The organism is Stenotrophomonas sp. TWI169 (genome assembly GCF_039674705.1).
GTDB classification, from domain to species: Bacteria; Pseudomonadota; Gammaproteobacteria; order Xanthomonadales; family Xanthomonadaceae; genus Stenotrophomonas; species Stenotrophomonas maltophilia_P.
Genome location: NZ_JBDJOB010000021.1, coordinates 1 through 57671 on the forward strand (window position 1 = coordinate 1; position 57671 = coordinate 57671).

The following is a 57671-nucleotide window of genomic DNA, read 5'->3' on the forward strand; positions in this document are numbered from 1 at the left end:
GGGTGGTGTTGTGTCTTGTGGCGGGGGGGGGGGGCCGCCCGCCGGGGGGGCGCCCCCCGCCCCCCGCGGGTCCGCCCCCCCCGCCCCCGGGCACCCTGCGCCGGCGTATGTCCGGGCGATGTCCGTTACATGTCCCGCAGAGTCAGGCAGCACAAGGTTGTAACCGCATACATGGGGCGTGAAGGATGTGCTAATTTCCGTGCTTTAACGGGAGAGGCCCATTCACCATGTTCGAGCGTCAGCGTCGCACCAAGATCCTAGCCACCCTCGGTCCGGCCACCGATCCGCCGGGCGTGCTGGAGGATCTGTTCCGCGCCGGCGTCAACGTGGTGCGCCTGAACTTCAGCCACGGTGACCCGTCCGGCCAGGCCAAGCGTGCCGCCGACGTGCGCGCTGCCGCGCAGCGGGTGGGCGTGGAAGTGGGCATCCTGGCCGACCTGCCGGGCCCGAAGATCCGCATCGAGCGCTTTGCCGAAGGCAAGATCCATCTCAAGGCGGGCGACCGTTTCGATCTGGTCGCCTCGCCCAACGCACCGGCCGGCGATGCCACGCAGGTGGGCGTGAGCTACCTCGGCCTGCCGCAGGACGTCGGCCCCGGTGATGTCCTGCTCCTCGATGACGGCCTGATGCAGCTGCAGGTCGTCGAGGTGCAGGGTGAGCGGATCATCAGCACCGTGCTCAACGACGGGGTGCTGTCTGATCGCAAGGGCTTGAACAAGCAGGGCGGTGGCCTGTCGCTGGGCGCGTTGACCGAGCGCGACAAGGAGCTGATCGGGATCGTCGCCAAGATCGGTGTCGACTTCATCGCCGTTTCCTTCTGCCGCAATGCGCAGGACATGAACGATGCCCGCGCGATCGCCGAATCGCACGGCTGCTACGCCGCGCTGGTGTCCAAGATCGAGCGCACCGAAGCGATCGAGAACCTGGAGGAGATCGTCGAGGCCAGCGACGTGGTGATGGTGGCGCGCGGCGACCTCGGCGTGGAAATCGGCGATGCCGAACTGCCGGGCCTGCAGAAGAAGATCATCAAGGCTTCGCTGGCGCAGAACAAGGTGGTGATCACTGCCACCCAGATGCTGCAGTCGATGGTGGAAAGCCCGATCCCGACCCGCGCGGAAGTGCTGGACGTGGCCAACTCGGTGATCGACGGCACCGATGCGGTGATGCTGTCGGCCGAAACCGCTGCCGGCGCGTATCCGGTCAAGGCCGTGGAGGCGATGGCGCGCATCTGCCTGGGCGCCGAGCGCCAGTTCCAGACCGAGACCGACTTCAATGCGTCGCCGCGCAACCTGGAGCGCGCCGACCAGGCCATCGCGATGGCGACCATGTTCCTGTCCCAGCACGTGGGCGTGCGTGCCATCGTGGCCATGACCGAGTCCGGCGGTACCGCGCGCTACCTGTCGCGCTTCCGTGCCAAGGCACCGGTGTTCGCGGTGACCCGCCATGACGGCGCACGCCGGCAGATGGCGCTGATGCGCGATGTGTTTCCGATCAATTTCGACAGCCGTGGCCTGACCCCGCGCGAAGCCGCACGTGGCAGCATCCGCCTGCTGGTCGAATCGGATCTGCTGCAGGCCGGCGATCGGGTGGTGTTCACCAGCGGTGAGCACATGGAAACCCACGGTGCGACCAACACCCTGCGCCTGCTCGAGGTGGGCGAAGACGGTCGCGCCAGCGGTCTGGGCGATCTGTAACCGCTGCGGAACCGGGTCGGAGCCCCACCGGGGCTCTGACCGGAACGGCGCAGGACAGCGCCTGTCCTGAACGGACATTGGAATCGTTTCCAGTCTGGCCTCCACGTCGAGGCCACGGGCTGCGGGGCTATACTTACGTTTTTCCCGCACCCGCCACAGGAAGTACATGAGCATCGAACAGCTGGCTGAAACCGCCCAGGCCATGGTTGCCCCGGGCAAGGGCATCATCGCGATCGACGAATCCACCGGTACCATCGCCAAGCGCTTCGCCGGCGTGGGCATCGAGAACACCGAGGAGAACCGTCGCGCCTATCGCGAACTGCTGCTGACCACGCCGAAGCTCAACGAGCACATTTCCGGCGCCATCCTGTACGACGAAACCATCCGCCAGTCGACCAAGGACGGCGTGCCGTTCGCCAAGTACATGGCCGACCACGGCATGATTCCGGGCATCAAGGTGGACAAGGGTGCGCATCCGCTGGCCGGCTGCCCGGGCGAGCTGGTGACCGAAGGCCTGGACGGCCTGCGCGAGCGCCTGCAGGAGTATTACAAGCTGGGTGCGCGCTTTGCCAAGTGGCGCGCGGTCATCAACATCGGCGAGAGCATTCCGTCGGGCACCTGCATCGAATCCAACGCCCATGCGCTGGCCCGCTACGCCGCGCTGTGCCAGGAATGCGGCCTGGTGCCGATGGTCGAGCCGGAAGTGATCATGGACGGCGACCACGACATCGAGACCTGCTACGAAGTCACCGAAGCCACCCTGCGTTCGCTGTTCGACGCCCTGTACCAGCAGAACGTGCTGCTGGAAGGCACCATCCTGAAGGCTTCGATGGTCATCTCGGGCAAGGACTGCGAAGAGCAGGCCGACGTCGAGGAAGTGGCCGAGTCCACCGTGATGTGCCTGAAGAGCACCGTGCCGGCGATCCTGCCGGGCGTGGTGTTCCTGTCCGGCGGCCAGAGCGATGAACAGTCCACCGCCCACCTCAATGCGATGAACCAGCTGGGCAACCTGCCGTGGCCGCTGAGCTTCTCCTACGGCCGTGCCATGCAGCAGGCGGCACTGAAGCTGTGGGCCAAGGATATGAAGGGCAACTACGCCGCCGCGCAGAAGACCGTGTTCGAGCGCGCCAAGGAAAACGGCCTGGCTGCACTGGGCAAGTGGAACGGTTGATCGGTTCCATCGCAGGATGAACAGGGCAACGCCGGCCTCACGCCGGCGTTTGCTTTTGCGGGTATCTTTTCCGCCTCCCGCGGGCCCGGCCGGCCCGCGGGACACACATGGAAGGCCAAGGAGAAAAACATGCGTTTGGCAGCAATCACGCTGGCCGTTGCTACGGTCCTCGCCGCAGGCGGTTGCAACCGTTCCGGCAGCAATGCGGATGTGGGCAAGGCCCCGTCGCTCGAGTTCGACAAGCCCGTTTCCGGCGAGATCACCTCGCGCAGCGGCATCAATTTCAATGACGGCAGCCACCACCAGCTGTACCAGATCACGCTGGAGGACAAGCAGCTGGTAGGCATGAAGCTGACCGGTGCCCTCAGTGGCTCGATTGCCGTGTTCAACAATGGCAGCCTGGTCGCCAGCAGCCGCACCGGCTATGAGCGCAGCGGGGATGTATCGCTGGCGTTCCGCGCCAACGGCGCCGGCACCTACCAGGTGGCGGTCAACGCCGACAGCCCGACCGCCTACGGCCCGTATCGCCTGCGGGTGGAGAAGCTGGTGCCCTACGACGGCAAGCCCATCGCAGGCAGTGGCGAAGTCGTCGACATGCTGGTATCCGGATCGCAGGACTACACCCTGCAGGTGGACAAGGCCGGCCTCTATGAAGTCAACCTGTCGTCCGATGCGTTCGATACCGTGCTGAAGCTGAAGGGCGGCGAGATCGACGCGGAGAACGACGATGGCGGTGACAGCACCAATTCGCGCCTCTCGCTGCCGTTGCAGCCCGGCAAGTACACGCTGGGCGTGCGCGGGCTGGACGACGATGCGTCCGGCACCTTCAAGCTGACCGTTGCCCGCACCGAGCTGCCGGGCAACATCGTCGAGCGCGACGGTACCCAACTGCCGCAGTCGGGCAGCGTGTTCACCATGCTCGACAGCGAAGGTCGCCGTCGCTTCCTGCTGACACTGGAGCGTCCGGGCGACGTTCGCCTGGATGCGATTTCCGGTCAGGTGGACACCGTGCTGCGTGTGGTCGGCGGTGATGTCGAACTGGTCGACGACGACGGCGGCAACGGCACCAACGCGCGTCTGCAGGAATCGCTGCCGGCCGGTCATTACACCGTCGATGTTTCCAGCCTCAGCGACGAGCAGGGCCTGGTCGAGGTGCGCGTGCAGATCGATGGCGCCAGCGCTGCCGGTGCCGCGGCGTCGGCGGCCCGCGCAGCGGCGGATGCGGCGGCCGTGCCGGATGACGCCGCAGTCGACGCGGCCAGCCGCTGACGCGTCCAGGGGCACTGCCGCAATGAAAAGGCCGGGCATTGCCCGGCCTTTTCTTCAGTGCCGCTGCCCCGTGTTCAATGCGCGGCAGCGAAGCCGGTATCGCCCAGTGGCGGCAGCAGCGTGCCGCGCACTTCGTTGTCCGCGTTCTGCCCGGCACTGGCCAGGGCCTGCTGATACGCCTTGGCCGTGGCGGTATTGAAAGCAACCAGCACGATCCGCATCGGCTGTGCATGGCTGCGTTGCCACGCCAGGGTTTCCGTCACGGCGATCTGCGCGGCCTGGTACAGCGGATAGCCGTACACGCCACAACTGATGGCCGGGAACGCGATCGACTGCACCCCGAGCGATTCGGCCAGCTGCAGCGATTTCCAGTAGCAGTTGGCCAGCAGCGCGGGTTCATCGCGCAGGCCGTCGTGCCAGACCGGGCCCACCGTGTGCAGCACGTGCCGCGCCGGCAATGCATGGGCGCCGGTGGCGCGCACTTCACCGGTCGGGCAGCGCACGCCTGGGCGCAGTTCCGGCAGTTGCCGGCATTCGGCCAGCAGGCCGGGGCCGGCGGCACGGTGGATCGCACCGTCCACTCCGCCGCCGCCCAGCAGCGATTCATTGGCCGCGTTGACGATCGCATCCACCGCCAGGGTCGTGATGTCGCCCTGCCACACTTCGATCTTCATGCGTCCGTCTCCTGCCTGTCGGATGTTCCGCGCAGTACCTGCGGCGGCTGTACCCAGCGTAGGGGACAGGCCATCGATGCTGCGTCATGACCGTCTCACGCGCTGCGATCCGACGGTCTTCACGCACGATGGCGGTCGCCACCTTCACGCAGGCTGAAGCAGAAAGGGGTCAGAGCCTTTTCCGGATGGAAAAGGCTCTGACCCCATGTTTCCGAGGTGCGCAGGCAGGGTCAGAGCCCTCTCCCGGACGGGAAAGGGATCCGACCCTGTGTATCACGGCAGGCCGGCCAGCCAGTCGTCGTCGGAACCTTCGTTCACGTCGGCGAACAGGGGCGTGGAGAAGTAGCGCTCGCCGGTATCCGGAAGCATCGCCAGGATCACCGAACCCGGCTCGGCGCGGCTGGCCACATCCAGCGCGCTGGCGACCGTGGCGCCGGCGGAGATGCCGACGAAGATGCCTTCCTCGGCGGCCAGCCGGCGCGCGGTGGCGATGGCGCGTTCGTCGTCCACGCTCAGCAGCTCGTCCACCACGTCGCGGTTGAGCACGTCCGGCACGAAGTCCGGCGTCCAGCCCTGGATCTTGTGCGGCTTCCAGTCATCGCCCTTGAGCAGCGCGGCGCCGGCTGGCTCGGTGGCAATGATGCGGGTCTGCGGCCGTGCGACCTTCAGCACCTCGCCGACACCGGTGAGGGTTCCGCCGGTTCCCCAGCCGCTGACGAAATAGTCCAGGCGCCTGCCGGCGAAGTCGCGCAGGATCTCCGCCGCCGTCGTGTTGCGGTGGTAGGCCGGGTTGGCCGGATTGGCGAACTGGCTGGCGAGGAACCAGCCATGCTGTTCGGCCAGTTCGCGCGCCTTGCGCACCATGCCGCTGCCACGTTCCGCCGCCGGGGTCAGGATCACCTTGGCGCCGTAGGCACGCATCAGCTTGCGGCGTTCCACCGAGAACGTCTCGACCATGGTCGCCACGAACTTGTAGCCACGGGCGGCGGCCACCATCGCCAGCGCCACGCCGGTGTTGCCCGAGGTGGCTTCGACGATGGTGTCACCCGGCTTGAGCAGGCCACGGGCCTCGGCGTCGAGGATGATCGCCAGCGCCAGGCGGTCCTTGACCGAACCGCCGGGATTGAACGACTCGACCTTGGCGTAGAGGCTGACCTGCGGCGGCGCCAGGCGCTGCAGCTTGACGATGGGGGTGTTGCCGACGGTGTCGAGGATGGAGTCGTACAGGGCCATGGAAGCGCTCCGGAGGCGGGGCCACGCCAGGACGGCGGGCGGAAGAGGGAGGGCTGGCTGTTCACGCCAGCGGCTGCCGGCTGACCGTAGCGCCGGCATATGACGCCCGGAAATGACCAGATGCCTTTCTTAAACAACCTTTGGTTATAAGCTGGTGACGGTAATTGACCCTAGAGTGGACCTCCGCCCCTGCTGCCTGCCCGCCCATGACGCTGACCCAGCTGCGCTATCTGGTCGCCATCGCCGACGCCGAGCTGAACATCACGCTGGCTGCCTCGCGCGTGCACGCCACCCAACCCGGCCTGTCCAAGCAGCTCAAGCAGCTGGAGGACGAGCTGGGCTTCCTGTTGTTCGTACGCAAGGGTCGCAGCCTGGAGTCCGTTACCCCGGCCGGTACCGAGGTGATCTCCCGCGCGCGCGCCGTGCTGGCCGAGGCCAACAACATCCGCACCTACGCGGCCAACCAGCGCCGCGAAAGCCAGGGCCAGCTGATCCTGACCACCACCCATACCCAGGCGCGTTTCGTGCTGCCGCCGGCGGTGGCGGCGATCAAGCAGGCGTATCCGCAGGTCAGCGTGCACCTGCAGCAGGCCGCCGAAGCCGATGCGCTGGATCGGTTGAACCAGGGTGATGCGGACATCGCCATCATCAGTACGGCTGGTGGGGAGCCTGGCGATGGCATCGCCGTACCGTTGTTCCGCTGGCGGCGGCTGGTGGTGGTGCCCAAGGGCCATCCGCTGGATCGCGCGGGCCGCGCACCGGACCTGGCGGCGCTCGCCCGCCAGCCGCTGATCAGCTATGAATCGTCCACGCGCCCGAACTCGTCGCTGCAGCGTGCCTTTGCTGCCAACGGGCTGGTTCCGGATCTGGCGCTGACTGCGCTGGACGCCGATCTGATCAAGACCTATGTCCGTACCGGTCTGGGTGTGGGCCTGCTGGCCGAAATGGCGGTCAGTTCCCTCGACGAAGACCTCAAGGCATGGCCGGCACCCGCTCCGATCGCCGAGTGCATCGCCTGGGCGGTGCTGCCGCGTGACCGCGTGCTGCGCGATTACGCGCTGGAGCTGGTGCATGTGTTGGCGCCACAGATCGATCCGCGGGACCTGCGCCGGGTGCTGGACGGCAACCAGGTGGCCGCGTGGCCGCTGCCGCCGACCTGGGAATCGCTGACCCAGACCATCACGGTGTGAGGGTGCTCGGGCAGGGCTGCGCCCTGCACCTGCGAAGAACTGGCGCAACAGCAACAACGCGGCCAGGCCCCGATGGATCGGCCGCGGAGAGGAACAACCGGATCGGATCCCCGCCAGGATCCGACCCGGTCCGACGCCCTCCGCCGGACCTGTCCGACTCTACGGCAGCCGCACGCCCAGCGGTCGCCCGGATACATCCCGACATACGCCGACACCGCCGCACAGACCCTTGCATGGAACGGGTTCAGGCCGCTATCGCGACGCCGGTTCCACGCCGGTAAACGCTTGGCATATACCGCCTTCGCGGGGGGATGCCTACACTCGGCGGCCGTGGATCAATCAGGACCGTTCATGTTGGCTCGTATCGCTTCGACCCTGGCCCTTGGCCTCAGCCTGGCCGTCCTGGCCGGGTGCGCAGGCAAACAGGAGGCCGCCGCGCGACGGCAGGGGGAAGCGGTGCCGGTCACCGCGCAGATCGTGCAGCCCACGCAATGGAACGACACCCTGCAGGCGCTGGGTACGGCCAAGGCGCGGGAGTCGATCAGCGTCACCGCCAAGGTCAGTGAGATCGTGGAGAAGGTGCACTTCGAAAGCGGCCAGCAGATCGCTGCGGGTGCGCCGATCGTGACTCTGCGCGGCCAGGCCCAGGAAGCGGCGCTGGTGCAGGCGCAGGCCACCTTCCACGAGGCCGACCAGCTGTACCGCCGGCAGCGCGAACTGGCCACGCAGCGGTTGGTGTCCAGCGCCACGCTGGATACGCAGAAGTCGATCCGCGATGCCGCCGAGGCCCGTGTCGCGCAGATGCAGGCCGACATCGGCGACCGTCGTGTGCGTGCGCCGTTCGCAGGCGTGCTGGGTATCCGCCAGGTCAGCCCTGGCACGCTGCTGACGCCGACCACGGTGATTGCCACCCTGGACGACATCGAGCGCATGCACGTCGATTTCCAGGTGCCCGAAGTGGAACTGGCCGCGCTTTCGGCGGGCGACAAGGTCAGCGCGACCAGCGTCGCGTGGCCGGGGCGCACGTTCGAAGGAGAGGTCACCACCATCGATGCACGTATCGACCCGGCCACCCGCGCGGTGACCGTGCGGGCCGACTTCGCCAACGCCGACCATGCGCTGCGCCCGGGCATGCTGCTCGATGTGCGCCTGTTCCGCCCCGAGCGCCCGGCGCTGGTGATCCCGGAGATCGCGGTGGTGCAGGTGGGCCGTGACAGTTTCGTGTACCGCATCGGCGCCGACGACAGCGTCGAGCGCGTGGACGTGGTCACCGGCGCGCGCCGTGCCGGCGTGGTCGAGATCAAGCAGGGGCTGGCCGCCGGTCAGCGCATCGTGGTCGACGGCACCGGCAAGCTGCGCCCGGGTCTGAAGGTGGCCGCCCGTGATGCGGCGCCGGCCAGCGGTGCCAAGCCTGCCGATGCGCCTGCGCCGGTCGCGACCGAGGAACAGGGCGGATGAAGCTGTCCGACGTTTCCATCCAGCGGCCGGTGTTCGCCGTGGTGATGAGCCTGCTGCTGGTGGTGCTGGGCATCATGTCCTTCACCCGCCTCACGCTGCGCGAACTGCCGGCCATCGATCCGCCCATCGTGTCGGTGTCGGTCGACTACACCGGTGCCTCGGCAGCGGTCATCGAAAGCCGGATCACCCAGGTGCTGGAAGATGCGCTCGCCGGCATCGAAGGCATCGATACCATCAACGCGCGCAGCACCAACGGCCGCTCGCAGGTCAGCATCGAGTTCACCTCCAACCGTGATATTGAGGCCGCGGCCAATGACGTGCGCGATGCCGTCAGCCGGGTTGCCGACCGCATGCCGGAAGAGGCGCGCCCGCCGGAGATCGCCAAGGTCGAGAGCGATGCCGATCCGATCATCTGGTTCAACATGGTCTCCTCGACCATGGATACGCTGGAGCTGAGCGACTACGCCGACCGCTATGTGGTCGACCGCTTTTCCAGCCTCGATGGCGTCGCCCAGGTCCGCATCGGTGGTCGCCAGCGCTATGCGATGCGCATCTGGCTGGACCGCGATCAGCTGGCCGCGCGTGGACTGACCACCGGTGATGTGGAAACCGCGCTGCGCAACGAGAACGTGGAACTGCCCGCCGGGCGCATCGAATCCACCGACCGCGATTTCACCCTGCGCGTGGAACGCAATTACATCAAGCCCGAAGACTTCGCGACCATCCCGCTGGGCAAGGGCAGCGACGGTTACGTCGTGCGCATGGGCGACGTGGCGAAGATCGAGCTGGCGTCGGCCGAGCGCCGCGCCTATTACCGCAGCAATGGCGAGCCGGGCATCGGCCTGGGCATCGTCAAGACCTCCACCGCGAACTCGCTGGACGTCGCGCGCACCGCGCGCGCCGAAGCCGAGCGGGTCGCGTTGACGCTGCCCAAGGGCACGCAGATCTTCGTTGCCTTCGACAACACCACCTTCATCGAAGCGGCCGTCGATCGCGTCTATGCCACATTGGTGGAGGCGATGATCCTCGTGCTGGCGGTGATCTGGCTGTTCCTCGGCAGCTTCCGCGCAGCGCTGATTCCGGCCGTGACGGTACCGGTGTGCCTGGTGGCCGCATTCATCGCGCTGTACGCGTTCGATTTCTCGATCAACCTGCTGACATTGCTGGCGCTGGTGCTGTGCATCGGCCTGGTGGTCGACGATGCGATCGTGGTGGTGGAGAACGTGCAGCGCCGGATCGATCTGGGTGAGCCGCCGCTGGTGGCGTCCAAGCGGGGTACCACGCAGGTGGCCTTCGCGGTGATCGCGACCACCGCGGTGCTGGTGGCGGTGTTCCTGCCGGTCGGTTTCCTCGAGGGCAACACCGGACGCCTGTTCCGCGAGCTGGCGGTGGCGCTGGCCGCGGCCGTGGCGCTGTCCGCGTTCGTGGCGTTGACGCTGACACCGATGATGGCCTCCAAACTGCTCAAGCCGCATACCGGGCAGGCGCCGCGTGGCCTGCATGGCTTCGTCAACCGCAACCTGGAGCGGCTGGCCGGCACCTATGGCCGCATCCTGCAGCGCCACGTCGATCGCACCTGGATCTACCTGCTGGTGATGGCGGCGGCATTGGCTGCCAGCTGGCTGCTGATCAAGGTGCTGCCCTCGGAACTGGCGCCAGCCGAAGACCGTGGCTCGTTCCAGATCATGATCGACGGCCCGGAAGGCGCAGGCTACGACTACACCGTGCAGCAGGTGCAGCAGGTCGAAGCGATGCTGGCGCCCCACGTCGGAGCGGACAAGCCGATCGTGCGCGCCAACCCGCGCGTGCCCGGTGGCTGGGGCGCAAGCGAGGAAATGCACACCGGCCGGGTGAGCATCTTCCTGCAGCCGTGGCGCCAGCGCAGCGAAGGCACCCCGGAGGTCGCCAATGAGCTGCAGAAGGAGCTGGACACCATCCAGGGCGTGCGCGTGCGCACGCAGGTCGGCGGTGGCCTGGTCCGCAGCGGCGGCCAGCCCTTCCAGATCGTGCTGGGAGGCCCGGAGTACGCCGAGATCGCGCAGTGGCGCGACCGCATCCTGCTGCGCATGGCCGACAATCCCGGCCTGGTCGGCCCCGACTCGGACTACAAGGAAACCCGCCCGCAGATGCGGGTGAACATCGACCGCCAGCGCGCGGCCGACCTGGGCGTGCCGGTCACCGCAATCGGCTCGGCGCTGGAAACGATGATGGGCTCGCGTCGCGTCACCACCTTCGTCGACAACGGCGAAGAGTACGACGTGCTGGTCCAGGCGGGCCGCGACGGACGCGCCACGCCGGCCGATCTGGCCGCGATCCGCGTGCGTGCCACCTCCGGTGAGCTGGTGCCCTTGTCGAACCTGGTCACCCTGAGCGAGGTTGCCGAGGCAGGCACCTTGAACCGCTTCAACCGCCTGCGCTCGATCACCATCAGCGCAGGCCTTGCGCCGGGCTACCCGTTGGGCGAGGCCATTGCCTGGGCACAGAACGTCGCGCGCGAGGAGCTGCCGCAGTACGCGCAGGTGAACTGGAAGGGCGAGTCGCGCGAGTACCAGAGCGCGGGCGGTGCGGTCCTGCTGACCTTCGCCATGGCCCTGCTGGTGGTGTACCTGGTGCTGGCCGCACAGTTCGAGAGCTTCATCCATCCGCTGACGATCATGCTGACGGTACCGCTGGGCGTGCTCGGCGCGCTGGTCGGCCTGTGGTTGAGCGGGGGCACAGTGAACCTGTTCAGCCAGATCGGCATCGTGATGCTGGTCGGCCTGGCGGCGAAGAACGGCATCCTGATCGTCGAGTTCGCCAACCAGCTGCGTGACGACGGCCGCAGCGTGCGCGAGGCCATCATCGAATCATCGATGGTGCGCCTGCGTCCGATCCTGATGACGTCCATCGCCACCGTGGTCGGCGCGATTCCGCTGGTGGTGGCCGGTGGACCGGGTTCGGCGAGCCGTGGCACGATCGGTATCGTGATCATCTTCGGCGTCACCCTGTCCACCTTCCTGTCGCTGTTCGTGGTGCCGGCGTTCTACGCACGTCTGGCCCCGTACACGCGCTCGCCGGAAGCAGTGAAGCGCGAGCTGGAAAAGCAGGAAGCAGCGTCGCCCTCGGTGGGCGGGCATGCCTGACCGTCGCGCCGACGGGGGCGGATCCCTTTCCCCGCAGGAAAGGGCCCCGACCCCAGTGCTGCGCGGCGACGGTTTCCAGCTGCGTCCATGGCGCGGCGGCGACCTCGAATCGCTGCTGCGTCATGCCAACGATGCCGAGGTGTCACGCGGCCTGCGCGATCGCTTCCCCTATCCCTACACACGTGAGGACGGTGAGGCGTTCCTTGCCGGTCGCGTGTTGACCCCGGGCACCCTGGCACTGGCCATCGAGATCGACGGCCAGGCCTGCGGCAGTATCGGTGCCCAGCCGGGCGTGGCCGAGCGTGGGCATACCGCCGAGCTGGGCTACTGGCTTGGCCGGGCGTACTGGGGGCGGGGCATCATGACCCGCGTGGTGGGCGTCTTCGCACCGTGGGTGATGGACGAACTGCGCCTGTTCAGGCTTCAGGCCACCGTGGTGGACTTCAATCTGGGGTCGGCCCGGGTGCTGGAAAAGAACGGTTTCCAGGAAGAGGGCGTGGAGCGCTGCGCCATCTACAAGCGCGGCACCCTGCATGACCTGCGCCGGTTCGCGCGGGTGCGCACCGAGCTGCCCTGAACGGCGCCGGGATTGGCCCGGCGCTACCCGCGGCGGAACCGGTAGCGCCGGGCCATGCCCGGCGGTTGCCTGCGGCGGAACCGGTAGCGCCGGGCCATGCCTGGCGGATGCGTTCCGGCGCTATCGCAGCGACCTTCGATCAGGGAGAATCGACCGGTCCCTTCCAGCCGACGGGACGTCCATTCACCCCGCCGACTGGAGAGAGCGCGCGTGGAAGCTACCGTACATTTCGTCAACAGCATCATCTGGAGCAAGGCACTGATCTTCGTGTGCCTGGCGGCCGGCCTTTATTTCAGCGTCCGCACCCGCTTCATGCAGATCCGCGGCTTCGTGGAAATGTGCCGCCTCACCGTCAAGGGCGAAAAGTCCGACGCCGGCGTTTCTTCGTTCCAGGCACTGGCCATGTCCATGGCCGGGCGCATGGGTATCGGCAACATCGCCGGCGTGGCCACGGCCATCGCCTTCGGTGGCCCCGGTGCGATCTTCTGGATGTGGGTGATGGGCTTCCTCGGTGCATCCACCTCGTATGTGGAATGCACCCTGGCGCAGATCTACAAGACCAAGGATGCCGAAGGCCGCTACCGTGGCGGCCCGGCGTACTACATTGAAAAGGCGATGGGCCTGAAGTGGTATGCCATGGCCTTCGCCATCGCCACGATCATCGCCGCCGGCTTCCTGATGCCGGGCGTGCAGGCCAATGCCATCGCCGACAGCATCATCAATGCCTGCCGTGGCGGTGCGCTGTGCGGGCCGCTGGATGGCCAGGCCTTCGGCATGGAATCGGTTGCCGCGCTCAAGCTCGGCATCGGCATCGTGGTCGCGCTGCTGCTGGGCGTGGTGATCTTCGGCGGCGTCAAGCGCATCGCCACCTTCGCCGAGATCGTGGTGCCGTTCATGGCGGCGGCCTTCATCCTGATGGCCATCGTCATCATGATCCTCAATGCCGACCAGGTGCCGGAGATGTTCGGCATCATCTTCAACAGCGCGTTCGGCACCCATGCGGCGTTCGGCGCGATGATGGGCCTGGCGATCGAATGGGGCGTCAAGCGCGGCATCTACGCCAACGAAGCGGGACAGGGCTCCGGCCCGCACGCGGCAGCGGCGTCGGAAGTCTCGCATCCGGCCAAGCAGGGCTACGTGCAGGCGTTCGCGATCTACTTCGACACCATGATGGTGTGCACCGCCACCGCGTTCCTGATCCTGGCCAGCGGTACCTACAACGTGTACTCGCCGGTGGAAGGCGCGGCTCCGGTGTTCCAGGGCCTGGCCGGCATTCCGGAAGGGGCGGGCTACGCGCAGGCCGGCGTTGAAGCCGTGCTGCCGGGCTGGGGCGCGTCGTTCGTCTCGCTGGCGATCTTCTTCTTCGCCTTCACCACCATCATGGCGTACTACTACATGGCCGAGACCAATCTCAGCTATGTGAACCACAACAAGCACCGTCCGCTGACCGTGTTGTGTCTGCGCCTGGGCATCATCGCCATGGTGGTGTTCGGTGCGTTCCACAACGCGACCCTGGCCTGGGGCCTGGGTGACATCGGCGTGGGCCTGATGGCCTGGCTGAACATCATCGCCATCTTCATCATCCAGAAGCCCGCGATGCTGGCGCTGCGCGATTACGAACGACAGAAGAAGCTGGGCCTGGATCCGACGTTCGATCCCGATGCACTGGGCATCCGGAACGCCGATTTCTGGCGCCAGCGCAAGCAGGAGAACGTGTAAGTGAACAACCCCTGGAACAACCGCCGCCCGTCCGCTCGTCCGCCGCGCGCCACACCGTTGCCGCGCACGGACCTGCCGGCAACGGGCGGCGGTGGACGCGGAGGCAGCGATGAGCTGCGCCTGTACGGCCTGAATGCCGTGCTGGCCGCGTTCGCAGCGCGGCCGCAGGCACTGCGCAAGCTGTATCTGCTGGAGGCCCGGATTCCGCGCCTGCAGCCGCTGTTGAAGTGGTGCGTGGCCAACCGCGTGGGTTACCGCGTGGTCGAGGAAGGCGATCTGAACAAGCTGGCCGGCACCACCCACCACGAAGGCGTGGTGGCCGACGTGCTGCGTGCGCCGACCGTGCCGCTGGCGCAGTGGCTGCAGCAGATCGGCGAAGGCCCGTCACTGGCGCTGTGGCTGGATGGCGTAGGCAATCCGCACAACCTCGGCGCGATCCTGCGTTCGGCGGCGCACTTCGGCGCGAAGGCGCTGCTGTTGCCGGCCGACAGCACGCTGGCGCTGTCCGGTGCGGCTGCCCGCGTGGCCGAAGGCGGTGCCGAAGCAGTGCCGCTGGTGCAGCTGCCTGCGACCCCGCAGGCGATGGCCCAGCTGCGCGATGCCGGCTTCGGTCTGGCGGCCACACTCGTCGATGGCGGTGACGATGTATTCCGCACGTCGCTGCCGGCGCGTCTGGTCTACGTCATGGGCGCCGAAGGCGAGGGGATGGACCGCGACCTGGCCGGTGAATGTGACCTGCAGGTCTCCATTCCCGGCAGTGGCGCGGTGGAGAGCCTCAATGTGGCCTCGGCCACCGCAGTGCTGCTGGCGCAGTGGGCGAGCCGTCGCGACGGCTGACGGACCGGTCGCCGCCATCGGCTGCCAGGACCCGGCCCCCGTGGCCGGGTTTCTTTTGCGCGATGTGCCGGCGGGACCACCGCGGACGTCGCGCAGCGTCAAGGCGGCTTAAGGCGGATTGCGTCGTCTTGCGTTGCGTACAGCCTGATTTTTCCGATCAAGCATGCTTTTGAAACTTGCCTCATTGTTGCGCCCTCTTGCTCGACGCAGGTTGGAGTTCCATTCCTGTCAGGCAAGGTGGTCCACATGCATGGTCGTCATCGTTGCGCCCTCGGCGCGCTCCTCTCGCTGTCAAGCCTGCTTGCGTCGGTCGATGTGTATGCCGGCGCACGCAGTCTGGAAGGCGTCAATTTCACGGGTCCGCTGATCACCCCGAATCCGGCCGGCATGCCGAAGGGGCACGGCTACATCGAACCCTATCTGGTACGTGTCGACAGCCGCGATCACTTCGATGACCGTGGCCAGCGCCAGCGCAGCGGTGAACGTAGTGGCGGCTGGACGGTGGTGGTGCCCATCGCCTATGGATTGGGTGAGCGGATCACCGGCCAGGTCAACCTGAGCGCGTCGCGCGCCGAATCCGGTGCCGCCCACAGCCGGGGTTTCCGCGCGGGTGACACCACTGCGCGCCTGCAGTATCTGCTGCAGGCGGCCAATGCGGATGGCACCCGGCCCGCGGTTTCAGTAGCGCTCGTGCAGCGCTTCAGCACGGGCAGCCATGACCGCATCACCGGCAATCCGCTCGACGCGCAGGGTGACGGCGTGCAGCGTACCGTTGCCGCGCTGGGCGTGCAGCAGGTGGTGTGGCTGGGCAACGAGCGGCCACTGCGCTGGCGTGCCCAGCTCAGTGCGGGTCCGGCGCCTTCCCGCACGGCCCTCACCGGTGCCAGCGTGTACGGTACCGCCGCGGGCTTCCAGGGCCACATCGCGCGCGGTTCGGTACTGGGCCTGTTGATCGGCGCCGAATACAGCGTCAACCCCCGCTGGGTGGCGGTGATGGAAGTGGCGGCCAGCCGCGAGACCCGGCAACGCCTCAGCGGCTTCGCTCCCGGCGCGGACGGCGCCATCGCGCGCGTCGACGAATGGCGCCCGGCCAGCCGTACGCTGACTTTCGCCCCTGCGTTGCAGTACCACTTCAGTCCCTCGCTTGGCCTGATCGCCGGCGTGGAGGTCACGGTGGCCGGCCGCAATGCCGCCCGCCTCATCAGCCCCCAGGTCGCCCTGGGCATGTCCTTCTGAGGGGGCGCGATGAACGTCGAATCGATCGTCAATGCCCTTCTCGGCGTGGTGTGGAGCCCTTACCTGGTGGTGCTGTGCCTGCTCGCCGGCCTGTACTTCAGCGTGCGCACCCGCTTCATCCAGCTCCGCGCGCTGCCTGACATGCTGCGCCTGGTGTTCCGCCATGAGCGGTCCGATGCAGGGGTCTCCCCGTTCCAGGCGTTGTCCCTGTCGCTGTCCAGCCGGGTGGGCGTTGGCAATATCGCCGGTGTGGCGATGGCCATCGCCTTCGGTGGTCCCGGTGCGATCCTGTGGATGTGGGTTGTCGCTTTCCTGGGTGCGTCCAGCGCCTTCATCGAATCGACGCTGGCGCAGATCTACAAGGATCGCGACGCCGGTGGCCAGTATCGGGGTGGCCCGGCCTACTACATCGAGAAGGGACTGGGCCAGCGCTGGTATGCGGTGCTGTTTGCACTGGTCGCCGTGCTGGCCGGCGCGATGCTGGCGGGTACGCAGTCCAATGCGATCACCAGCGCGGTGAATGAAGCCTGGGACGTACCGGTCGTGTTCACCACCGGCGTACTGCTGGTTGCGCTGGGTGCCATCCTTGTCGGCGGTGTACGCCGCATCGCCGGTGTCGCCCAGTGGCTGGTACCGCTGATGGCCATCGCCTATCTGCTGGTGGCCGCGATGGTGATGGTGCTCAACGCGGACAAAGTGCCGGAGGTCGCAGCGCTGGTGCTGCGCAGTGCCTTCGGCATGGATGCAGCGTTCGGCGCCATGATCGGCACGGCGATCCAGTGGGGCGTGCGCCGCGGCGTGCTGTCCAACGAAGCCGGCATGGGCAGTGGTGCGCACCCGGCGGCCGCAGCGGAGGTCTCCCATCCGGTCAAGCAGGGCCTGGTGCAGTCGTTCTCGGTCTATATCGACACGATGGTGGTGTGCAGTGCGACCGCCTTCCTCATTCTGTCGACCGGCCTGTACAACGTCTACGACCCGGCGGTGAACGGCATTCCGGATGATGCGCGCCTGCTGCTGGGCAATCTGCCGGGCGTCGAGGCCGGACCGCGTTTCGTGCAGCACGCGGTGGAATCGGCATTGCCGGGCTTCGGCCGTTCATTCGTGGCGTTGGCCATCCTGCCCTTTGCGTTCACCACCATCCTGGCGCTGTACTACATGGCCGAGACCAACATCAGTTACCTGTGCCGGGACCGCCCGATGCCGTGGGTGATGGGCGGGTTCCAGCTGCTGTTCCTGCTGGCCACCGGCTACTCGGCGCTGAACAGTGCCACGGTCGCCTGGTCGCTGGGGGATATCGGCGTGGGCCTGATGAGCTGGTTGAACATCCTCGCCATCCTGCTGCTGCAGAAGCCGGCGCTGGCCGCGCTGCGCGATTACGAGCACCACCGTCGCTTGGGGACGGATCCCCTGTTCGATCCGCACCGGCTTGGTGTTCGCAACACCTGCGCGTGGGAACGGTAACTCTCCGGGCAGATGGGGCGACCCAGCCTGGTGGGTGCGATCCCCTCTGGTGATGCGATCCCCTCTGGTGGGTGCGGACCTCGGTCCGCACCTCCTTTCCCGCAGCACCCACCGGGCATCGCCCGGCGTGGCCCCCTCACTCGTTCGGCGGTGTGGTCGCTTTGGCTTCACTGCCGAAGTTGCCGTCGGCCTCTGCGGCCAGATAGGCAAATACGGTGTATGCCGCCACATTCTGCGCCAGCGCCTTCGGGTCGATCTTGTCCAGCGTGTCGTCGGCGGTGTGGTGCAGGTGGAAGTAGTCCGAACCATCCTGTGCCAGCCACGCCCAGGCGCCACCCTTGGCCGCCAGCGGGCCGATATCCGGCCCCGGGCCGCCCTTGTCGGCTGCGTACTCGATGCCCAGCGGCTTCATCACCTCGGCGATCTGCCGGGTCGCTTCGCGCGAGCCTTCCGGGTTTGGCGAGCCGGTATTGAACGCATAGATGCGGCCGGCACCGAAATCGCTCTCGGCAGCCAGCTGGTGCAGCGCCACGTCCTTTGCATGTGCTTCGGCGTAAGCCTTGCCGCCGTACAGCCCCTGCTCTTCGTTGGCGAACGCGATCACCCGGATCGTGCGCTTGGGGGCCTGCTTGAGCTGGCCGATCAGATGCCCCGCGGCCATGGTGATGCCGACACCTGCGCCGTCATCGACGGCACCGGTGCCCAGATCCCACGAATCCAGATGGCCACCGATCACCACGACTTCCTTGGGCAGGGTGCGGCCAGTGATCTCGCCGATCACGTTGTAGGAGGTCGCCGTACCGTCCCAGCCGCAGTCCAGCGCGACTTTCACCGTAGTGCTGCCACGTGCCAGCAGACGTGCCAGCTGGTCGGCATCGGGCACCGACAGGGCCGCGGACGGTACCGGGGTCAGGCCGTCATCGAATCGGGTGATGCCGGTGTGCGGCACGCGGTGCGAATCGGTGCCGGCCGAGCGCATCAGGAAACCGACGGCGCCCTTGCGGATCGCCTCGGACGGTCCCTTGCTGCGGATCGCGCCACCACGGCCGTAGTCGCGGCCATCGCGGAACGGCAGCATCTGGTAATCGACGAAGGCGATCTTGCCCTTCAATGAACCGGCGGGCGCAGCCTGCAGCGCGGCCAGGTCGGCGAAGCGCACGACCTCTGCTTCAACGGTACCGCCCGGGCTGCCACCCAGTGCGGTGATCTGCAGCGGCTGCGGGTTCCTGCCGGTCACGGCGGCGTGTTCGCTGCGGCGCTCCCACTTCGGGAAGGTCACCGGTTCTTTCCAGACCTTGTCGAAACCCAGGGCCTTGAACTTGGCTTCGGCCCAGGCGACCGCACGCGCGTCGGCTTCGCTGCCGGCGATGCGTGGACCGATTTCGGTGGTCAGCGACTCGACCACCTTCCAGCCGGTGTCATCGGCCAGGGCCTGATCGCGCAGCTGCGCGGCCGTGGCCAGCGACGCCGGGGGCAGGGTGGTGGCGCGCGGTGCCGCGAAGGCCGGGGCGGCCAGCAGGGCAAGGGAGGATGCGATGGCAAGGACGCGGCGACGCATGGACAACTCCGGGAAGGGACCAAGCCTTGGAGCTTAACAGTCGTTCAGACGCGCGCATGGGCGGGAGGTCATGTCCGGAGCGAACGCTGTTTTCCGCCACGTCCGGCAAAGCGAAAGCCCCGCCGGAGCGGGACTTTCACATGCGGCGGCCTCGCCGGGTACGGCCCGGCGCTACGCCTTATTTCTTCAGGCTGTCGCGGATCTCGCGCAGCAGCACCACTTCCTCGGCCGGGGCGGCGGGAGCGGCTTCCTTCTTGCGCGACAGACGGTTGATGACCTTGATCACCAGGAAAATGGCGAACGCAACGATCACGAACTGGATCAGGGTGTTGATGAAATCACCGTAGCCGATCACCACCGCCGGAATCTCCTTGCCGTCCGGCCCGATGCGTGCCGGCGACAGCGTCCACGCCAGCTGCGAGAAGTCCACCTTGCCGATCAGCAGGCCCAGCGGCGGCATGATGATCTTCTCGACCAGTGCAGTGACGATCTTGCCGAAGGCGGCGCCGATCACCACGCCGACGGCGAGGTCGATGACGTTGCCGCGCATCGCGAATTCCTTGAATTCGGTGAGCACTCCCATGTGTTTTCTCCTGTGGGGGATGTGGACAGCGCGCAGAGTAGCGCAGGTGGTGTCAGCCGGCGATCACGCCGTGACGCTCGGCCACGTTTTCCAGGCGCGCGCTGAAACGGTCGCCCGGCTTCAGTGCGGCCACTCCGGACGGCGTGCCCATGAACACCAGGTCACCGGCGCGCAGCTGCCACAGCTTGGACAGCTCGTGCAGGATTTCCGGCACGTTCCAGATCATCTGGTCCAGCAGGGCCTGCTGGCGCACTTCGCCGTTGACTTCCAGCGACAGGTTCAGCGCCGCCAGATCGCCCACTTCGCCGGCATGCACGATCTCGCTGATCGGTGCAGAGGCATCAAAGCCCTTGGCGGCATCCCAGGGATGGCCCTTCTCCTTGGCGGCCGCCTGCAGATCGCGGCGGGTCAGGTCCAGGCCGACGGCATAGCCGTACACCAGCGCTTCGGCATCGGCCACGGGAAGCTCGCCGGCCGGGGCATCACGGCCGATCGCCACCACCAGCTCCACTTCGTGATGCAGGTTGGCCGTCGCGGGCGGATAGGGGATGGCATCGTCATGGCCGACCACCAGCGCATCGGCAGGCTTGCTGAAGAACATCGGCCGGCCGCGGTCATCGGCCGCCGGCACCGCGGCTCCCATTTCGCGCGCATGGTCGGCAAAGTTGCGACCCACGCAGTAGACGCGGTGCACGGGGAAGCTGCCACCGCCCACCACCGGAACACGCGGCGTGGCAGGTGCAGGGATCACATCGGAAACGTCGGACATGCGGGCATCCAGGAAGGGAATGCCCGCAGTCTAGAACGCATGGCGCCCGCCGTCAGCGGGCACGCCGGCCGGCAGGGCTCAGCGCGAGGCCGGCAGCACCGGCTTGCGCACCACCCGGTACTCGCCCTCGACCACGGTCGGGTCGACCGGTCGGGCTGCACCCGCCTTGCGCGAGGCCAGCAGCTTCCACGCCAGGCCGACCAGGATCATCGCCGCACCGACGAACACGCCGATGAACACCATCGCGGCCAGGATCGCCAGGCCGAGCAGGCCCACGGCAACGCGCACCAGCGGGTGACGCGGCTTGCGCGGCGCGAACAGGGTGCGGAACTGGTTGAAGGCGGAATCGCGATTGAACATGGCGGCTCGATAGGCTGGGAAATCAGCGAAACCAGAGTATCGGGAGCCCGCACTGTCATTGAGTGAAAAACTCGTTAAATATAGCCTGTGCTTATTACGAATCAATGACTTGTGTTCATCCTGCAGCCAGTCACCTGAGCAGGCGTGCGACAATGCTTCTTTACTGTCCGAGCCTTCGCCATGACTGCCGCTGTTGCCCTGATCGCCCTTGATGCCATTGCCGATGGTGCGTTTGCCGAGGTCGAAGCAGTGGTCGAGGGCGATGCCGAGTCGTTGCTGCTGTATCGCGACGGCGCACAGGTGCGCGCCTTCCTGAACATCTGCCCGCATGCCGGCCGTCGCCTGGACTGGGCGCCGGGGCAGTTCCTGAAGAGCCGCGAGGGGCATCTGGTCTGCGCCGCCCACGGCGCCTCGTTCGCGTTGGACAGCGGTGACTGCATCGCCGGCCCCTGCAAGGGCGACCGCCTGCGCGCGGTGCCGGTGGACGTGCGTGATGGGCAGGTCTACCTGGCCTGAGGCCGGCTAGGGGGCGGCTCCGTTTTCCGTAGGAGAACGGCTCTGACCCACCAAGCCAGGAGCAGTCGAGCATGGCTCGACTCTGCAAAGGCATCCACGCATGGCGTGGATCTACCGTGTCGACCAAGGTCGACACCTACCAAAGCGGTGCACGACGCCGTTCTGGCAGATCGCAGAAATCTGTCGGACCCACCCCGCCATCCCACGAAATGCACGCTTTTGCCGTTGAGGTTGCCGGCCAGCGGCCGGCACTACTGGGGTGCAGGGCGCAGCCCTGCCGATGAACCCGACCCTCAGAACATCAGGTTGATCATCAGCACCACCACACAGGTGTAGATCAGCGACAACGGTCCGCCGACCCGCCACATCTCGCGCGGGGTGTAGTTGGCCGGGCCGGTGATCATCGAGATGACCGGATTGGACGCCGTCATCAGATTGTTGGAGGCCGACAGCGCCACGATCAGTGCGAACGCGGTGGGGTTGCCACCCGCCGCCAGCGCCAGATTCACCGCGATGGGCACCATCACGATGGTTGCGCCGACATGGCTGATCACCAGCGAGAACACCGTTGTCAGCAGCGCCAGGGCCAGCTCCAGCACCCACACCGGTATGCCGGTGGGGAGCTTGTCGATGGTATGGCCGGCGACCCAGGCCGCCGCGCCGCTGGAGTCCATCGCCCAGCCGAGCGGGATCAGTCCGGCCATCATGAACACGGTTTTCCAGTTGATCGAGGCATAGGCCTCGTCCATCCGCAGCACGCCCGTCAGCAACATGCCGGCCACGCCGGTCATCAGGGTCAGCGCTACCGGAAGCTTGCTGGTCAGCGCGATCAGGATCGTCAGCGCGAAGATCGCCATGGCGATCTTGAACTTGTGCGGGCGCTGTTCGCCGGTCGGGTAGTCGGTGACCACCACGAAGTCACGGCTCTTGGCGGCCTGCGCCAGGTCGGTCCAGATGCTGTGGAAGACCAGCATGTCGCCAGCGCGCAGCTGCACGTCGCGCACGTCCTCGCGGATCACCTGTTTGTCGCGGTTGATCGCCAGCAGGCTGATGCCGCGCTCCTTGCGCAGGCGCAGGTCGGCCGCACTCTTGCCGATCACGTTCGAGGTCGGCGGCACCACCGCCTCGGAAATGCCCGCGCGGCTGGGATTGAACAGGTCGCCCAGGTGCTTCAGCCGCGAGGACATGCGCAGGAACTGGTTCTGGGCGAAATCGCCGATCTGCTCGCGCGGACCCATCGCGCCCAGCACACTGCCCACCCAGATGCGCATTTCCGCCGGTGGCGCCAGCCGCGTATCGTTGCCGGTCTTCAGCGCCAGCAGCAGCGGCGCGTCATGCAGGCTCTCGGCCTCGCCCAGGGTCATGCCGACCAGCGGGCTTTCGGCGGTGACCACCAGTTCGAACACATCGCCTTCGATGCCGTAGGTCTTGGCGAAGTAGCTCTCGGTACGGGCCGGGGTGACCCCATCGTTGACCAGGGTCTCTTCCTCGATCAGCTTGCGGTCGCCGTAATAGCGGAAGTACAGCAGCGAGGCGATCAGCAGCGCCACGCCGATCGGCAGCGGCGCGAACATGCGCAGCGGCTCGATGCTGGCCAGGCCGGAGGGCAGGTTGTTGTTGGCCGAGGCCAGCAGGTCGTTCAGCAGGATCAGCGGCGAGTTGCCGACCATGGTCAGCGCACCGCCCATCACGATCGCCGCCGAGATCGGCAGCAGCAGCCGCTGCATGGTCAGCCCGGTGCGTGCCGCCAACCGCGAGGCGACCGGCAGGTACAGCGCCATCACCGACGGGTTCTGCATGAAGGACGAGTTCAGGCCAGCGATGGCCGTGGTCATCATCAGCAGGCGCTGCTCGATGCCATGTCCGCGTCGCAGCAGCCAGGCCGCGAGCCGGTTCAGTGCGCCGGTGCGGTCAAGGCCCGCACCGAGGATGGTGGTGGCGATGATGCTCATCACCGCGTTGCCGGAGAAGCCGCCGAAGATTTCCTCCGGGGCGATCAGGCCGGTCACACCCAGTACCACCAGCACCACCAGCGCGACGACGTCGGCGCGGATCCGCTCGAACAGGAACATCGCCATCGTGAAGCCGACCAGCCCGAGTACGAGCTTCATGTCGTTGGTCAGCGTCAGCGCGGTATCCATGTGGGGCGCGGCGTCCTCGGGCGATCGTCAGGTGCGGTCGTACAACAGGTCCCAGACGCCATGGCCGAGCTTCTGGCCGCGGGTCTCGAAGTGGGTCTGCGGCCGCCATTCCGGGCGCGGCACGCTGCCCCGTGGACCGGCCCGGTTGACCAGGCCGGCGGTCGCATCGAGCACGTCCCACATCTGTTCGGCGTAGTCTTCCCAGTCGGTGGCGCAGTGCAGGCGGCCGCCCGCACGCAGCTTGCGCACCAGCAGCTCTGCGAAGGCCGGCTGCAGCAGTCGGCGCTTGTTGTGGCGCTTCTTGTGCCACGGGTCCGGGAAGTAGATGCGCACTTCATCGAGCGCGCCATCGGCGATCTCGTTCTGCAGTACTTCCACCGCGTCATGGTGGTACAGGCGCACGTGGTCGGCGTTGTCGTCGGCCAGGGCGTTCAGCAGGCGGCCGACACCGGGCGCGTGCACTTCGATGCCGATGTAGTCGCGCGACGGGTCATGCTGGGCAGCAAAGCGCAGTGCAGCGCCGTTGCCGAAGCCGATCTCCAGCACCTTGTGCGCCGGGCGACCGAAGGTGGCGTCCAGGTCGCGCGGCTGGCCGCTGTAATCCAGGCCGAAGCGCGGCCAGCGTTCGTCGAACGCGCGCTGCTGGGCAGGCGTGAAGCGGCCCTGGCGCAGCACGAAACTGCGCACCTCGCGGCGCCCCTCGCTGACGGTGAACGGCTTGGGCGGGGCCTTGGACCCAGCGCTGTCGAAAGGATTGGTCATCAGCCGATCAACCCATCCACCGGCGACGACGCGCTGGCGTAGCGCTTGCGCGGGATGCGCCCGGCCAGGAACGCCTCACGGCCGGCTTCGACCGCCTTGCGCATCGCGCTGGCCATCAGCACCGGGCTGCGCGCGCCGGCAATGGCCGTGTTCATGAGCACGCCATCGCAGCCCAGCTCCATCGCGATCGCCGCATCCGATGCCGTACCGACGCCGGCATCGACGATGATCGGCACCCGGGCGTCTTCGATGATCTGCAGCAGGTTGTACTTGTTCTGGATGCCCAGGCCCGAACCGATCGGCGCGGCCAGCGGCATCACCGCAGCGCAGCCGATCTCTTCCAGGCGCTTGGCCAGGATCGGGTCGTCGGAGGTGTAGACCATGACCTCGAAGCCATCCTTGACCAGCTGTTCGGCGGCCTTGAGGGTCTGCATCACGTCCGGGTACAGGGTCTTCTGGTCGCCCAGCACTTCCAGCTTGGTCAGGTTGTGGCCGTCCAGCAGTTCACGGGCCAGGCGGCACGTGCGCACCGCGTCTTCGGCGGTGTAGCAGCCGGCGGTGTTGGGCAGGATGGTGAAGCGCTCCGGCGGCAGCACGTCCAGCAGGTTCGGCTCGCCGGGGTTCTGCCCGATGTTGGTGCGGCGGATGGCCACGGTGACGATCTGGGCGCCAGCGGCCTCGGTGGCCAGGCGGGTTTCTTCCAGATCCTTGAACTTGCCGGTGCCGGTGAGCAGCCGCGAGCCGTAGGTCTTGCCGGCGATCACCAGCGAATCGGGGGAGACATGAACGTTCATGGCGCGATTATCGCTTATCCGCCTGAAGATGGGGTCGTCACTTCGATGCCGCCGGGAGGCAGGTGCAGGGGCAGCGCCGGGCCATGCCCGGCGAGCGCGCAGCGTGGGCGTCGTGCCTCAACCCCCACCCAGGGCGTGCACGATCTCCACCACGTCACCTTCGGCAAGGCGGTGCTCGCCATGGCGGCTGCGGCTGACGATCTCGCCATTGACCTCGACCGCCACCCGGCGCTGCAGCAGCTGCTCGGCCTCGAGCAGGTCATGGAGGGTTGCCGAAGCGTGCAGGGTGCGGGGTTCGCCGTTGAGCTGGATGTTCATGGCGGCATTGTCGCGTATGGCCCGTCAGGACGGAAACCATCCGTTCCTCCGCACGGCGCCCGCATCGGCGCAGCCTGCGATTGGCGGGCTGCGCGGCAATTCATGCGGCGGCGCAGCGTGAGCAATCGTCGGTGCGGTGAAACCATTCACCGTGCGCCGGCGTACGCACGCCGGATCCTCAATGACGTCCCCACAGGAGTTCTTTACATGCTGCTCAGCAAACGCCCGATCCGCTCCCTGATGGCGGCCGCGATCGCACTGGCCGCGGTTCCGGCCATGGCAGGCGAATCCCCTTACTCGCACGCGGTGTTCTTCGGCGACAGCCTGACCGACGCGGGCTATTTCCGGCCGCTGCTGCCCCCGGCAACACAGCAGGTCACCGGCCAGTTCACCACCAATCCGGGCTGGGTCTGGTCGCAGCAGGTCGCCAACTACTACGGCCTGAACGGTACGCCCAACGGCAACGGCCAGAACGGCGACAACTATGCCGCCGGCGGTGCGCGCGTGTCGGTGGAGGTCACTGGTGCCCTGGGGCCCATTCCGTCGCTGAAGACGCAACTCACCCGCTACCTGGCCGCAAATGGCGGCAAAGCCGATGCCAACGCGCTGTACACCGTCTGGGGCGGCGCCAACGACCTGTTCGCGGCCGCTGCGGCGCCGGCACAGGCGCAGGCCATCATCGGCGCGGCCGTCACCGACCAGATCGCCCTGGTCGGCGCGCTGAAGCAGGCGGGCGCCCAGTACGTGCTGGTGCCGAACCTGCCCAACGTCGGCCTGACGCCGTCCTTCCGTGGCCCCAATGCCGCCGCCGCCACCGCGCTGTCGGCCGGCTACAACAACGCCCTGTATGGCGGGCTGAAGCAGGCGGGCATCGAATTCATCCCGTTGGATACCTTCACGGTGCTCAGTGAAGTGGCCGCCAATCCGGCCATGTACGGTTTCACCAACGTCACCAGCACGGCCTGCACCATCGACCCGGCCAATTCGACGCAGAGCATCATCGGCTGCAACCCGACGTCCTACGTCAGCCCGGATGCCGCGAAGACCTACCTGTTCGCCGACGGCGTGCATCCGACCACGGCAGGCCATGCACTGCTGGGCCAGTACGCGGTATCCGTGCTGGAAGGCCCGCGCCTGCAGCAGGTGCTCAGCCATTCGGCGCAGACCATCGGCCGTTCGCGCGCCGACCAGGTCGGCATGCATCTGGGCGGTCGTCCGGCTGACGGCCTGTCGTGGTGGGGCGGTGTGCGCGGCGACATGCAGCGTTATGACCACGCCGATCTCTACGACGGCCTGGCGCCGGCCGGCCTGTTCGGTGTCGACTGGTCGCGTGACGGCATGGTCTTTGGCGGCTTCGGTGGCTATGGACGCATGGATGCCGATTTCGGCAACAGCCGCGGCGATTTCACCCAGTCCGACACCACGCTGGGCCTGTTCGCTGGCTGGTACGGCGAGCGTGCCTGGGTCAACGGGCAGGTCAGCTACAGCTGGCTCGACTACGACGTGACCCGCAAGGTGCAGCTGGGTCCGGCCACCCGTGAGCATGGCGGTTCGGCAGATGGCAGCAATCTCACCGCCGCCATCAATGCGGGGTACGAGTTCGGCACCGAGGGCGGCTTCCGCCACGGTCCGGTGGCTGCCGTGATCTGGCAGAAGGTGAAGATCGACGGCTATACGGAGAGCGCCGACGCCGGCACGCTGGCCACTGCGCTGGGTTACAACAACCAGGAGCTGGACTCCACTGTCGGTCGCATCGGCTGGCAGGCGCGCTTCGATGGCGGCACCTTCAAGCCCTACGTGCAGGCCACCTACGACCACGAGTTCGAAGACACCAAGCAGGCCAGCGCCTGGCTGCAGTCCCTGCCGGAGCTGGGCAGCTACCGCGTGCCGGGCCTGAAGTTCGACAAGGATTACGCCACCGTGGTGCTGGGCGCCCGCACGGAGCTGTTCGGGCTGCAGAGCAACATCGGCCTGAGCACCTCCACCGCGCAGAAGCGTGCACGTGACGCGACGCTGTTTGCCAGCTTCAGCGGCAGTTTCTGACGAACGCACCTTCCCAGGCCCCGCAAGGGCCTGGGAAGGCTGCATGGCAGCGTCGGGCCATGCCCGGCGCATGCGGTGGCCACCATTGCGCAACACCGGCCCGACCGCATAGACTTTCACCACGCGACGCGGGCGTAGCTCAATGGTAGAGCTGTAGCTTCCCAAGCTACTGACGTGGGTTCGATTCCCATCGCCCGCTCCATCTTCCGCAACGATGCGTGTGTTTTCCGGATCGGCCGCGAACCTGGATGTTTCCCCTTTTGCATCTTTCTGTGCCTGCCGGCTCTGTGAGTCGGTGAAGCGTGGGCGCTTCCCGTGCTTGCCGATGGTCTGGCGGGGCGATAAGCCGGTAAAGTGCGGCAACATTCAAGCCAGTGGCAGGGGGGGGGAATGCGGAATCGGATTCTTGCGGTTGCGTTGATGGGTATTGCGGCGGCATGCACGCCGACCGAAGAAGATGCAAGAAAACAGAAGGTCGAGGCTGATCGGGCCATAGCGGAGGCGGGGGTCCGTCGGGCGCTGAAGGATCCTGACTCGGCAAAGATCGTCATCCGTCAGGCGTTTGCGATGTTCGACGGTACGATTGTCTGCGGGATGGTCAACGCGAAGAACAGCTTCGGCGGCTACACGGGCGACCGCGCGTTCATGATCAACGTCAATGCGGATGGCAGTACCGGTGCGCCCTCCGTTGCGCAGGACGACGTCAGCAGCGCGGTATCCGTGGAAATGTGCGATTTCCAGCGGGACTATGCCGCACAGCCTGGCCACGTCGGCAAGGCGGTCACGCCGGAGCAGTCCAGAGAGCTTTTGGCGGCCTACACCAAGAGGGTGCGGGAGGTCGTTGCACGGATCAATACGGGCCGATAAAACGCGGCAGCCGCAGCCCGACGGCATCGGTGTCGGGCTGTTGCTGGCTGGACTGTGGCCCCCTGTCCCGGCAACCGCGGGGCATCATCCGCCCGCCACACGGCCGCGCTATGCTGCGCGCCTGCCGACCGATCCCGCCGCGATGAAGCTCGCCATCCTGTCCCGCAACAGCTCCCTGTATTCCACCCGCCGGCTGGTCGAGGCGGGGCGTGCGCGCGGCCACACGGTGCGCATCCTCGGTGCGCTGCTCTGCGCTGCTGAACGCTGAATACCGTCCGATGAACTTCCGGATGATCCCGCGGTTTCCAGGTGAAGGCGGTTTCTGTCGCTTTTGACCGGAACCGCCCGTGTCCATCGGACACCGGAAGCCGGCCAGAATCGCGTCGGCGGCATACGGTGAAGGAGAAGATGGCAATCACCTCCTGCTTCCCGTAGTTTGCGGATGCACACACACGGAGTCATGTGATGGAACACAATGAGCAGTCGAAGCAGGAAGCTGGCCGTGGCCCCGATCTTGTTGTACCGGTTCGGCCTGTCGGCGTGATTGTGTTTGCGTTTCTTGCCGCCATCGCGGCGTTTCTGGCGGGCGCGAACATCTTTCTTGGCTTTTTCCCCTCACATCTTCTGGAGGGCGCAGCGGTTGCATTCGGGCTTCTGGCATTCGTGCTGGCCAAGAGAGCCGGTCTTCGATAGCTGCCAGACACTTTGCGGCGGCTGACCTGCATGGCCCTGACCCGTACCGCGTTGCGGCTCATCATCGAATGGCTGCCGTTGCTGACGCTGGTGGCGGTGTGCCTCGTGTGGTGGTCGCCATTGGGTGTGGTGGCTGGACTGGCGGCCGGCGGCGCCGTCGGCAGCGTGCTACGGCGTTTCCCACTCATTGGCGCCGACGCCGGAGGCGCGACGCTGCGCTCGGAGCCGCTGCAGCCCTTCGCCACGGAGCCGCCCTCTGACGATGTGCTGTTGGGTTACGGTGAGATTGGGATGGGAGGGCCCGTTTTCAGCACGCAGATGTTGCGTGACGGCGCCATCGTCGATGGTATCGATGTTTCAGGGGGCCAGGGCTGCAGCGCCGGGTGGTTTGATCTGGAAGGCACATCGTTGCGTCTTGCTCACGCCTGGATCCGATACCGCCAGGCCGTGATGGTTTATGACGAGCGGCGCAAGGTGCTGATGCAACTGCCGGGTCTACTGCCGCATGAACTTCACCAAGCCCTGGATGGGCACCGGCGGCAGTACGGTGATCGTGCTGCCGCCGACTGGGTGCGCAGCCTGCCTGGCGAGCGGACGCAACTCCAGGCCTACCATGGACTGTGGCTGGCACCCGATCATCCGGCGTTGGCCGACCCGCCGCAGTCGCAGCTGCGTCATGTGCTGCCCGACGGCCGCATTCTGCGGGCTTCGCTGCTGCTGCCGGACGATCTGCGCCTGACGGCCCACCCTGAGCTGTTCTCCAAGGTAAGGCCCTATGCGCTGCAGCTGGACAATGTCGACAGTGAACGGCATGTCTGCGACTTGAAGCGGGTGATGGTCAGTCCTGGCGACCAATGCCTGGTGGTGCGCGGCGTAGTGTTGCGCGAGGACATGCGGCCGCTCGAGGGCATCTGGCTGGTCCACCAGCATGGTCAGTGGCAGGCCATAAGCACGAGCGCGTGGGCAAGGGTGGAGACGTCCCGTGAATCCGTCTCGGTGGATGTGCTGGACGTGAGCGATGATGGCATCGTGCAGTGTGAGGCCTACACGGAGACGTGGGACGGCAGTACGATGCATCGCCAAGCTGTCACCTATGCCTGGCTGGAGCTGGCGTTGGAGTGGCGGGAGACAGCGCTGATCGTGCATGCACGCAACGGACGCTTCACACTCCGCGTACCACGTCGCTGATCGGCGGCCTCCTTCACGCACCTGAGGCAATCATCCGCCCGCCACACGGCCGCGCTATGCTGCGCGCCTGCCGACCGATCCCGCCGCGATGAAGCTCGCCATCCTGTCCCGCAACAGCTCCCTGTATTCCACCCGCCGGCTGGTCGAGGCGGGGCGTGCGCGCGGCCACACGGTGCGCATCCTCGATCCGCTGCGCTGCTACATGCGCATCGCTGCCGACGGATTCTCGATGCACTACAAAGGGCGGCCGATGACCGGTGTGGACATGGTCATTCCGCGCATCGGTGCGTCGATCACGCGCTATGGCACTGCGGTCCTGCGCCAGTTCGAGCTGATGGGCGCGCGTACGCCCAATCCCTCCGACGCGATCCTGCGCTCGCGCGACAAGCTGCGCGCGCATCAGCTGCTGGCGGCCAAAGGCATCGACATGCCGGTCACGGTGTTCGGCGACAACCCCGATGACACCGTCGATCTGCTGTCGATGCTGGGGCCGCCGCCGCATGTGGTGAAGCTCAACGAGGGAACGCAGGGGCGCGGCGTGATCCTGACCGAAAAGGCCAGTGCCTCGCGCGGGATCGTCGAGGCGCTGCGTGGCCTGTATGCCAACTTCCTCATGCAGGAGTTCATCGGAGAAGCCAAGGGGGCCGATCTGCGCTGTTTCGTGGTCGGCGACCAGGTGGTGGCCTCGATGCAGCGGCAGGCGCCTGAAGGCGACTTCCGCTCCAACCTGCACGCCGGCGGCACCGCCGTGGCGGCCAAGGCCAGCCGCGCCGAACAGCAGGTCGCGGTGCGCTCGGCCAAGGCTCTGGGGTTGTCGGTCTGCGGCGTCGACCTGATCCGCTCGCAGCGGGGCCCGCTGGTGCTGGAGGTCAACTCGACCCCGGGCCTGGAAGGCATCGAGGCAGCCTGCGGGGTGGACGTGGCCATGCGCATCATCGAGCACGTCGAGAAGCTGAAAAAATCCTGATTTTTCAGTAAGTTGAGATTCTCCTTGGGCGGCGAGACGCTGCTTTAACATGCCTTTAATCGGTGCGGGCGTAGGCTTCAGCGAACCGCAGCTCTGCCTCTCAGCAGGATCGGTATCGGGATACGACTTCAGGCCCAGGCGGGTGCACCGCCTGGGCCTTTTTTATGCGCGTCCGTAGGCCACGCGCCACTTGTGGCGGCCCGGAGGCGCTCGTAGAGTTGGGCCTTCGTTCCGATGGACCGGGAGGTAGGCGATGTATCGCGTCACGATGATCGCGTTGGTGCTGTGCCTGTCGGGCGCTGCTGTCGCCAAGACAGAGAAGAGCGCCCTGCAGATGGATCGCCAGGCTCCGGTTGCCGGCCAGGTCCAACAGGTCGAGAAGGCGCTGCAGGCGCCGGAGTACGCCGAACTGAGCGCCGATGACCGCAGCCAGATCCAGCAGGCGCTGGCCCGCATCACCCAGCGCATGGGGGGCCGGCAGCGGGTCGATGAGCTGCCGCCGCAGATACAGGCGCAGGTGTTCAACGACCAGGAGCGGGTCAATCAGCTGCTCGCCCGCGCGCACGACGACAGCCGCCAGGTCTGTACCTACCAGCGCACCACCGGCAGCAACATGCCCAAGGGCCGTTGCCTCACTGTCGCCGAACGTCGCCGCATCGAAGAAAAGGGCAAGGCGCTGATCAATGACCAGCGCACGTTCAACAATCTCAACCCTGCCAGCAACCGGTAGGCCGTCCGCCGCCCCCACGCGTGGCACTTGCTGGCGTGAAGGTGGTGCGAATACAGTCGGCTCTCAACTCAGACAAGGATCCGTTTGCCATGAAGTCCCTCCTTTTGCCTGCGCTCCTGTTCTCCGGATTGGCCCTGGCCGCCACCGCCTCCGCATCCAAGCAGGGCGGCGAGGTCTTTGCCTCCGGCAAGCCGCTTCAGCAGCAGCTCGAGCGCATCGAAGTCGAACTCAACGACGGCGAGACCTACAGCGAGCTGACGATGGCCGACCGCAGCCGGGTCCGCGAAGCGCTGGTGCGCCTGCGCGCTGCCGTGGAGCAGTACCCGAACCGGGATCTGATGCCTGAACGGGTACGAACCGATGTCATCAACGACCAGCAGGTCGTGAACACGGTTTTGACACAGTCACGTGAAGATAGTCGTCTAATATGCCAACGTGAGAAAGCCACGGGTTCGAACCGGCACACGACGCAGTGCATGACTGTCGCCGAGCGCGCCCGGCAGAAGGACAAGGCACAGCGTGATATGGGCCAGGCCCAGCGCGTCGGAAAATTCGTCAACTAGAGGTGACAGTGAGAATCCTGGTAATCGAAGACAACAGCGACATTGCGGCCAATCTGGGCGACTACCTCGAGGACCGGGGCCACACCGTGGACTTCGCCGCCGATGGCGTGACCGGACTGCATCTGGCCGTAGTGCACGAGTTCGACGCGATCGTGCTGGATCTCAACCTGCCGGGAATGGACGGAATCGAGGTCTGCCGCAAGCTTCGCAACGAAGCGCGCAAGCAGACCCCGGTGCTGATGCTGACCGCTCGTGACTCGCTGGACAACAAGCTGGCGGGTTTTGATTCCGGTGCGGACGACTACCTGATCAAGCCGTTCGCGCTGCAGGAAGTGGAAGTGCGTTTGAACGCGCTGTCCCGACGTGGCAAGGGGGTGCAGACCCGCGTGCTGGAAACCGGCGACCTGGAGTACAACCTGGACACGCTGGAAGTGCGCCGCCAGGGCAAGCTGCTGCAGCTCAACCCGACCGCACTGAAAATCCTGCAGGCGCTGATGGAAGCGGCGCCGGCCGTGGTCACCCGCCAGGAACTGGAAACCCGCGTGTGGGGCGAGGAACTGCCCGACTCGGATTCGCTGCGCGTCCATATCCACGGTCTGCGTGCCGTGGTCGACAAGCCGTTCGAAGTGCCGCTGATCCAGACCCGCCATGGCATCGGATACCGCATCGCCACCCCGGAAAGCTGATCCCGTGGCAACCAAGGGGGAGCGCCGGCGCACGCCGTATCGGCGCCGCCTGCGCAGTCGAATCATCGTGTCATTCGTGTTGTTGGGCTTCTGCCTGACAACACTGTTCGCGTTCGCTACCAACTGGGCCCGGATACGGGTGGAGAACCAGCTGGTCGAGGATGTGATCAACCACAACATTGAAGAATACGCCCGTCGCTTCTACGAGCACCCCGGACGCAATCCGGCCGTGCCGGTGCAGCAGATCCGTGCGTATGCCTATTCGGCGGACAAGTTCGACAAGGCGCGTGAGTCCTGGCCGCAATGGGCTGACCTGCAGACCGGCAACTACAACCTCAGCGGGACCGACGAACAGGGGCAGCCGTACGCCTACAAGCTTGCCGTGCGCAAGGCCGACGATGCGTGGTTCTTCCTGGCCTATGACATGACCGACAGCATGCGCGGCAGCAAGCAGCTCAACCGCGCCCTGGTACTGTCGGTGCTGGTGTTCAGCCTGCTGTCGCTGGTGCTGGGCTGGTGGTCGGCCTCGAAGGTGATGAAGCCGGTATCGGACCTGGCGGCCCGCCTGCGCGCCTACCGGGGCGGCACCAGCGAGCCTGAGCCGCTGGCGCCGCGCTTCCCCGACGACGAAGTGGGCCAGCTGGCCCAGGCGCTGGACGACTACTCCTCGCGATTGACCGAAGTGGTGCAGCGCGACCGTGAGTTCAATGCGGACGTCAGCCACGAACTGCGCACGCCGCTGGCGGTGATCCGCGGCGCCACCGAGCTGCTGCTGACCCGTCCCGGCCTGGATGAAAAGGTGCTGCAGCGCCTGCAGCGCATCCAGCGTGCCGAGCAGCAGTGCAGTGATCTGATCGGCGCTTTGCTGCTGCTGTCGCGGAACGAGCGGGGGCAGGGCACCAGCAATGTTGCCCGTGTGGCCGAGCAGCTGCTGGACGCGCACCGCGCGCAGCTGGGTGGCAAGCCGCTGGAACTGGCACTGGAGGGCGAGCGCAACCTGGTGATCGACGCGCCTGAGGCCGCGCTTTCGGTGGCGCTGGGCAACCTCATCGGCAACGCGGTGAAGTACTCGCAGGATGGCGAAGTGCGCGTGCACGTAGGGGCCAACTCGGTCTCGGTCACCGACAGTGGTCCGGGCCTGAGCGAGGAAGATGCGGCCAAGCTGTTCCAGCGCGGTTACCGCGGTACGCACGCGGGCCATTCGCAGGGCGGCGGCATCGGCCTGTCGATCGTCAGCCGCCTCTGCGACCTGTACGGCTGGCAGGTCAGCGTGCGCCCCGGGGGCGAGCGCGGCGTGATCGCAACGCTGACGTTCTCGCCCAGGCCGCTGTAGCAGATCCTTTGCCTGCCGAGCAGGGCCCGGCCCTACAGGGACGCCTCTTCCAGGGCGTCGCTGTCGCTAACGGCATGAACGTATCTGTTCTGCACGACCAGACACCCGGCGCGCGCACGCTCTGCCGCGTCCGCTGCGTGTCCGATCTCACGGTTCCGGATAGTCATAGGGCAGTTGACGCTTTTACCTCCTGATTGCCGGACGTGCAGATGGCCAAGATGCCAGTCCGCGCACTCTGCCGGCTGCCAGGAGCATCGCCATGTCGCATCGCATCCGTTACCCCAACCTGCATCAACTGGTCGGTGATTCGATCAGCCAGTTGTCTCCGGACGTCGCCCAGCGCGTCGAGGACGTACTGTCCCGCTGCGACGGCCATATGCCGGCCCAGCAGACGCCAATCGACGCCGGCGGCGTCAGCGCCGACGCAGTGCAGCCTGCCGATCTCAGGCGCGCCGTCGAAGGTCTCGGCACCCTGACCCGGATGATGTACGCCGCGCACATCGCGCGCACGCGGGGTGGCCAGCAGAACGTGCTGCCACCGGGCGCGATGGAAGGCCTGATTCTGGCCGCGCGGGAACTGACGTGTCACGTGCAGCAGCAGCTGCAGGCCGAGAGAATCAGGGGGACAGCCACATTGCAGTGATGGTCGGGGGCACTGCCACGACGATTCTGCAACGCCGGGCACGTGCCCGGCGGGTCAGCCCGCGGCCAGTGCCAGATAGCGCTGGTGCAGCGCCTCCACCTGCGCCTGCAGGTCGTCCGGCTGCCCATCGTTGACCACCACGTCATCGGCCAGTGCCCGGCGCTGCGCGCGGCTGGCCTGGGCGGCGATCATCTGGTCGGCCAGGGCGGCGTCGATGCCATCGCGCTGCATCAGCCGGGCGTGCTGTACGGCCTCGGGTGCATCCACCAGCAGTATCCGGTCCAGCCATGGATAGGCCTGGCGGCCGCCCACCTCGGTCAGCAGCGGAATCGCAGCAATGGCGTACGGGCTCGGCGCCTGCGTGCACTGCTGCTGCATCAACAGGCGGATGGCGGGGTGGGTGATGGCTTCCAGTGCCGTCCGTTCGGCCGGGTCAGCGAAGACATGGGTGCGCAGGCGCGCCCGGTCCAGGCTGCCATCGGCCAGCAGCATGTCCGTGCCGAACCGGTCGGCAATGCGGGCCAGTGCCGGGCTGCCGGTGGCCACCACCGCGCGGGCGGCCAGATCGGCGTCGGCCACCACGATGCCCAGCGCTTCGAAGCGCCGCGTCACTTCGCTCTTGCCGGCCGCGATGCCGCCGGTCAGGCCGACCACGTAGCGGCTCACGGCGGCCCCCTCAGCGCAGGCCGCTCAGGGCCAGGTAGCGCTCCACCAGCGGTTCGCCCCACATGAAGAACAACCAGCCGGCGATGGCCAGGTACGGGCCGAACGGAATCGGCGTGGCGCGATCGCGTCCGCGGCTGTAGAGCCAGATCGAACCGACGATGGCGCCGATCACCGAGGACAGCAGGATGATCGGCAGGATGCCCTTCAGGCCGCACCAGGCGCCGAGCGCCGCCAGCAGCTTGAAGTCGCCATGGCCCATGCCCTCCTTGCCGGTCAGCTGCTTGAACAGCCACCAGACCGTCCACAGCGACAGATAGCCCACGGCCGCACCGACCAGGGCCGGTTTGGCGGGCATGTACAGATTGTCGATGCTGCCGATCAGGCCCAGCCACATCAGGGGCAGGGTCAGCTGGTCGGGCAGCAGCTGGGTGCGCAGGTCGATGCCGGACAGCGCGATCAGGAAACAGGTCAGCACGATGGCGCCGAAGCCCTGCCAGCCGAAGCCGAACTGCCACACGCAGGCCAGCACCAGCAGGGCGGTCATCGCTTCCACCAGCGGGTACTGCAGCGAGATCGGCGCCTTGCAGTGGCGGCATTTGCCCCCCTGGATCAGCCAGCTGAACAGCGGGATGTTCTCGTACCAGGACAGCTTGTGCTTGCAATGCGGGCAGTGCGACGGCTCGACCACGATGCCCGGCGGCGGCGGCTCGTAGAAGTCCGGTTCCTCCAGCACTTCGCGCGCATCGCGCTTCCACTGCCATTCCAGCCGCTTGGGCAGGCGCAGGATGACAACATTGAGGAAACTGCCCAGCAGCAGTCCCAGTCCGGCCGCGGCGGGGTAGCCGAGGCCGGGGTGCTGGTCGAGAAAAGCCATGTATTTTTATCCGACGACGGCGCCCAGTTTGAAGATCGGCAGGTACATCGCAATGACCAGGCCGCCGACAATGGTACCAATGAACACCATGATCATCGGTTCCAGCAGGCTGCTCAAGGCATCCACGGCGTTGTTGACCTCCTGCTCGTAGTATTCGGCGACCTTGAACAGCATGGTGTCAAGGGCGCCGGCCTCCTCGCCGATGCCGGTCATCTGGATCACCATGTGCGGGAACAGGTTCAGCTGCTTCATCGCCATGTTGACCGGATAGCCGACCGAAACGTCGTCGCGCATGCGCAGCACCGCCTCGCCGTAGACCTTGTTGCCGGTGGCGCCGGCGACGATGCCCAGGGCCTCCACCAGCGGCACGCCGGCCTTGAAGGTCACCGCTGTGGTGCGGGAGAAGCGGGCGATCGCACTGTTGTGCATGATCTGGCCGATGACCGGCACCTTCAGGATCAGCCGGTCGACGGTGTGCTGCATCTTCTCCGATCGCCGGTAGGTCATGGCGATCGCCACTACCGCGCCGATGGCGACGATGGCGATCAGCCACCACCACGACACCATGAACCGCGACAGGTTCACCACCATCTGGGTGAATGCCGGCAGGTCGGCACCGAAGCTCTGGAAGACTTCCTCGAACTGCGGGACCACCCAGACCAGCAGGATCGTGCTGACCAGGAACGCCACCACCAGCACCATGGCCGGGTAGAACAGCGCCTTCTTGATCTTGCCCTTCAGTGCCTCGAGGTTCTCCTTGTAGGAGGCGATGGTGTCCAGCACGGTCTCCAGCACACCGGCGCTTTCGCCGGCCCGCACCAGGTTGCGGTAGAGCTCATCGAACTGCACCGGATGCTTGCTGATGGCCTCGTGCAGCGACGAGCCGCCCTCGATGTCGGTGCGGATCGTGTCCACCATCTTCTTCATGCGCGGGTTCTTGTGCCCGCTGCCGATGATCTCCAGCGCCGACACGATCGGCACGCCGGACTTCATCATCGTGGCCATCTGCCGGCTGAAGAACGCGATGTCCTTCGGAGAGACCGGCTTGCCGGCCGCACCGAACAGCGGCTTCGGCTTGGGCTTGACCTGGCCCGGGCTGATGCCCTGCCTGCGCAGTTCGGCGCGCAGCAGGTTGGCGTTCTTCGCCAGCTGCTCGCCCTTCATCTTTATGCCCCGCTTGTCGGTCCCCTCCCAGACAAACGGCTGCAGCTCCATCGTGGCGCGGGCCACGGGCTCCTTCTTGATCGCACTGCGACTCACAGACATGTTGGCTCCCCAGGCCCGCCATCCCCAGGCGGGCATCCTGAGCGGCGATGGTAGCTGGTTCAGACCCGTCCGGGGAGCCTGCCGGCGTGACGGCGTGCAGGGTTTTCGACGCGTCGAGGCGGAAGGTGACGCGCTGCGTCACATTGCCGCGTCCATCGCAGATTCGGAGCAGGGGGGTTCCCATCCGCGAAATAGCTGCCATCATTGGCGCGGGGAAATCGGGGGAGGCGTGGCCATGGGAGATTGGCACGCAACCTGCGTTGATCCACCCGCGGGGGCGGGCAGCCTGCTCATCCGGTCATCTGGCCGGCCGGTTGCCGTACCCGGAAAATCAACCACCACTACTTGGGGACGTACCACCATGAAGAACCAGAAGGGCTTCACCCTGATCGAACTGATGATCGTCGTTGCGATCATCGCCATCCTGGCCGCCATCGCGCTGCCGGCTTACTCGAACTACACCAAGAAGGCCAAGGTCTCGGAAGTGATCCTTGCGGCTTCTTCGCTGCGTACCGACGTGTCGGAATACGTGGCCAGCAACAATGCCCTGCCGCCGGCCACCTGGGAGCCGGATTTCCAGCAGACCCAGTATGTGGACAAGCTGGAATGGGATGCGACCACCAAGACCATCACCGCGACCGCGCGTAACATTGCTGACGACATCAATGGCGATACCATCACGCTGAAGGCCGACGACAGCAACGTGGCGAACGGCGTCATCCCGAAGTGGACCTGCGAAGGTTCCATCGCTTCGAAGTACCGCCCGGGTTCGTGCCAGGGTGAGGCCGCACCTGCCGAGTAATTGGCGTTTGCTGCTCGCGTATGGAAACGGGGAGCCCAGGCTCCCCGTTTTCGTTTGGGCGCTGCGGGTTGTCCGGATCCCTTCTGGCCGCGCGCTTGCATTGAGTCCGCGAAGTTTGTTCTTCTGTTGAAATCGACCGTGCGACTGGGGAGTTCGCAATGCGCCGTCCTTCATTCAGCCATGGCCCATGGCTGCTTCTCATCTTCGTGCTCTCCGGCTTCGCCGGGCTGATCTACCAGTCCATCTGGACGCAGTACCTGGGGCTGTTCCTGGGGCATTCCTCGCACGCGCAATCGCTGGTGCTGATCCTGTTCATGGGCGGCATGGCGCTGGGGGCGTGGCTGGTCAGCCGCCGCAGCGCGCTGCTGCGCCGGCCGCTGCTGGCCTACGCGGTCATCGAGCTGGTGATCGGGGTGCTGGGCATCGGTTTCGACGGGCTGTTCCAGAGCGTGACCGGTTGGGCGTACACCCACCTCATGCCGGGCATGGAGGGCACCTCGTCCACGGCGCTGCGCTGGGCGCTGGCCACGGCCCTGGTGTTGCCGCAATGCATCCTGCTGGGCGCGACCTTCCCGCTGATGAGTGCGGGTTACATGCGCCTGCAGCCCGGATCGCAGGGTGAGGTGCTGGCCGGGCTCTATTTCTCCAACAGCCTGGGCGCGGCCGCCGGCGCCCTGGTGGCCACCTACGCGCTGCTGCCGGCGGTAGGGCTTCCGGGCACCGTCCTCAGTGCCGGCCTGCTCAACATCGTGGTGGCCATCCTGGTCTATCCACTGGCCCGCGACGGCAGCGCGCCTGCGGTAGTGGCCTCCGCCGCGCCGGCTGCCGGCGGCGTACGACCGGAGACTGCAGTGCCGGTGCGGCTGGTGCTGCTGGTCGCAGCGGCGACCGGCGCGTCATCCTTCGTTTACGAAATCACCTGGGTGCGCATGCTGTCGCTCGCACTCGGCACCACGCTGCATTCGTTCGAGCTGATGCTGGCGGCGTTCATCCTCGGCATCGCCTTCGGCGGCCTGTGGCTGCGCCGCCGCGCCGACCGGATGCCGTCGCCCCTGCGCGTGGCAGGCTGGGTGCAGGTGTGGATGGGGCTGGCGGCGCTGGCCTCGATGTTCGTCTATGCGCAGGCCTTCGATTGGGTCGGCTGGCTGATGCGGGTCATCGTGCGCAGCGCGGATGGTTACGTGCTGTACAACTTGGCCAGTGCCGCCATTGCCGGCCTGGTGATGTTCCCGGCGGCGTTCTTCGCCGGCATGACGCTGCCGCTGCTGACCCTGGCGCTGCTGCGCGCCGGGCAGGGCGAGCGCGCGATCGGCCAGGCCTATGCGTTCAATACGCTCGGCGCGATCGTCGGTGTGCTGGCGGCCATCCATCTGCTGATGCCGCTGCTGGGGCTGAAGTACGCGCTGCTGGTCGCGGCAGTGGTCGACATCGTGCTGGGCCTGGTGCTGCTGCAGCGCCTTCGGCTTGCGGCCCCGGGCCGTCTGCGCTCGCCACTGTGGCAGGCTGGCGCGCTGGGTGTCGCTGGCGTAGTGGCGGCCGTCGTGCTGGTCCGCTTCGATCCGCTGGTGCTGAATTCGTCGGTGTACCGCCATGGCACGGCCCGTCTGGCGGATACCGCCACGATGCTGTTCTCGCGCGATGGGCAGACGGCCACCGTGGCGGTCTATGAAAGCACCCAGCCGATCGGCCGCATGCGTGCCATCGCCACCAACGGCAAAGTGGATGCAGGCATGGCCGTGTCGATGGTACAGGCACCCACCAGCGACGAATCGACCATGATCCTGCTGGCGGCTCTGCCGTTGGCGCTGCGCGATGATTACCAGCGCGTCGGCGTAATCGGTTTCGGATCCGGGCTCAGCACGCACACGCTGTTGGGCGACCAGCGCGTCGGGCGCGTGGAAACGGTGGAGATCGAGCCGGCCATGGTGGAGGGCGCGCGTCTGTTCGGCGAGCGTGTCGAGCGCGCCTTCAACGATCCGCGCTCGCACGTGGTGATCGACGATGCGAAGTCCTATTTCGCCGCCAGTCCGCGCAAGTACGATCTGATCATTTCCGAGCCGTCCAATCCCTGGGTGGGTGGAACGGCGGCGCTGTTCAGCGACGAGTTCTATGCGTTCGTGCCACAGCAGCTCAACGAAGGTGGCGTGTTCGTGCAGTGGCTGCAGCTGTATGAGATCACCCCCGAACTGGTCAGCTCGGTACTGGCGGGGCTGCTGGAACAGTTCTCCGATGTGCGCGCTTACCTGGCCAATCGTGGCGACCTGATCCTGGTGGCGACGCCGAAGGGCACGTTGCCGCCGATGAAGGGCAGCCTGTTCCAACAGCCGCAGCTGCGCGGGGAACTGGCGCGGATCGGCGTGCATTCGGTGGCCGATCTGGAGAACGCCCTGTCCATGGATGACGCAGCGCTGCGCGCCTTCGTTCCTCTGTATCCGGCCGCGCGCAATTCCGATTACTTCCCGACCTTGAAGTTGAATGCCCCGGTGGCACGTTTCCAGGGGGCGTTCACCCGTGATTTCCAGCAGGTGATGACGGCCCCCTGGCGGATCGTCAGCGCCCCGCCAACGGGGCAGGTGACGGCTACTGCGGCGGGTCTGCCGCAACCGGCGTCCAGCCGGGATGACAAACGTCCGACCGCACGGGCCGTGGCAGCTTTCCTGCAGGGCGAGGCGCCCACGGATGTGGCGGATGCCGATTGGATGAGTGCGCAGGCGCTGCGTGGGCTGGCAGCGCGCTGCGAACTGGACGGATCTCCGATGGAAACCACCCGGCTGCTGTTCGTGCTGGCCGGAGAAACGATCCCGTTCCTGCCGGCAGCGCAGCGGGCGGCCCTCTGGGCGCAGCGCGACTGGATGGACTGCACCCCGGCAGATCCCGTCGTGTCCGCCAGCCTTGCCCTGGTTGCCGCCGCGGCCACCGACGACCACCACGCTGTACTCACGGAAGGCCGGCGATTGTTGGGCAGCGAGCATGCGCCGATGCTGCTGGCCGACCCTGCCACCGGCTATTATCTGTTCGGTGCAATGCAGCACGCTGCGCGGCAGCTGGGGGATACCACGGCGTCGCGGCAACTGACGGACCAGTACTGGAAGGCGCTCGCGCCCGATGCGCGAGGAAACGGACCCCTGCGTTTGCTGAGCTACCTGGCCGCTATGGGCCGGCAACCCGTTTCTGAAACTGAATTCCGGCCGTCAGGGCACGAGTAACGAGGAATCCCATGAGCGTTGTTTCATCCCCCAACCTTGTCGGCATCACCGGGCTGGCGCGCCGCCTGGTCCAGGATGGTGCGCTGGACGAGGCCACCGCCCGCGACGCCATGACCCGGGCCGCCGCCGCGCGGCAGCCGCTGCCGCAGTGGTTCGCGCAGAACAAGGTGGTGGGGGCAGCACAGCTGGCCGCGGCCAATGCGGTTGAGTTCGGCATGCCGCTGTTCGACGTCTCGACCTTCGATGCCAGCCAGAACGCGATGAGCCTGGTCAGCGAGGAACTGCTGCGCAAGCACAACGTACTGCCGCTGTTCAAGCGTGGCGGCAAGCTGTTCGTCGGCACCAGCAACCCGACCCACGCACTGGACGAGATCAAGTTCCACACCAACCTGGTGGTGGAGCCGATCCTGGTCGACGAGGACCAGATCCGCCGCACTCTGGAACAGTGGCACGCCAGCCACGACACGCTGGGTGACGCGCTGGGCGGTGACGATGAGGGGATGGCCAACCTCGACGTGGGCCTGGGCGATGAGGATGGCGCGGGCGGCGACTCCGGCATCGATGCCAAGGGCGACGACACCCCGGTGGTGAAGTTCGTCAACAAGGTGCTGGTCGATGCGATCCGCAAGGGCGCGTCGGACATCCATTTCGAGCCGTACGAAGACGATTACCGCGTGCGCCTGCGCATCGACGGGCTGTTGAAGATGGTCGCGCGCGCGCCGGTGAAGTTGAACCAGCGCATCGCCGCGCGCCTGAAGGTGATGGCACAGCTGGACATCGCCGAGAAGCGCGTGCCGCAGGATGGCCGCATCAAGCTCAACCTGTCCAAGTCCAAGCAGATCGATTTCCGTGTGAGCACGTTGCCGACGCTGTTCGGCGAGAAGGTCGTGCTGCGTATCCTCGACGGCAGTGCCGCCAAGCTGGGCATCGACAAGCTCGGCTATGAGCCCGACCAGCAGAAGCTGTTCCTGGATGCGATCCACAAGCCATACGGCATGGTGCTGGTGACCGGGCCGACCGGTTCGGGCAAGACGGTGTCGCTGTATACCGCGCTGGGCATTCTAAACGACGAGACGCGCAACATCTCCACGGCGGAAGACCCGGTGGAAATCCGGCTGCCCGGCGTCAACCAGGTGCAGCAGAACAACAAGCGCGGCATGACGTTCGCCGCTGCGTTGCGCTCGTTCCTGCGCCAGGATCCGGACATCATCATGGTCGGCGAAATCCGCGACCTGGAGACCGCCGAGATCGCCATCAAGGCCGCGCAGACCGGCCACATGGTGCTGTCCACCCTGCATACCAACGACGCGCCGCAGACCATCGCGCGCCTGATGAACATGGGCATCGCGCCGTACAACATCACCAGCTCGGTGACCCTGGTGATCGCCCAGCGTCTGGCGCGACGGCTGTGCCCGAACTGCAAGCGCCCGGCGCAGCTGCCGGAGCATGCATTGCTGGCCGAGGGTTTCACCCAGGCCCAGCTGGATGAGGGCATCCAGCTGCATGAGGCGGTGGGCTGTGATGAATGCACCGAGGGTTACAAGGGCCGCACCGGTATCTACCAGGTGATGCCGATGACCGACGAGATCGCCACGATCGTGCTGGCCGGTGGCAATGCGCTGCAGATTGCCGAAGCCGCGCAGGCGATCGGGGTCAATGACCTGCGGCAGTCGGCATTGAGGAAGGTCGCGGCGGGCGTGACCAGCCTGGCCGAGATCAACCGCGTTACCAAGGATTGACGCGGTTGTGCTGACGGGGTCGGAGCCCTTTCCTGCGGAAAGGGATCCGACCACTGGGCCTTGCGGCCCTTACTCCATGCCCAGCTTCTTCAGCTTGTAGCGCAGCGCGCGGAAGGTGATGCCCAGCTGCGCGGCGGTACGGGTCTTGTTCCAGCGGTTTTCTTCCAGCGCGCGCTGGATGGCGCTGCGTTCGAGCTGTTCGATGTACGAGGGCAGGGCGGCACTGCCCGGCTGCAGATCGACCACGGCTTCGGCGGCCGTGCCGTTGCCGGGCATGCGGGGGGCGTGTTGCGGCAGGCGCAGATCGTCGACACCGATGCGGTCTTCCTCGGCCAGGGCCAGCGCGCGCTCAAGGATGTTCTCCAGTTCGCGCACGTTGCCGGGGAAGGCGTACTGCGCCAGTGCCTCCAGCGCCGAGGGCGCGAGCAGCGGCGTGGTGCGGCCGTGGCTGCGGGCCAGCCGTGCCAGCACGGCAGCGGCCAGCTCCGGCAGATCCTGGCGGCGTTCGCGCAGCGGCGGCACCTTCAGTTCGATCACATTGATGCGGTAGTACAGGTCGTGGCGGAAGCGGCCGTCCTCGACCAGCTCGGCCAGATCCTTGTGGGTGGCCGACAGGATGCGCACATCGACCGGTTCCTCGCTGGCCGCACCCACCGCGCGCACCGACTTCTCCTGGATCGCGCGCAACAGCTTCACCTGCATCTGCAGCGGCAGCTCGGCGACCTCATCCAGGAACAGGGTGCCACCATGGGCGGCCTGGAACAGGCCGGGCTTGTCGGCGTGGGCGCCGCTGAAGCTGCCCTTGCGGTGGCCGAAGAACTCGCTCTCCATCAGTTCGCCGGGAATCGCGCCGCAGTTGACCGGCACGAACGGCCCGGCAGCACGTGCCCCCTGGGTGTGGATGGTCCGCGCGACCAGTTCCTTGCCGACGCCGGATTCGCCGAGGATGTAGACCGGGGCCTGGCTGCGCGCGACTTTGCCGATGGTGGCACGCAACACGTCCATCGCCGGCGAATTGCCGAGCAGCCGGGCGCCCTGTTCTGCGACGGGGCCCGGTACGGGCCGCTCGCTGTTGTTCAATTCCAGCGCGTGCTTGACCAGTCCGCGCAGTACGGCGATGTCCACCGGCTTGCTGACGAAGTCGAAGGCGCCCGCCTTCAGGGCTTCCACTGCCAGATCCATGCTGCCGAAGGCGGTGATCATCGCCACCGGTGTGCGCGGGTAGTGCTGGGCGATCTCGCTGACCAGCTCGATGCCGTTGCCATCCGGCAGGCGCATGTCGGTGATGCACAGGTCATAAGGATTGCTGGCCAGCAGCTCGCGCGCTTCGGCGAGGTTGGCTGCAGTACTGATGCGCAGCCCCATGCGGCCGAGCGTCAGCACCAGCAGTTCGCGGATGTCGCGTTCGTCGTCGACGACGAGGGCGCTGCGGGTTTCGTTCATGGGCGGAAAAGATAAACGAGGGGGCTGAAAGCGACAAATGTTTGACGCACAGAATCAGGAACCATCGGGCAGCAGGGTGTGCGGACCTGGCAGGACCAAGCGGAAGCACGAGCCGCCGGCTGGCACCGGGATGTAATCCAGCCGTGCCTGGTTGGCCCTGCACAATTCGCGGGCGATGTACAAGCCCAGGCCGGTGCCGTGCTCGGAGGTGGTGAAGAACGGCCGGAACAGCTGCGCCGCCACGCTTTCGGGAATGCCGGGGCCACGGTCCATCACGTCGATCACCGCGCTGCGTTCGTGCCGGGCTACACGCAGCCGCACGCGGGCCGGCTGCTGGCCGATGCGGCCGTACTTCAGGGCGTTATGGACCAGCACGGTCAGCACCTGGTAGAGGTGGCGGGTGTCGACCTGCGCCGGCACCGAGGTGTCGCTGACGATCGGTTCGATGCTGTCGGTTTCCAGCGTCTGGCCCTGCTTGTACTCCAGCACGAAGCGGCGCACGAAGGCGACCAGATCCACGTTCTCCGGCGTGGCACGTTCGCGCCGGGCCAGGCCCAGCACGCTCTCGACGATGCCGTTGGTGCGCTGGCACTGCTGGCGGATGATCTGCAGCAGGCGGCGGTCGCTTTCGTTGAAGCCGGTACCTTCTTCCAGCAGCTGCACGGCATAGTTGATCGCCGCCAGCGGATTGCGGATCTCATGGGCCAGGCTGGCCGAGAAGCGGCCCATCGCCGACAGGGTGAGCGACTCGGCGCGCCGCGACACCACGCTGGAATCATCCAGGAAGACCAGGGCCAGTTCGCTGCCGGCCAGCAGGCGCGCGAAGCGCGGTTGCACTTCGGGCTGGTCCGGGTTGAGCTGCAGCGGCAGTTCGTCCTGGGTCCAGCCGTTGCGCCAGCGCTGCAGGCGACGGGCCAGCTCGGGTGCGACGCTGGCCAGATCGAGGCGGCCGGTTCCGCCCGCACCGTCGCTGTCGCCGAGCAGCATCGAGGCAGCCTCGTTGGCCAGCGTGATGCGGCTGTCGGCATCCACCACCAGCACGCCGGTGCGCATGCGGCGGATGATCAGTTCGTTGATCTGGAACAGATTGGCCACCTCGTCACCGCGCTGGTTGGCCAGCTGCTGGTTGCGGCGGGCGCGGCTGCCGACCTGGTAGCTGATGAAGGCCAGGGCCAGGTAACTGGTCGTGAACATCGCCAGCTCGGCCAGGGTGCGGGTCGGGTCGCCGCCCTCCAGCAGCTTCCACAGGTATTCGCCCACCGTTGCCAGGCTCGCCGCCAGGGCCAGCCCAAGGCCCCAGCTCAGCGGCAGCAGGGTGGCGGCCGCGGCGATGTTGAACAGCAGCGACATCGAGATGCCGGCACTGGCGCCGGGCAGGGCGTGGGCCAGCAGGATGGCGGCGATGATGTCCACCAGCACGCCGGTGACCACGATCGGCCGCAGCCAGCGTTCGTTGCGGCCGATCGCCAGGGCCAGCAGCGACAACGCCAGGTAGGCCGCGCCGACGGTGTAGGCCAGCCGCGGGTGGTGGGCCTCGCCGACCATCATCGACAACGGGCTGTACAGCAGGGCGGCGATCACGGCTGCGATCAGCACCCGGTACAGGGCGAAGAAGTACAGCTCGCGCCGCGGAATCGATTCGATGCGGTCGATCAATGAAGCACTGGGTGACACGCCGGAACTCCCCTTCTGGCTGCCTGGATCTGGGTTGTGCGACGGGCATGCCCGAGCGGACGCAGATGCCCAGTATACGGTCGTGGCGATGCCCGGCCGCGGGTCCGCGTCGCGCAATCGGCCTGTGGCGAGGGCGGCCGGGCGGCTGCCGGCGATCCGCAACTGCCTGAATGACAGCGGAAATCCGCCCGGATCCGGTACTGCGTACAGACTTCTTTGCGCCCCGGCGCCGGCTCGGCCACAATAGTGGGCCCGCCGCGGTCCGTGCCGGTGCCTCCCCCGGAGGCCCTGAGGAATTGCGTGCGGTCGTTCCTATTCCCACGGTGACGCATGAATTTCCACGAATACCAGGCAAAACAACTGCTTGCCGAATACGGCATCCCGGTCCCGGCCGGCAAGGTCGCGGCTACTCCGGACGAGGCGGTTGAAGTCGCCCAGTCGCTGGGCCAGGGCCCCTGGATGGTCAAGGCGCAGATCCACGCTGGCGGCCGCGGCAAGGCTGGCGGCGTCAAGTTCTGCAAGACCGTCGATGACGTGAAGGCCGCAGCGGCCAAGATGCTCGGCACCAAGATGGCCACCTACCAGACCGCCGGCGTCGAGCTGCCGATCAACCTGGTGCTGGTGACCACCGCCGGTGAGATCGTCAAGGAACTGTACCTGTCGGTCCTGGTGGATCGCGGCACCCGCACCATCAGCTACATCGCCTCCTCGGAAGGCGGCATGGAAATCGAGCAGGTGGCTGCCGAGACCCCGGACAAGATCCACACCCTGAATGTGGACTTCGTCGAGGGCGTGCAGGGTTACCACGGCCGTGACATCGGCTTCAAGATGGGCCTGACCGCCAAGCAGGCCGGCCAGTTCGCCAACATCATGGTGAACCTGTACCGCATCTTCAACGAAAAGGACCTGGCGCTGGTTGAGATCAACCCGCTGGCGATCCTGGACGACGGCAACCTGTACGCGCTGGACGGCAAGTTCAACAGCGACGACAACGCCAACTTCCGCCACAAGGAACTGGTCGCGATGCGCGACAAGTCCCAGGAAGATGAAACCGAAGTGACCGCTTCGGAGCTGGACATCAACTACGTCACCATGGACGGCAACATCGGCTGCATGGTGAACGGCGCCGGCCTGGCCATGGCGACCATGGACGTCATCAAGCTCAACGGCGGCGAGCCGGCGAACTTCCTGGACGTGGGCGGCGGTGCCAACAAGCAGCGCGTCATCGAAGCGTTCAAGCTGATCCTGTCCTCGGACAAGGTGGAAGGCATCTTCGTCAACATCTTCGGCGGCATCGTCCGCTGCGACATGATCGCCGAGGGCATCATCGCCGCCGTGAAGGAAGTGGGCGTCAAGGTGCCGGTCGTGGTGCGCCTGGAAGGCACCAACGTGGAAGAAGGCAAGCAGCTGCTGCGTGACAGCGGCATGGCCATCATCCCGGCTGACAACATCAACGACGGCGCCAAGAAAGTCGTTGAAGCGGTCAAGAACGCCGCCTGATCCACGACACCGAAGGAAATTCCCATGTCTGTTTTGATTAACAAGAACACCAAGGTGATCGTGCAGGGCTTCACCGGCCAGCAGGGCACCTTCCACGCGACTCAGATGATCGAGTACGGCACCCAGGTTGTTGGCGGCGTGACCCCGGGCAAGGGTGGCACCACCCACATCGACCTGCCGGTCTTCAACACCGTTGCCGACGCCGTGCAGAGCACTGGCGCCAATGCTTCGGTCATCTACGTGCCGCCGCCGTTCGCGGCTGACGCGATCCTGGAAGCCGCAGCTGCCGGCATCAAGGTCATCGTCTGCATCACCGAAGGCATCCCGGTGCTGGACATGCTGCGCGTCAAGAACGTGCTGACCCGTTCCTACCCGGACACCGTGCTGATCGGCCCGAACTGCCCGGGTGTCATCACCCCGGGTGAGTGCAAGATCGGCATCATGCCGGGCCACATCCACAAGCCCGGCAAGATCGGCATCGTGTCGCGTTCGGGCACGCTGACCTATGAAGCGGTCAAGCAGACCACCGAAGTCGGCCTGGGTCAGTCCACCTGCATCGGCATCGGCGGCGACCCGATCAACGGCCTGAACTTCGTTGACTGCCTGAAGCTGTTCAACGAAGACCCGCAGACCGAAGGCATCATCATGGTCGGCGAGATCGGTGGCGACGCCGAGGAAGCCGGTGCGGAATACATCAAGAACCACGTGAAGAAGCCGGTCGTCGGTTTCATCGCCGGTGCTTCGGCGCCGGCCGGCAAGCGCATGGGCCATGCCGGTGCGATCGCCTCCGGCGGCAAGGGCACGGCGGAAGGCAAGTTCGCCGCCATGGAAGCGGCTGGCGTCGTCACCGTGCGTTCGCCGGGCGACCTGGGCGCTGCCATCGCCAAGCTGGTGAAGTAAGGTTGTTGCCGGCTTCCGGCCGGCACGATCTGTAGAGCCGAGCCCATGCTCGGCTTGCTTTGGAAAAGCCGCCTCCGGGCGGCTTTTCTGCGTCTGGGCGTCGCGCAGTCATCCGCCGGGCATGGCCCGGCGCTACCCGCAGGGTCCGCCCGGCAGGCACACGGTGCGGCGTTACAATGGGCCATTGCAACCACAGGCTGGACCTTCCATGGCTTCGATCCGCATCGCGATGGCGCAGTTCGATTTTCCGGTCGGCGATGTCGCCGGCAATACCGAGCGCATCATCGAGATGATCGGCCAGGCGCGCGATGAGCATGGCGCCGGGCTGGTGATGTTCCCCGAGCTGGCGGTCAGCGGCTATCCGCCGGAAGACCTGCTGCTGCGTCCGGGGTTCCTGTACGAATGCGAGCAGGCGATCGCGCGCATTGCGGCTGCCTGCCGCGGTATCACCGCCGTGGTCGGCTGGCCGCAGGCGGCGGGCGCGGTGGTGTACAACGCCGCCAGCGTGCTGCGCGATGGCCGGGTCGAACAGACCTATCGCAAGCGCGAGCTGCCCAACTACGCGGTGTTCGACGAGCGCCGCTACTTCGACGTCGATCCTGATGGCGGCAGCTGCGTGTTCGACGTCGACGGCATTCCGGTGGGCCTGCTGATCTGCGAGGACCTGTGGTTCGCTGAGCCGCTGGCCGATACCGTGCGTGCTGGCGCGCAGCTGGTGGTGGTGCCCAATGCCTCGCCCTACGAGCGCGGCAAGCACGCCCAGCGCGATGCCGTGCTGGCCGCGCGCACCCGCGAGAGCGGTGCGGCGATCGCGTATCTCAATGTTGTCGGTGGCCAGGACGCACTGGTGTTCGACGGCGCTTCGGTGGTGGCCGATGGCGACGGTACGGTGCACCCGGCCGCCGCTGCGTTCGTCGACCAGTGGCTGGTGGTGGAGTACGACGGTGCCAGCCGTCGCTTCATGCCTCACGTCTGGATGGACGATGGCGACGAGAGCATGGACGCCCTGGCCTGGCGCGCGGTGACCCGTGGCATCCAGGATTACTGCCGCAAGAATGGTTTCACGAAGGTGTGGCTGGGCCTGTCCGGCGGCATCGATTCGGCCCTGGTGCTGGCCCTGGCGGTGGATGCGATGGGGGCCGAGAACGTGACTGCCGTGCGCCTGCCGTCACGCTATACCGCAGGCCTGTCCAACGATCTGGCTGCAGAGCAGTGCCAAGCGTTGGGAGTGAAGCTGGAAGCGGTGTCGATCGAGCCGGCGTTCAAGGGCCTGATGGAATCGCTGGCGCCGCTGTTCGAGGGCACAACCCCGGATGTGACCGAGGAGAACCTGCAGTCGCGCAGCCGCGGCGTGATCCTGATGGCGCTGGCCAACAAGTTCGGTGGCCTGCTGCTGACCACCGGCAACAAGAGCGAGTATGCGGTCGGCTACGCCACCATCTACGGTGACATGTGTGGCGGCTACGCGCCGTTGAAGGATCTGTACAAGACCGAAGTATTCGGTCTGTCGAAGTGGCGCAATACCGTGGGGGGCGCGCCGGTGATTCCGCCGGCCGTGATCAGCCGCCCGCCGTCGGCCGAACTGCGCGAGAACCAGCTGGACCAGGATTCGCTGCCGGCCTACGACGTGCTGGACGGCATCCTGTACCGCTACGTCGACCAGGAGCAGTCGCGCGCCGAGATCGTTGCAGCCGGTTACGATGCGGCCGTGGTCGACCGCGTGCTGCGGCTGGTGCGCATCAGCGAGTGGAAGCGGCACCAGGCCGCACCGGGGCCGAAGGTCTCCCGTCGCGCCTTCGGCCGCGAACGCCGCTATCCGATCAGCAACGGCTACAAGGGCTGAGGCCCGCGCCTCCGCAGGGCCCGGCCATGGCGGGCCCCACAAAAAGGAAGGGCCCCTTGCGGGGCCCTTTTCTTACTTCTTTTCCAGCCGCGCGTTGCGCTGGCCGGTACTGGCGGACTTCTCGCCTGCGAACGGGTTGAGCTTGCGGATCATCCAGGGGTACTTCGGCCAGTTGCCTGCCAGCCACGGGTGATCGGGCTGGTTCAGCTCCAGCACGCGCCGGGCATCGTCGGCCAGGGTCTTGTTGCCCAGGTGGGTGTAGGAGTCGGCCAGGACTGCCACGGCGTCGTACTGGAAGGCGCTCTGCGGATAGGTTTCCAGCAGGTAGTTGGCGCGGCCAGCGGCCGACACCCAGGCGCCACGGCGCATGTAGTACAGCGCGTTGTCCAGCTCGTGCTGGGCGAATACGTCACGCAGCTCGATCATCCGCTGGCGGGCGTCGGCGGCGTAGCGGCTGTTCGGGTAGCGGTCAACGACGATGTTGAAGTCCGAATACGCCTGGTGCGGCGTGGACAGATCGCGGCGGCTGGGGTCCAGGGACCATACGCGACGCAGGAAAACCGTATTGCGGTTGGAGTTGGCCAGGCCGCGCAGGTAATACAGGTAGGCGATGTTGCGATGGGTCGGATAGGTCCGGATGAAGCGGTCGATGCTCGACACCGCATCGTCGTGCTTGCCGGCCTTGTACTGCGCGTAGGCGGTTTCGATCATCGCCTGTTCGGTGTACGGGCCATAGGGATACTGGGCCACCAGGCGACGGAAGCTGGCTTCGGCGCCGCTCCAGTTGCCCCCCTTCATCAGCGTGTGGCTCTTCTCGTACAGCTGTTCGACCGGCGTCCCCTCGTCGGGGCGATCACCCTTCTTGGCGCCGCGATGGCAGCCGGTGGCGGCGATGACCAGCACCAGCAGCAGGGCGGTGAGGCGGACGGGCGCGGAGAGCATGGCGGAGCGTCGGATCATGGGGTCAAGGCGGGACGCGTCTGGAATACGAAGGGTCGATGATAGCCTAGTGTCCTGTCCTGCGACTGAAACCGACCGCCGGGACCCCAAAATTTCAAAGATGCCCCCCTGCCATGTCTGAACAACCCTCCGAATCGGCCCGCCAGGCCATCGTCCCCGACACCGCCGCCGGCCGGCGTTTCGACGCCGTCGTGGCCGAACTGTTCCCCGAGTACTCCCGTTCACGCCTGACCGAATGGATCAAGGCCGGCGACGTCCTGCTCGATGGCGCCCAGGCGCGGCCGCGCGATCCGCTGCGCGGTGGCGAGGTGGTGACCCTGAACGTGGTGCTGGAGACCCAGACCGATGCCCAGCCGGAGGACATCCCGCTGGACGTGCTGTTCGAGGACGAGCACCTGCTGGTGATCAACAAGCCGGTCGGCCTGGTGGTCCACCCGGGTGCCGGCAACCACAGCGGCACCCTGGTCAATGCGCTGCTGTACCGCGACCCGTCGGTGGCGGTTCTGCCGCGCGCCGGCATCGTGCATCGCCTCGACAAGGACACCAGCGGCGTGATGGTGGTCGCCCGCACCCTGGAGGCGCAGACGGCCCTGGTCGAACAGCTGGCCGCGCGTGATGTGCACCGCCAGTATCTGGCCATCGTGATGGGCGCTCTGGTGGCCGGCGGCACCGCCGATGCGCCGATCGACCGTCATCCGCGCGACCGCCTGAAGATGGCGGTGCGCGAAGACGGCAAGGACGCGATCACCCATTACCGCCTGCGCGAGCGCTTCCGGGCGCACACCGCGCTGGAATGCCGGCTGGAAACCGGCCGCACCCACCAGATCCGCGTGCATATGGCGCACCTGCGCCACCCCATCATCGGCGACCCGCTGTATGGCGGTGCGCTGAAGCTGCCCAAGGGCGCCAGCGACGAACTGGTGGCCGCGCTGCGTGGCTTCAAGCGCCAGGCCCTGCACGCCGAGACGCTGGAGTTCGTGCATCCCATCACCGGCGAGCCGGTGCGCAATTCGGCGCCGGTACCGGACGACATGCTGCACCTGATGAAGGTGCTGCGCGAAGACAGCGAGGCCTTTACCGAGCGCGAGCGGGATCGCTGGTGATGGCGACCGCGCTGCCGCTGCTGCAGGCTGACTGGCCGGCGCCGCCGGGCGTGCGGGCGCTGACCACACGCCGGCACGGCGCGGGCATTTCGCCGGCACCCTTTGCCCAGTTCAACCTGGGCAACCGGCACGCAGCCGATGGAGATGCGCCGGCCAACGTCGAACACAACCGGCAACTGCTGCAGCAGGGACTGGCGCTGCCCTCCGCGCCGCACTGGCTGCGCCAGGTGCATGGCACCACCGTGCTGCGCTTTGATGGCCCGCCAGTGGCCGGGGCCAGCGAGCCGGTGGCCGATGCCGCGGTGACGTCGGTGCCGGGGGTGGTGCTGGCCATCCTGACCGCGGACTGCCTTCCGGTGGTGTTTGCCGCCGCCGACGGCAGCGAAGTGGGCGCGGCCCATGCGGGCTGGCGAGGCCTGGCCGATGGCATGCTGGAACACACGGTAGCCGCGATGCGCACCGCGCCGTCGCAGCTGCGGGTCTGGCTGGGCCCGGCGGCAGGGCCTGCCGACTATGAGATCGGCGAAGAGGTGTATCAGGCCTTCGTCGGCCACGAACCGGCGGCGGCCGCCGCCTTCGTGGCCACCCGCGCGGGGCACTGGAAGGTCGATCTGTTCGCACTGGCCCGCCAGCGCCTGCAGTCCGTGGGCGTGGACCCGGCCCAGGTGTCTGGCGGCACGATCTCCACCATTGCCGATCCGGACCTGTATTCGCACCGTCGCGACCGCCGCACCGGCCGCATGGCAACGCTGGCCTGGATCGCTCCCTGACCGTGCCGCTGTTCGCGCAGGTGCTGGGGCCGGCCTTCGCCACCCTGGCAGCACCGGTGCAGGCGTTGCATGCGGCGCCGCTGCCGTGCCGCCGTACCGGGCAGGCGCGGATCGCACGGGGCCGCCATTGGCTGGTGCCCATGCTGGCCGCGTTGGCGCGGCTGCCGAAGGAGGCGCACGCCTTGCCGGTCGAGGTGGTGTTCAGCGTCTGCGGGCAAGGCGAGCAGTGGGCGCGACGTTTCGGGCGCTGGCCGATGGTGTCGCGGCTGTGGGCACAGGAAGGCGGTCTGCATGAGCAGCTCGGTGCGGTGCACTTCGGATTCGAGCTGCGGGCGCGTGAAGGCGGCATCGACTGGTCGGTGCGCAGCGTCCGCGTGTTCGGCCTGCTGCCGCTGCCGACGCGCTGGTTCGACGGCGTGCGCTGCCGCGAGGCCTGGGCCGCAGAGCGCTACACTTTCCTGGTTGATGTGACATTGCCCTGGATTGGACCCCTGATCCGTTATGAAGGCTGGCTCGACCCGCAGTGACGCAGTGATCGTGTTCGATGGCGTCTGTGCGCTGTGCAGCCGCTGGGTGCGTTTCCTGCTGCGTGTGGACCGCCACGGGCGCTATCGCTTCGCAGCGATGCAGGGTACGCATGGCAGCCTGCTGCTGCGCAGCCATGGGCTGGATCCGCAGGACCCGCGCTCCTTTCTGCTGCTGGACGAGCAGGGCGCCTGGACTGACACGGACGCGATCCTGCGCGTGCTGACCGGGCTGGGAGGCGCATGGCGGCTGGCGGGCGTGCTGCGCCTGTTGCCGCGCAGCTGGCGGGATGCCGCCTATCGCAGGCTGGCCCGCAACCGATACCGCTGGTTCGGTCGTCACGACCGCTGCACGCTGGCGACGACGCAGCAGGCCGGCCGTTTCCTGGACTGATGTGCCGGTCGGTCCGCGCGCGGTGTCAGTGCGGAGCCGCAAGCAGCCGATAGGCGATGCGCTGGTTGCGCGCGCGGCCGTCCTCGCTGCGGTTGTCGGCTACCGGATGCTCCTCGCCGTACCCCACCGCGACCAGCGTCGGTGCCGGCACGCCATGCGCCTGCAACGCCGTCACCACCACGTCCGCACGCTGCTGGCTGAGCTGCCGGTTGGCCTCGGACGCGCCCTGGCTGTCGGTGTGAGCGGCCACTTCCACCCGTGTGCCTGGCGCAGTGCTGCGCAATGCGTCGGCCACCACCTGCAGCGTTTCGCTGGAGCTGCCGCGCAGTTCGCTGGAGCCGGGATGGAACTCCAGCCGGGTCAGGTTCAGCGCAGCGATCCGCTGCGCGGCGCCGGCATCGGCCGGCAGCCGCGACAATGCCGCCCGGCCCGGACCCCACAGCCCACTCATCCGCAGGGCGGGGAAATCCTGGCGGAGCTGCCGCGAGATCGCCAGGCGCCGCTCTTCGCTCAGGGCGGTGGAGTCGATATCCAGCTGGTTGCCGGCGAACTCCAGGCGCAGTCCGTCGCCCTGCAGGCAGGGCAGGGTGCGGATCAGGCGCTCGAACCAGCGCGGCGACCGGGCCTGCGGATCGATCTCGATACGGCCACTGACGTGCCCTGCGCCATGCACCGCAATCAACGCGCTCCACAGGCGGCGGCGCAGGGCGTCGCTGGGCAGGCTGCCATGGACCGAGACCTGCGCGCCGCGCTGGTGCAGGAACAGCCGCGCGTCGTGCTCGCGGACGATCGCCTGTGGCGTCCACAGCGGCGTGCGTGCCTTCAGCTGCAGCCATGCGGTAGCGCCGAGCACGACCACGGCGGCCATCATCCACAGCAGGCTGCGCAGGGCCATGCCCTGCACCCGCGGGGTGAGCAGGGTGTCGGCCATCTGCGGTCGCTGCCGCTGCGGGCGATTGCGCAGCTGGCGCGGCTCCGAAGGGGCCGGCTCGATGGGCTGGGACGTCAATGCGATCAGCCCCGGCAGCAGATCGCAGGCCACGACCCGGAACGCCCCCGATGACAGTCTGCTGCGCCGGGCCAGCCGGTCCATGACCGGATCACCCAGCGCACGCTGCAGGTCGCTGGCCAGCACCGGCAGCGGCGGCTGCCCGGGACGCCGCCAGGATCGGAAGTGAACCCCCAGGCCCGCCTGCTCGAAGGTCTGCTCCAGTCCGTCCAGTCCCCGCGGGTGGGAGGCTATCCAGCCGGCAATCACATCAACCACCCAACGGGTGCGATGGCCCAGTCCCAGGCGGTGGCTGGCTTCTTCGATGAAACGGTCGTACGCGTGCATGCAGTGGATCCCCGGAGTGATGTGCACGCAGTCGTGCACGGTGCGGCTTCTGTCGATTGCAGGAGCTCTGGGGGCGCCACTGTGGGGAGGTCGCGTCAATGCGAAATGAAATATCGCCGGTTCATTTTCTTTCGTTTTCCGCGATGGCGTCGCGAGGACGCCACGCAGCTGGCTGGAAGCCTTGGGGCAGCAGGACGTTCGCCTGCCTGAGTGCCACTTGCGACAGCGGCTGTGGAGATCACGCCACAGCGGCGGGATGGTTGCATGCGCAATTACTTTCGAGCCAAAAGCGTCAAGTTTCGGCGTACAGAATGCGCCTGATTCAGCCTTCGAGGGCGTCCAGGTAGCTGCGCCGCCAATGGTTGATGTCGTAGGTGCGCAGGTGCTCCATCATGGCGTGCCAGCGCTCCTGGCGCTTGCGCAGCGACATGGTGGCGGCCGTGGCGATGGCATCGGCCACGCCGTCCAGATCGTGCGGGTTGACCAGCAGCGCCTGCTTCAGTTCATCGGCGGCGCCGGCCAGAAGGGACAGCACCAGCACGCCCGGATCCTCCGGGTCCTGCGAGGCGACGTACTCCTTGGCGACCAGGTTCATGCCATCGCGCAGCGGGGTGACCAGACCGACGGCCGCCGCGCGGTAGAAGCCGGTGAGGGTGGCATGGGTGAAGTTCTGGTTGACGTAGCGAAGCGGCGTCCAGTCCGGCTCGGCATGGCCACCGTTGATGTGCCCGGCGATCTGTTCCAGCTGGCTGCGCAGTTGCCGGTACTCGGTGACATCACCGCGCGAGACCGGCGCGATCTGCAGGTAGGTCAGGGTGCCGCGCTGGTCGGGGTGGCGCTGCAGGTAACGTTCGAAGCCGAGGAAACGTTCGGGCAGCCCCTTGGAATAGTCCAGGCGGTCCACGCCGATGGCCAGCTGCCGATCCCGCAGACTGGCCCGCAGGTTCTTCACGGCGGCCTTGGCCGCTGCGGTGCTGGCCTGACGCGCGATAAGCCCGGTGTCGATGCCGATCGGGAAGGCGGCAGCGCGGAAGCGGCGCCCCCCCGGGGCCTCCAGTTCGCCGTTGTCGAGCACGCGACCGCCGCCGAACAGCCGCAGGTAGGTCTGGAAGCGGTCGGCATCGCGCTGGGTCTGGAATCCCACCAGGTCATAGGCATACAGCGCGGAGAACAGCCGCAGGTGGTCGGGCATGGCCTGCAGCAGGTCCGCCGAGGGCATCGGGATGTGCAGGAAGAAGCCGATGCGGCAGCCGATGCCGCGCTCGCGCAGCAGGGCACCCAGCGGGATCAGATGGTAGTCGTGGATCCAGACGATATCGTCCTCGCGCAGCAACGGCGCGAGCTTGTCCGCGAACATCGCATTGACCTTGTGATATGTCTCGCGCGTGCCGCGGTCATAGTCGACCAGGTCCAGGCGGAAATGCAGCAGCGGCCACAGCGTGCGGTTGGCGAAGCCGTTGTAGTAGCCGTCCACCTCGCGCTTGTTCAGGTCCATGGTGACGAAGCGGATGTCGCC

51 protein-coding genes and 1 tRNA gene (1 of these 52 running past the window's edge) are annotated in these 57671 nt (G+C 66.9%); 34 read left to right on the forward strand and 18 right to left on the reverse strand.

Features of this window, described 5'->3' with window-relative positions:
• The first annotated feature begins 227 nt into the window (after positions 1–227).
• The 3 genes from pyk (at position 228) to ABE543_RS15060 (ending at position 4134) form a co-directional block, all read left to right on the forward strand.
• A complete protein-coding gene (pyk, locus tag ABE543_RS15050) occupies positions 228–1694 on the forward strand; it encodes a pyruvate kinase (RefSeq protein WP_065175757.1) in 1467 nt (488 codons plus the stop codon).
• Positions 1695–1860: 166 nt separating this feature from the next.
• Positions 1861–2865, forward strand: a complete 1005-nt coding sequence (locus tag ABE543_RS15055) for a class I fructose-bisphosphate aldolase (protein ID WP_053518502.1) — start codon at positions 1861–1863, stop codon at positions 2863–2865.
• Positions 2866–2994: 129 nt separating this feature from the next.
• Complete coding sequence (locus ABE543_RS15060; protein WP_065175758.1) at positions 2995–4134, forward strand: ABC transporter substrate-binding protein; 1140 nt, start codon at positions 2995–2997, stop codon at positions 4132–4134.
• A 74-nt stretch (positions 4135–4208) separates the two neighbouring features.
• Here ABE543_RS15060 and ABE543_RS15065 read toward each other — a convergent pair whose 3' ends face one another.
• Positions 4209–4808: an O-acetyl-ADP-ribose deacetylase gene (locus ABE543_RS15065; protein WP_053517092.1), complete on the reverse strand. Its 600-nt coding sequence runs from the start codon at positions 4806–4808 to the stop codon at positions 4209–4211.
• A 273-nt stretch (positions 4809–5081) separates the two neighbouring features.
• Complete coding sequence (gene cysK / locus ABE543_RS15070) at positions 5082–6041, reverse strand: cysteine synthase A (protein WP_065175759.1); 960 nt, start codon at positions 6039–6041, stop codon at positions 5082–5084.
• A 206-nt stretch (positions 6042–6247) separates the two neighbouring features.
• Between cysK and ABE543_RS15075 the strand changes: the two genes are divergently transcribed.
• The 8 genes from ABE543_RS15075 (at position 6248) to ABE543_RS15110 (ending at position 17641) form a co-directional block, all read left to right on the forward strand.
• The gene (locus ABE543_RS15075) at positions 6248–7231 is read left to right on the forward strand and encodes a LysR family transcriptional regulator (protein ID WP_053517088.1); all 984 of its coding nucleotides are present in this window, start codon (positions 6248–6250) and stop codon (positions 7229–7231) included.
• A 351-nt stretch (positions 7232–7582) separates the two neighbouring features.
• A complete protein-coding gene (locus ABE543_RS15080; RefSeq protein ID WP_053517087.1) occupies positions 7583–8689 on the forward strand; it encodes an efflux RND transporter periplasmic adaptor subunit in 1107 nt (368 codons plus the stop codon).
• The gene (locus tag ABE543_RS15085) at positions 8686–11811 is read left to right on the forward strand and encodes an efflux RND transporter permease subunit (protein WP_346475854.1); all 3126 of its coding nucleotides are present in this window, start codon (positions 8686–8688) and stop codon (positions 11809–11811) included. Before ABE543_RS15080 ends, ABE543_RS15085 begins: the two co-directional genes overlap by 4 nt.
• Positions 11804–12388, forward strand: a complete 585-nt coding sequence (locus tag ABE543_RS15090) for a GNAT family N-acetyltransferase (RefSeq protein WP_197600542.1) — start codon at positions 11804–11806, stop codon at positions 12386–12388. The genes ABE543_RS15085 and ABE543_RS15090 overlap by 8 nt, the downstream gene beginning before the upstream one ends.
• Positions 12389–12598: 210 nt before the next feature.
• On the forward strand, positions 12599–14107 hold the full coding sequence (locus tag ABE543_RS15095; protein ID WP_065175761.1) for an alanine/glycine:cation symporter family protein: 1509 nt from the start codon (positions 12599–12601) through the stop codon (positions 14105–14107).
• Positions 14108–14944 (forward strand): TrmH family RNA methyltransferase, encoded by an 837-nt coding sequence (locus ABE543_RS15100; RefSeq protein WP_111186759.1) that lies wholly within the window; start codon positions 14108–14110, stop codon positions 14942–14944.
• Positions 14945–15190: 246 nt separating this feature from the next.
• Positions 15191–16180: a hypothetical protein gene (locus tag ABE543_RS15105; RefSeq protein ID WP_346475855.1), complete on the forward strand. Its 990-nt coding sequence runs from the start codon at positions 15191–15193 to the stop codon at positions 16178–16180.
• A 9-nt stretch (positions 16181–16189) separates the two neighbouring features.
• On the forward strand, positions 16190–17641 hold the full coding sequence (locus tag ABE543_RS15110) for an alanine/glycine:cation symporter family protein (RefSeq protein WP_262100508.1): 1452 nt from the start codon (positions 16190–16192) through the stop codon (positions 17639–17641).
• A gap of 136 nt (positions 17642–17777) precedes the next feature.
• On the opposite strand, the gene ABE543_RS15115 is transcribed toward ABE543_RS15110, so the two are convergent.
• From ABE543_RS15115 to ABE543_RS15130, 4 genes are all read right to left on the reverse strand, one after another.
• Positions 17778–19199 (reverse strand): M28 family peptidase, encoded by a 1422-nt coding sequence (locus ABE543_RS15115; RefSeq protein ID WP_053517073.1) that lies wholly within the window; start codon positions 19197–19199, stop codon positions 17778–17780.
• Between the two features lie 178 nt (positions 19200–19377).
• On the reverse strand, positions 19378–19782 hold the full coding sequence (gene mscL, locus ABE543_RS15120) for a large-conductance mechanosensitive channel protein MscL (RefSeq protein WP_053517072.1): 405 nt from the start codon (positions 19780–19782) through the stop codon (positions 19378–19380).
• A gap of 52 nt (positions 19783–19834) precedes the next feature.
• The gene (locus ABE543_RS15125; protein WP_065181655.1) at positions 19835–20551 is read right to left on the reverse strand and encodes a fumarylacetoacetate hydrolase family protein; all 717 of its coding nucleotides are present in this window, start codon (positions 20549–20551) and stop codon (positions 19835–19837) included.
• Positions 20552–20629: 78 nt separating this feature from the next.
• Positions 20630–20911 carry a hypothetical protein gene (locus ABE543_RS15130; RefSeq protein ID WP_065181654.1) on the reverse strand — a complete coding sequence of 94 codons (282 nt, stop codon included), beginning with the start codon at positions 20909–20911 and terminating at the stop codon, positions 20630–20632.
• Between the two features lie 180 nt (positions 20912–21091).
• On the opposite strand from ABE543_RS15130, the gene ABE543_RS15135 reads away from it, so the two are divergent.
• A complete protein-coding gene (locus tag ABE543_RS15135; protein ID WP_053517065.1) occupies positions 21092–21427 on the forward strand; it encodes a Rieske (2Fe-2S) protein in 336 nt (111 codons plus the stop codon).
• 293 nt (positions 21428–21720) lie between these two features.
• On the opposite strand, the gene ABE543_RS15140 is transcribed toward ABE543_RS15135, so the two are convergent.
• From ABE543_RS15140 to thiS, 4 genes are all read right to left on the reverse strand, one after another.
• On the reverse strand, positions 21721–23568 hold the full coding sequence (locus tag ABE543_RS15140; protein ID WP_053517063.1) for an SLC13 family permease: 1848 nt from the start codon (positions 23566–23568) through the stop codon (positions 21721–21723).
• 27 nt (positions 23569–23595) lie between these two features.
• Positions 23596–24330, reverse strand: coding sequence for a tRNA (guanosine(46)-N7)-methyltransferase TrmB (gene trmB, locus ABE543_RS15145; RefSeq protein ID WP_053517060.1), 735 nt, complete (start codon positions 24328–24330; stop codon positions 23596–23598).
• On the reverse strand, positions 24330–25124 hold the full coding sequence (locus ABE543_RS15150) for a thiazole synthase (RefSeq protein WP_053517058.1): 795 nt from the start codon (positions 25122–25124) through the stop codon (positions 24330–24332). Before ABE543_RS15150 ends, trmB begins: the two co-directional genes overlap by 1 nt.
• Positions 25125–25241: 117 nt before the next feature.
• Entirely contained in the window at positions 25242–25442 is a 201-nt protein-coding gene (gene thiS / locus ABE543_RS15155) for a sulfur carrier protein ThiS (RefSeq protein WP_053517056.1), read from the reverse strand.
• Positions 25443–25682: 240 nt separating this feature from the next.
• On the opposite strand from thiS, the gene ABE543_RS15160 reads away from it, so the two are divergent.
• From ABE543_RS15160 to ABE543_RS15215, 12 genes are all read left to right on the forward strand, one after another.
• Positions 25683–27485, forward strand: coding sequence for an autotransporter domain-containing protein (locus ABE543_RS15160; RefSeq protein WP_180875532.1), 1803 nt, complete (start codon positions 25683–25685; stop codon positions 27483–27485).
• A gap of 128 nt (positions 27486–27613) precedes the next feature.
• Positions 27614–27687: transfer RNA gene (locus ABE543_RS15165), tRNA-Gly, on the forward strand.
• A gap of 218 nt (positions 27688–27905) precedes the next feature.
• Positions 27906–28352, forward strand: coding sequence for a hypothetical protein (locus tag ABE543_RS15170; RefSeq protein WP_065181652.1), 447 nt, complete (start codon positions 27906–27908; stop codon positions 28350–28352).
• A gap of 121 nt (positions 28353–28473) precedes the next feature.
• Entirely contained in the window at positions 28474–28620 is a 147-nt protein-coding gene (locus tag ABE543_RS15175) for a hypothetical protein (RefSeq protein WP_346475861.1), read from the forward strand.
• 197 nt (positions 28621–28817) lie between these two features.
• Complete coding sequence (locus ABE543_RS15180) at positions 28818–29045, forward strand: hypothetical protein (RefSeq protein ID WP_197571763.1); 228 nt, start codon at positions 28818–28820, stop codon at positions 29043–29045.
• A 30-nt stretch (positions 29046–29075) separates the two neighbouring features.
• Positions 29076–30233 carry a hypothetical protein gene (locus ABE543_RS15185; RefSeq protein ID WP_346475857.1) on the forward strand — a complete coding sequence of 386 codons (1158 nt, stop codon included), beginning with the start codon at positions 29076–29078 and terminating at the stop codon, positions 30231–30233.
• Positions 30234–30321: 88 nt separating this feature from the next.
• The gene (rimK, locus tag ABE543_RS15190) at positions 30322–31200 is read left to right on the forward strand and encodes a 30S ribosomal protein S6--L-glutamate ligase (protein ID WP_065181793.1); all 879 of its coding nucleotides are present in this window, start codon (positions 30322–30324) and stop codon (positions 31198–31200) included.
• Positions 31201–31453: 253 nt separating this feature from the next.
• Entirely contained in the window at positions 31454–31930 is a 477-nt protein-coding gene (locus ABE543_RS15195) for a hypothetical protein (RefSeq protein WP_180875501.1), read from the forward strand.
• An 89-nt stretch (positions 31931–32019) separates the two neighbouring features.
• Positions 32020–32493, forward strand: coding sequence for a hypothetical protein (locus ABE543_RS15200; protein ID WP_065175768.1), 474 nt, complete (start codon positions 32020–32022; stop codon positions 32491–32493).
• An 8-nt stretch (positions 32494–32501) separates the two neighbouring features.
• Positions 32502–33179, forward strand: a complete 678-nt coding sequence (locus ABE543_RS15205) for a response regulator transcription factor (protein ID WP_053517044.1) — start codon at positions 32502–32504, stop codon at positions 33177–33179.
• Positions 33142–34512: a HAMP domain-containing sensor histidine kinase gene (locus tag ABE543_RS15210; protein WP_053517042.1), complete on the forward strand. Its 1371-nt coding sequence runs from the start codon at positions 33142–33144 to the stop codon at positions 34510–34512. Before ABE543_RS15205 ends, ABE543_RS15210 begins: the two co-directional genes overlap by 38 nt.
• A gap of 259 nt (positions 34513–34771) precedes the next feature.
• On the forward strand, positions 34772–35155 hold the full coding sequence (locus tag ABE543_RS15215; RefSeq protein WP_053517040.1) for a hypothetical protein: 384 nt from the start codon (positions 34772–34774) through the stop codon (positions 35153–35155).
• 54 nt (positions 35156–35209) lie between these two features.
• Here the strand turns inward: ABE543_RS15215 and coaE are convergent, their stop codons facing one another.
• Genes coaE through ABE543_RS15230 form a run of 3 tightly spaced genes read right to left on the reverse strand, consistent with a single transcriptional unit; the run spans position 35210 to position 37961 of the window.
• On the reverse strand, positions 35210–35821 hold the full coding sequence (gene coaE, locus ABE543_RS15220) for a dephospho-CoA kinase (protein WP_053517038.1): 612 nt from the start codon (positions 35819–35821) through the stop codon (positions 35210–35212).
• 10 nt (positions 35822–35831) lie between these two features.
• Entirely contained in the window at positions 35832–36695 is an 864-nt protein-coding gene (locus tag ABE543_RS15225; RefSeq protein ID WP_053517036.1) for an A24 family peptidase, read from the reverse strand.
• A gap of 6 nt (positions 36696–36701) precedes the next feature.
• The gene (locus tag ABE543_RS15230) at positions 36702–37961 is read right to left on the reverse strand and encodes a type II secretion system F family protein (RefSeq protein ID WP_053517034.1); all 1260 of its coding nucleotides are present in this window, start codon (positions 37959–37961) and stop codon (positions 36702–36704) included.
• Between the two features lie 361 nt (positions 37962–38322).
• Here ABE543_RS15230 and ABE543_RS15235 point away from each other — a divergent pair, with 361 nt between their 5' ends.
• The 3 genes from ABE543_RS15235 to pilB all read left to right on the forward strand — a co-directional run bounded on the left by ABE543_RS15235 (position 38323) and on the right by pilB (position 43708).
• A complete protein-coding gene (locus ABE543_RS15235; protein WP_277381037.1) occupies positions 38323–38763 on the forward strand; it encodes a pilin in 441 nt (146 codons plus the stop codon).
• Between the two features lie 158 nt (positions 38764–38921).
• Positions 38922–41969 carry a fused MFS/spermidine synthase gene (locus tag ABE543_RS15240; RefSeq protein ID WP_346475858.1) on the forward strand — a complete coding sequence of 1016 codons (3048 nt, stop codon included), beginning with the start codon at positions 38922–38924 and terminating at the stop codon, positions 41967–41969.
• 11 nt (positions 41970–41980) lie between these two features.
• Positions 41981–43708 (forward strand): type IV-A pilus assembly ATPase PilB, encoded by a 1728-nt coding sequence (pilB, locus tag ABE543_RS15245; protein ID WP_053517028.1) that lies wholly within the window; start codon positions 41981–41983, stop codon positions 43706–43708.
• Between the two features lie 69 nt (positions 43709–43777).
• Here pilB and ABE543_RS15250 read toward each other — a convergent pair whose 3' ends face one another.
• Together ABE543_RS15250 and ABE543_RS15255 are read right to left on the reverse strand one after the other, a co-directional pair.
• Positions 43778–45151: a sigma-54 dependent transcriptional regulator gene (locus ABE543_RS15250; RefSeq protein WP_053517026.1), complete on the reverse strand. Its 1374-nt coding sequence runs from the start codon at positions 45149–45151 to the stop codon at positions 43778–43780.
• A 54-nt stretch (positions 45152–45205) separates the two neighbouring features.
• Positions 45206–46825 (reverse strand): ATP-binding protein, encoded by a 1620-nt coding sequence (locus ABE543_RS15255; protein ID WP_053517024.1) that lies wholly within the window; start codon positions 46823–46825, stop codon positions 45206–45208.
• A gap of 330 nt (positions 46826–47155) precedes the next feature.
• Between ABE543_RS15255 and sucC the strand changes: the two genes are divergently transcribed.
• The 3 genes from sucC to ABE543_RS15270 all read left to right on the forward strand — a co-directional run bounded on the left by sucC (position 47156) and on the right by ABE543_RS15270 (position 51068).
• Entirely contained in the window at positions 47156–48325 is a 1170-nt protein-coding gene (gene sucC, locus ABE543_RS15260; protein WP_005418614.1) for an ADP-forming succinate--CoA ligase subunit beta, read from the forward strand.
• A gap of 24 nt (positions 48326–48349) precedes the next feature.
• Positions 48350–49225, forward strand: a complete 876-nt coding sequence (gene sucD / locus ABE543_RS15265; protein ID WP_005418610.1) for a succinate--CoA ligase subunit alpha — start codon at positions 48350–48352, stop codon at positions 49223–49225.
• A 208-nt stretch (positions 49226–49433) separates the two neighbouring features.
• Positions 49434–51068, forward strand: coding sequence for an NAD+ synthase (locus ABE543_RS15270; protein ID WP_053517022.1), 1635 nt, complete (start codon positions 49434–49436; stop codon positions 51066–51068).
• Positions 51069–51140: 72 nt separating this feature from the next.
• On the opposite strand, the gene ABE543_RS15275 is transcribed toward ABE543_RS15270, so the two are convergent.
• Entirely contained in the window at positions 51141–52028 is an 888-nt protein-coding gene (locus ABE543_RS15275) for an outer membrane protein assembly factor BamD (protein ID WP_053517021.1), read from the reverse strand.
• Between the two features lie 113 nt (positions 52029–52141).
• Here ABE543_RS15275 and rluD point away from each other — a divergent pair, with 113 nt between their 5' ends.
• From rluD to ABE543_RS15295, 4 genes are read left to right on the forward strand one after another with little or no spacing between them, the layout of a single operon-like run.
• Complete coding sequence (gene rluD / locus ABE543_RS15280; RefSeq protein ID WP_053517019.1) at positions 52142–53131, forward strand: 23S rRNA pseudouridine(1911/1915/1917) synthase RluD; 990 nt, start codon at positions 52142–52144, stop codon at positions 53129–53131.
• Positions 53131–53901, forward strand: coding sequence for a peptidoglycan editing factor PgeF (pgeF, locus tag ABE543_RS15285; RefSeq protein WP_065175783.1), 771 nt, complete (start codon positions 53131–53133; stop codon positions 53899–53901). Before rluD ends, pgeF begins: the two co-directional genes overlap by 1 nt.
• A gap of 2 nt (positions 53902–53903) precedes the next feature.
• Positions 53904–54428, forward strand: coding sequence for a DUF4166 domain-containing protein (locus tag ABE543_RS15290; RefSeq protein ID WP_065175784.1), 525 nt, complete (start codon positions 53904–53906; stop codon positions 54426–54428).
• Entirely contained in the window at positions 54403–54819 is a 417-nt protein-coding gene (locus tag ABE543_RS15295) for a thiol-disulfide oxidoreductase DCC family protein (protein WP_277381033.1), read from the forward strand. Before ABE543_RS15290 ends, ABE543_RS15295 begins: the two co-directional genes overlap by 26 nt.
• A gap of 25 nt (positions 54820–54844) precedes the next feature.
• Here ABE543_RS15295 and ABE543_RS15300 read toward each other — a convergent pair whose 3' ends face one another.
• Both ABE543_RS15300 and otsA read right to left on the reverse strand, forming a co-directional pair.
• Positions 54845–56155 (reverse strand): OmpA family protein, encoded by a 1311-nt coding sequence (locus ABE543_RS15300; RefSeq protein ID WP_346475859.1) that lies wholly within the window; start codon positions 56153–56155, stop codon positions 54845–54847.
• Positions 56156–56477: 322 nt separating this feature from the next.
• Positions 56478–57671: the 3' portion of an alpha,alpha-trehalose-phosphate synthase (UDP-forming) gene (gene otsA, locus ABE543_RS15305; protein ID WP_346475860.1), read on the reverse strand. 171 nt of this gene lie beyond the right edge of the window; 1194 of the gene's 1365 nt are visible here — the last part of the coding sequence; its start codon lies off the right edge, out of view — the gene reads right to left on this strand; the stop codon is at positions 56478–56480.

Coding starts and splice junctions, on each gene's coding strand:
- sucD (WP_005418610.1), top strand. CDS start 48,350: ATGTCTGTTTTGATTAACAAGAACACCAAGGTGATCGTGCAGGGCTTC.
- ABE543_RS15275 (WP_053517021.1), bottom strand. CDS start 52,028: ATGATCCGACGCTCCGCCATGCTCTCCGCGCCCGTCCGCCTCACCGCC.
- ABE543_RS15180 (WP_197571763.1), top strand. CDS start 28,818: ATGGAACACAATGAGCAGTCGAAGCAGGAAGCTGGCCGTGGCCCCGAT.
- ABE543_RS15240 (WP_346475858.1), top strand. CDS start 38,922: ATGCGCCGTCCTTCATTCAGCCATGGCCCATGGCTGCTTCTCATCTTC.
- ABE543_RS15140 (WP_053517063.1), bottom strand. CDS start 23,568: ATGGATACCGCGCTGACGCTGACCAACGACATGAAGCTCGTACTCGGG.
- ABE543_RS15075 (WP_053517088.1), top strand. CDS start 6,248: ATGACGCTGACCCAGCTGCGCTATCTGGTCGCCATCGCCGACGCCGAG.
- ABE543_RS15150 (WP_053517058.1), bottom strand. CDS start 25,124: ATGAACGTTCATGTCTCCCCCGATTCGCTGGTGATCGCCGGCAAGACC.
- trmB (WP_053517060.1), bottom strand. CDS start 24,330: ATGACCAATCCTTTCGACAGCGCTGGGTCCAAGGCCCCGCCCAAGCCG.
- rimK (WP_065181793.1), top strand. CDS start 30,322: ATGAAGCTCGCCATCCTGTCCCGCAACAGCTCCCTGTATTCCACCCGC.
- ABE543_RS15115 (WP_053517073.1), bottom strand. CDS start 19,199: ATGCGTCGCCGCGTCCTTGCCATCGCATCCTCCCTTGCCCTGCTGGCC.
- ABE543_RS15060 (WP_065175758.1), top strand. CDS start 2,995: ATGCGTTTGGCAGCAATCACGCTGGCCGTTGCTACGGTCCTCGCCGCA.
- ABE543_RS15160 (WP_180875532.1), top strand. CDS start 25,683: ATGGCGGCCGCGATCGCACTGGCCGCGGTTCCGGCCATGGCAGGCGAA.
- pgeF (WP_065175783.1), top strand. CDS start 53,131: ATGGCGACCGCGCTGCCGCTGCTGCAGGCTGACTGGCCGGCGCCGCCG.
- ABE543_RS15135 (WP_053517065.1), top strand. CDS start 21,092: ATGACTGCCGCTGTTGCCCTGATCGCCCTTGATGCCATTGCCGATGGT.
- rluD (WP_053517019.1), top strand. CDS start 52,142: ATGTCTGAACAACCCTCCGAATCGGCCCGCCAGGCCATCGTCCCCGAC.
- ABE543_RS15085 (WP_346475854.1), top strand. CDS start 8,686: ATGAAGCTGTCCGACGTTTCCATCCAGCGGCCGGTGTTCGCCGTGGTG.
- cysK (WP_065175759.1), bottom strand. CDS start 6,041: ATGGCCCTGTACGACTCCATCCTCGACACCGTCGGCAACACCCCCATC.
- mscL (WP_053517072.1), bottom strand. CDS start 19,782: ATGGGAGTGCTCACCGAATTCAAGGAATTCGCGATGCGCGGCAACGTC.
- ABE543_RS15230 (WP_053517034.1), bottom strand. CDS start 37,961: ATGTCTGTGAGTCGCAGTGCGATCAAGAAGGAGCCCGTGGCCCGCGCC.
- ABE543_RS15125 (WP_065181655.1), bottom strand. CDS start 20,551: ATGTCCGACGTTTCCGATGTGATCCCTGCACCTGCCACGCCGCGTGTT.
- thiS (WP_053517056.1), bottom strand. CDS start 25,442: ATGAACATCCAGCTCAACGGCGAACCCCGCACCCTGCACGCTTCGGCA.
- ABE543_RS15130 (WP_065181654.1), bottom strand. CDS start 20,911: ATGTTCAATCGCGATTCCGCCTTCAACCAGTTCCGCACCCTGTTCGCG.
- ABE543_RS15225 (WP_053517036.1), bottom strand. CDS start 36,695: ATGGCTTTTCTCGACCAGCACCCCGGCCTCGGCTACCCCGCCGCGGCC.
- ABE543_RS15110 (WP_262100508.1), top strand. CDS start 16,190: ATGAACGTCGAATCGATCGTCAATGCCCTTCTCGGCGTGGTGTGGAGC.
- ABE543_RS15235 (WP_277381037.1), top strand. CDS start 38,323: ATGAAGAACCAGAAGGGCTTCACCCTGATCGAACTGATGATCGTCGTT.
- ABE543_RS15185 (WP_346475857.1), top strand. CDS start 29,076: ATGGCCCTGACCCGTACCGCGTTGCGGCTCATCATCGAATGGCTGCCG.
- ABE543_RS15090 (WP_197600542.1), top strand. CDS start 11,804: ATGCCTGACCGTCGCGCCGACGGGGGCGGATCCCTTTCCCCGCAGGAA.
- sucC (WP_005418614.1), top strand. CDS start 47,156: ATGAATTTCCACGAATACCAGGCAAAACAACTGCTTGCCGAATACGGC.
- ABE543_RS15210 (WP_053517042.1), top strand. CDS start 33,142: ATGGCATCGGATACCGCATCGCCACCCCGGAAAGCTGATCCCGTGGCA.
- ABE543_RS15295 (WP_277381033.1), top strand. CDS start 54,403: ATGAAGGCTGGCTCGACCCGCAGTGACGCAGTGATCGTGTTCGATGGC.
- ABE543_RS15300 (WP_346475859.1), bottom strand. CDS start 56,155: ATGCACGCGTACGACCGTTTCATCGAAGAAGCCAGCCACCGCCTGGGA.
- pyk (WP_065175757.1), top strand. CDS start 228: ATGTTCGAGCGTCAGCGTCGCACCAAGATCCTAGCCACCCTCGGTCCG.
- ABE543_RS15195 (WP_180875501.1), top strand. CDS start 31,454: ATGTATCGCGTCACGATGATCGCGTTGGTGCTGTGCCTGTCGGGCGCT.
- ABE543_RS15065 (WP_053517092.1), bottom strand. CDS start 4,808: ATGAAGATCGAAGTGTGGCAGGGCGACATCACGACCCTGGCGGTGGAT.
- ABE543_RS15270 (WP_053517022.1), top strand. CDS start 49,434: ATGGCTTCGATCCGCATCGCGATGGCGCAGTTCGATTTTCCGGTCGGC.
- ABE543_RS15080 (WP_053517087.1), top strand. CDS start 7,583: ATGTTGGCTCGTATCGCTTCGACCCTGGCCCTTGGCCTCAGCCTGGCC.
- ABE543_RS15200 (WP_065175768.1), top strand. CDS start 32,020: ATGAAGTCCCTCCTTTTGCCTGCGCTCCTGTTCTCCGGATTGGCCCTG.
- ABE543_RS15170 (WP_065181652.1), top strand. CDS start 27,906: ATGGGTATTGCGGCGGCATGCACGCCGACCGAAGAAGATGCAAGAAAA.
- pilB (WP_053517028.1), top strand. CDS start 41,981: ATGAGCGTTGTTTCATCCCCCAACCTTGTCGGCATCACCGGGCTGGCG.
- ABE543_RS15105 (WP_346475855.1), top strand. CDS start 15,191: ATGCATGGTCGTCATCGTTGCGCCCTCGGCGCGCTCCTCTCGCTGTCA.
- ABE543_RS15215 (WP_053517040.1), top strand. CDS start 34,772: ATGTCGCATCGCATCCGTTACCCCAACCTGCATCAACTGGTCGGTGAT.
- ABE543_RS15055 (WP_053518502.1), top strand. CDS start 1,861: ATGAGCATCGAACAGCTGGCTGAAACCGCCCAGGCCATGGTTGCCCCG.
- ABE543_RS15250 (WP_053517026.1), bottom strand. CDS start 45,151: ATGAACGAAACCCGCAGCGCCCTCGTCGTCGACGACGAACGCGACATC.